The following is a 54999-nucleotide window of genomic DNA, read 5'->3' as shown; positions in this document are numbered from 1 at the left end:
CGTGGGCCACCAGGGCGCTTTCGACCTCGGCGGTGCCCATGCGGTGGCCGGAGACGTTGATCACGTCGTCAACGCGGCCAGTGATCCAGTAATCGCCATCCTCGTCACGGCGGCAGCCGTCGCCGGTGAAGTAATAGCCCTTGTAGTCGGAGAAATACGTTTTCTCGAACCGCTCATGGTCGCCCCAGACGGTGCGCATCTGGCCCGGCCAGCTGTCTTTGATGCACAGCACGCCTTCGACGCCGTTGCCTTCGATCTCGACGCCGGACTGCGGGTCCAGAACCACCGGCTGGATGCCGAAGAAGGGTTTCATCGCCGCGCCCGGCTTCATCGCGTGGGCGCCCGGCAGCGGGGTCATCAGGTGACCGCCGGTCTCGGTCTGCCACCAGGTGTCGACGATCGGGCATTTGCCCTTGCCGACGACCTCATTGTACCAGGTCCAGGCTTCGGGGTTGATCGGCTCGCCCACGGTGCCCAGCACCTTGAGATCGCTCAGATCGCACTTTTCGACCCATTCATTGCCCTGGCCCATCAGGGCACGCAGCGCGGTGGGGGCGGTGTAGAACTGGTTCACCTTGTGCTTTTCGCAGACCTGCCAGAAGCGGGAGGCATCGGGGTAGGTCGGCACGCCTTCGAACATCAGGGTGGTGGCGCCATTGGCCAGCGGGCCATAGACGATATAGCTGTGGCCGGTCACCCAGCCCACGTCCGCGGTGCACCAGTAGATGTCGCCGTCGTGGTAATCAAAGGTGATCTCATGGGTCATCGCGGCATAGGTCAGGTAGCCGCCGGAGGTGTGCACCACGCCCTTGGGCTGCCCGGTGGAGCCAGAGGTGTAGAGGATGAACAGCGGATCCTCGGCGTTCATCTCGGCCGGCTTGCAGTAGTCGTCCGCTTCCAGCGCCATCTCGTTGTAGTCATAGTCGCGCCCGTCCACCCAGGTGGTCTGGCCGCCGGTGCGCTTGACCACCAGGCATTTCACCGTGTCCTTGGTGTGCAGCAGGGCGGCGTCGGCGTTCGACTTCAGCGGGGTCTTGCGGCCGCCGCGCGGCGCCTCGTCGGCGGTGATGATCACCTTGGCGTCGCAGCCGTTGATGCGCGCGGCCAGAGCGTCGGGGGAGAAGCCGGCGAAGACGATGGAATGAATGGCGCCGATGCGGGCGCAGGCCAGCATGGCATAGGCCGCTTCCGGGATCATTGGCAGGTAGATAACCACCCGGTCGCCCTTGCGCACGCCCATCTCTTCCAGGATGTTGGCCATCCGGCAGGTGCGGCGGTGCAGCTCCTTGTAGGTGATGTGCTGCGCGTCCTCGTTCGGATCATCCGGCTCCCAGATGATTGCGGTCTGGTCGCCGCGGGTGTCCAGGTGGCGGTCGATGCAGTTGGCGGAGACGTTCAGGGTGCCGTCGGCAAACCAGTTGATCGAAACATTGCCGAAGTTGTAGTTCACGTCCTTCACCTGGGTGAAGGGTTTGATCCAGTCGATGCGCTTGCCTTGCTCGCCCCAGAAGGCTTCCGGGTCGTTCAGCGAGGCGTCATACATCTCCTGGTATTTCGCGGCATTGACATGCGCGCGGGCAACGGTTTCGTCGGATGGCGGATAGACAGCGTCTGCGTGCAGCGCGTTCATTCGGTTTCCTCCCAGAAATTTTATTGGCAAGACAAACGACACTGCAGTGCCGTGGCTGTCAAACCGTTTCCTCCTGGGCATTGATAATACCGCGTGCTGAAAATTTGTGAATAAGCGACCGGTTTTTAAGCATTTCATTGTCAACGAATTTCCCCTTGGGTTGCGGTTCTGTAAATGTTTTGACAGCCGAATACGCTGCATTTGGGAAAAACAAAGGTTTAGGTGTAAACGCTTTTGCGGTCGTTTTGCGGGTGAAACCAGGGCGGATTGACCAAAGGGCAGCTTGGGCAGCGGAAACAGGCCCAGCCGTGCTGCGGCATATTGTGCCAGGCCGCCCGGCGGCGGGCCGCACGCAGGCGCCCGTGGCTGAACGCGAGTCGCTGCGTCACCTTTTTGCCGGGGGGTTGGCAGGGCGCGGCCTTGCGGCTAGCCTGTCGGGCAAGCGTCCGCCTGCCGCACGTGCAGCGGGCAAAAAGGGCGCAATCCGGGAGAGTTACATCATGAACAGATTTCTGACCGCCGCTGTGGCGGCGACTGCTGGCATTGCAATGGCGGGCGAGGCTGCCGCAACTGAGTGGAACGTGTCCCTGTGGGGCAAGCGCCGCGCCTTTACCGAGCATGTGGAGAAACTGGCAGAGCTGGTTTCTGAAAAGACCAATGGCGAGTTCACCCTGAACATCAGCTATGGCGGCCTCAGCAAGAACAAGGAAAACCTCGACGGCATCTCCATCGGCGCCTTTGAGATGGCCCAGTTCTGCGCGGGCTACCACCGCGACAAGAACCCGTCGATCACAGTGCTGGAGCTGCCGTTCCTGGGCGTGAACACGCTGGAGGAAGAGGTGGCCGTGTCCCACGCGGTCTATTCCCACCCGGCGGTTGAGGCCGATCTGGCGCGCTGGAACGCCAAGCTGCTGATGACTTCGCCGATGCCGCAGTACAATATCGTCGGTACCGGCGAGCCGCGCGATGAACTGGCAGAGTTCAAGGACATGCGGGTGCGCGCCACCGGCGGCATCGGCCAGGCGTTTTCCGCCGTTGGCGCAGTGCCGACCTCCGTGACCGCGACTGAGGCCTATAACGCGATGGAATCCGGCGTTGTCGACACCGTCGCCTTTGCCCAGCACGCGCACCTCAGCTTTGGCACCATCAACAAGGCCGACTGGTGGACCGCCAACCTGAACCCGGGCACCGTGAACTGCCCGGTGGTGGTCAACACCGATGCCTATGAGGCCCTCAGCGACGCCGAGCGCGAGGCGCTGGACAGCTCGGTCGAGGAGGCGATTGCCCATTACCTCGACAACTACGGCTCGCTGCTGACCAAATGGGACAGCGTTCTGGAGGAAAAGGGCGTCGAAAAGGTGATGATCTCCGAGGAGCAGCTGGCCGAGTTCCGCAAGGTGGCCGCCGACCCGATCCGCGAGCAGTGGATCAAGGACATGAGCGATCAGGGCCTCCCGGCGCAGGAGCTGTACGATCTGGTGCAGAAGACCCTGAGCGACCACCGCTCGGGCAGCTGAGCCTGACATGATAGGGAAGGGCCGGGCGGACAGTTCCGGCCCTTCTTGTCTTTGACGATACTGTAAGATGGGGGCAGGGCATGGCGGCAGGAGCAGCAGTCCTGGAGGATGGCAGCCTGATCAGCAGGCTGGACCGCGGGTTATTGAAAGCCGAGCGCCTGCTGGCGCTGCTGAGCGGGATTGCGGTGTTCTCGCTGATGATCCTGGCGGTGGTCTCGGTCGGCGGACGCAACGCGATGAACGCGCCTTTGCCAGGCTATGTCGACTGGATCGAGCAGATCATGCCGCTGATTGCCTTCATGGGCATCGCCTATGTGCAGCGCGAGGGCGGTCACATCCGCATGGACATCTTCATCGGTGCCCTCAGGGGGCGAGCGCTATGGCTGTTCGAGCTGGTCTCGGTGGTGCTGATCCTGTTGCTGATCCTGGCGCTGGTCTGGGGCAGCTGGGCGCATTTTCAGCGTTCCTTCGACTTTGCCGCGCCGCTCTGGAGCCGTGACAGCTCCATCGACATCGGCCTGCCGATCTGGCCCGCCAAGCTGCTGGCGCCGGTGGCCTTTGCGGTGCTGGCGCTGCGGCTGGTGCTGCAGATCTGGGGCTACGGCCGTGCCTTCGTCTTGGGGCTGGAGGCACCGGTGGCAGTGCCGCTGGTCCAGAGCGCGGCGGAGCAGGCGGCGGCAGAGGCGGATCAGCTGGCCGGCCATGACAGCAGCACTGGTGATAATTCTACTGGCGGGCAGGGGTAAGGCGCATGGAACCCATTGAAATCGGCCTGTGGGTCACGGGCGGCCTGCTGGCGATGGTGGTCCTGGGGATGCGGGTGGCCTTTGCGGCCGGCCTTGCAGGGCTTATCGGCCTCATTTGGATCTTCTGGGCCAAGTTCGGCTATGACCCGGCCCGGTTCGGCAAGGCGCTGACTGTCTCGGTCAAGATCGCCGGCCAAGTGCCGCACTCCAAGGTGTCCAGCCAGGCGCTGAGCCTGATCCCCACCTTTATCCTGATCGGCTACCTGGCTTATTACGCGGGGCTCACGCGCGCGCTGTTCACCGCCGCCAAGCGCTGGATTGCCTGGCTGCCCGGCGGGCTGGCGGTCTCCACCGTCTTCGCCACCGCGGGCTTTGCCGCAGTGTCGGGCGCTTCGGTCGCCACCTCCGCCGTCTTTGCCCGCATCGCCATCCCGGAGATGCTGGACATCGGCTACAACAAGCGCTTCGCCGCAGGCGTGGTGGCAGCGGGCGGCACGCTGGCCTCGCTGATCCCGCCGTCGGCGATCCTGGTGATCTATGCCATCATCGTGGAGCAGGACGTGGGCAAGCTGCTGCTGGCGGGCTTCATCCCCGGTGCGTTTTCGGCGGTGATCTACGGTCTGCTGATCGTCGGTATTGCGGTGATCTTCAAATCCGTCGGCCCGCCCGTCAAAGGCTTCACTTGGGGTGAGCGGTTCGCCGCGCTGCCCGGGGCGCTGCCGATCATCCTGGTGGTCGTGATCATCATCTGCTTTGTCTACAACCCCTTTGGCGGCGACGCTTGGGGCACCCCGACCGAAGGCGGTGCCATCGGGGCCTTCATCGTGTTCCTCTATGCGCTGAAGGAAGGCATGAAGTGGACCGAGCTGAAATCGGCGCTGCTGGAGACCGCCAAGCTGACGGTGATGATCTTCACCATCATCTGGGGGGTGCTGATCTATGTGCGCTTCCTGGGCTTTGCGGATCTGCCGGGAGCGTTTTCGGATTGGATCACCTCCTTGGAGATGAGCCCGATGGTGATCCTGATCTGCATCCTCCTGGCCTATGCGGTCTTGGGCATGTTCATGGACGCAATCGGGATGCTGCTGCTGACGCTGCCGGTGGTTTACCCGGCGGTGATGGCGCTGAATGGCGGTGAAAGCGTTGCGGCTGCTGACAGCGCCTTTGGCATGAGCGGCACCATGTGCGCGATCTGGTTCGGCATTCTGGTGGTGAAAATGGCCGAGTTCTGCCTGATCACTCCGCCGATCGGGCTGAACTGTTTCGTCGTGGCAGGCGTGCGCCCTGACCTGAGCGTGCAGGATGTGTTCCGCGGCGTGATGCCGTTCTTCGTGGCGGACGCGGTGACCATTGCGCTGCTGGTCGCCTTCCCAGGGATTGTTTTGTACCTGCCGTCGTTGGCTGGGTAGAGGACGGGTGGGAAAGGCGCTCAGGGCTCACCAAAGCAGATGCAAGCGTCAGACCCGCCTTCACATGATCCCTGCCTGCCAGCGCCAGCCGTCGGCCCCAAGCAAAACAGCCGCATCCCCGCCTTCGGGCGGGGCCCCTCGGCGGTTTCGCTTGATCCCGCCGCCTGTCCCCGGCTGCCTGTGCTCATGCGAAGGCGGCTCCGAAGCAGATCGGCTTGGCAGGCGGCGGCGCAGGGCCTATATGGCGCGGCATGAGAGATTTTGCCCCCCTGCACCAGGCTGCGCGTTTGAGCGTCGCGCCGATGATGGACTGGACCGACCGGCACTGCCGCTATCTGCACCGGCTGCTGAGCCGCGAAGCGCTGCTTTATACAGAGATGGTGACCGCGCCGGCCCTGGTGCGCGGCGGCGCGCTGCATTTGCTGGAGTTCAATCCGCAAGAGCATCCGGTGGCGCTGCAGCTGGGCGGCTCGGACCCGGTGGAACTGGCAGAGGCGGCCCGGCTGGGCGCGGATGCGGGCTATGACGAGATCAACCTCAACTGCGGCTGTCCCAGCGACCGGGTGCAATCCGGCGCCTTCGGGGCGGTGCTGATGCAGACGCCGGAACTGGTAGCGGACTGTGTGGCCACCATGCGCGAGGCGGTGGACGTCGAGGTCACCGTCAAGTGCCGCATCGGCGTTGATGAGCAGGAGCCGGAGGACGTGCTGCCGGATTTCCTGGAGAAGATCCGCGCGGCGGGCTGCCGGCGGGTGACCATCCACGCCCGCAAGGCCTGGCTGCAGGGCTTGTCCCCGAAAGAAAACCGGGACATTCCGCCGCTGGACTATGATCTGGTGCACCGGATGAAGGCGGCGTTTCCGGATCTGCATGTCTCGATCAATGGCGGCATTGCCACGCTGGCGGAGGCCAAGGCGCATCTGGACCGTGGTCTGGACGGGGTCATGGTGGGCCGCGCGGCCTATCACCAGCCCGCCGATGTGCTCTGTGCGGCGGACCCTGAAATCTACGGCACCGGCGCGGTGAGCGATGCAGGGGAAGCTGTACGGCAGATGCTGCCCTATATCGAGGCGCGGCTCAGCGAGGGCGCCAAGCTCAACCAGATCACCCGGCACATGCTGGGGCTGTTTGCGGGCAAGCCGGGGGCGCGGCAGTGGCGGCGGATGCTGTCCGAAGGCGCTTGCCGCACCGGGGCCGGGCCGGAGCTGGTGCAGGAGGCGCTGGCGCAGGTGGAGAACCGCGCCGCGGCGTGACGGAACGCCTCACACGCTAGTGCCTTGTGTAAGCGGGGAACCGCCGCTAACCCTTTGCCGGTGAACCAAAGCCGGAGGCGCCCCGCATGACCGATCCTGCCCTGACTGCCGCCCTGTGGCCAGAGCCTGCCTTGCTGATGCAGATGGGTGCGCTTCTGGTGGTGATCGGAGCCTTTGCAGGTGTTCTGGCCGGCCTTCTGGGCGTCGGCGGCGGCATCGTGCTGGTGCCCGCGTTTTTCTATGCCTTTCAGACGCTGGGGTATGGCGGCGATCAGCTGATGCAAATCTGCCTCGCGACCTCCCTGGCGACGATCATCGTGACCTCGCTGCGCTCTGTCATGAGCCACAACAAGAAGGGTGCTGTGGATTGGGAGATCCTGCGCGGCTGGGGGGTCGGCATCGCGCTTGGGGCTGTGGTGGGCGTGCTGGCGGCCTCGGCCTTGCGCTCCACCGTGCTGCAAGGGGTGTTTGGCGGGCTGGCGCTGGTGATCGGCTGCTACCTGGGGCTGGGCCGCTCCGAATGGCGGCTGGCCGAAGCGATGCCCAAGGGCTTCAAGCGGCTGGTGCTGTCGCCTACGGTCGGCTTCCTGTCGGTGCTGATGGGGATTGGCGGCGGCAGCTTTGGGGTGCCGCTTATGACCCTGCACGGGGTGGCGGTGCACCGGGCGGTGGCGACCGCTGCGGGCTTTGGCGTGATCATTGCGGTGCCCTCGGTTGCCGGTTTCCTGCTGCTGGAGGTGGACCCGGCCGCGCGGCCGCCGTTCACCATCGGCGCGGTCAATCTGGTGGCGTTCTTCATCGTGATCGCGATGACACTCATCACCGCGCCCTGGGGGGTGAAGCTGGCCCATGCGATGGATCCGAAGCCGTTGAAGCGGGTGTTCGGGGCGTTTCTGGTACTGGTGGCGCTCAACATGCTGCGCAAGGCCTTTGGCTATTGAGGGTATGAAGATGCAGGATCCGTTTGCGCAGTATCAGGACAAGGGCTGGGTGCGGTTCGGCCATGATCCGCAGATCGCGGCCTGGGCGGCTGATGCCCTGCCGCATGGGGTGGCCGCGCTGGAGGATCCGGCCTGCGCCGAGTGGTTCCAGTGCGAGCGGACCTGGTTCATCGGCGTCGATGCGCTGCCAAATGATGCGCTTGGCCGATTGCCTGATGGGCCGCCGCTGGCGGGGGCGCCGGTGGAGTTTATCACGCAGAACCTCGGCCCTATTCCGGACCTGCACCGGGCGCAGGTGTCGTCAGTGTTTCCGGGCTATCCGCGCCCGCGTCCGGGCGAGGGCGAGGCCGCCTTCCGCTACCGTGTCAAGCGCGATGCCGCGCATGTGGACGGGGTGAAGATGTACGGCGGGCACCGCCGCCGCAAGGTGGAGGAGCCGCATGCCTGGGTTCTGGGCATTCCGCTGAATGAAAGCAGCCCGGATGCGGCGCCGCTGTCGGTCTGGGAGGGCAGCCACAGGATCATGCGCCGCGCTTTTGCCGCCGCGTTCGAGGGAGTATCGCCTGCGGACTGGGCGGACGTGGATGTGACCGATGCCTACACGGCTGCCCGCGCCGAGGTGTTCGAGACCTGCCCGCGGATCACGGTGCACGCCAAGCCCGGCGAGTCCTATCTGATGCACCGGCTGTGCCTGCACGGGGTTGCGCCCTGGGGCGAGGGGGCAAGCGCGCCGGCAGAGGGCCGGATGATCGCCTATTTCCGGCCGGAGCTGGCGGATTGGACCAAGGGGTGGCTGGCTGAGGGGTAGGCAGCAGTTCGCGCCTTGTGTCAGGGCGCGCCTCTTATCCGCCGATCCACTTGAGTGTTCCCCAGAAAGCAAAACACATTACTGTCCATTCGGCAGGCACAGAGAGAGCGTGGTTGTAGTTCATCAGCCTGCCCGGAGTCGAAAACAGCTGCCGTTGTTCTGGCGAACACCTGAGCCAAAGAACGGTCTCGATGAGTGTTCTCAATATAAGAAACCCGAAACTGATCCAAAAAAGCCAAGGCGCTACGCGGAAAATCACAGCCATCGTGAAGCTGCCGAGGCAGAGAGACGCAATGACAAGCAGTTTGTTTGGGAATGAAAGCAGCAGATGTTCTCCCATTGGAAATAGGTCAGCAATCCTGCCTGAATGTTTCGCGCGCGAAACATTGGGTCAGTGCTTATTCCGCATGATTTGCAAACGGTTACCTCACCGCGCGCCGCGTTAGCTGCGCTTTAACCTCGCGCCGCGGCCGCCGCGGCGCTTGACCAGTTTGCTGGCGCGGGCGGGCAGGTCGTTCATGATGCCGGCGCGTTCCTCGTTGGTCATCTTGGACCAATCGCGGATTTCGTCGATGGAGCGGTAGCAGCCGGTGCAGATGCGGGCCTCGGGGTGGACGACGCAGATCTTGATGCAGGGGGACTGGATCTCGTCCCGTTTCCAAACGTCGTCAGTCATCATTCATCCGTTCTTCAAATGCCGCATCCGGTCCAATGCGCCTTGCAAGATATAGGAGGCCGCGACGTGGTCGATAACCTCTGCGCGGCGTTTGCGTGTCGTATCTGCCTCAAGAAGCGCTTTTTCTGCCGCCACGGTGCTGAGGCGCTCGTCCCAGAAGGAGATCGGCAGATCGGTGAGCTGGCCCAGATTGCGGGCAAAGGCGCGGGTGGATTGGCAGCGGGGGCCTTCGGTGCCGTCCATGTTGCGGGGCAGGCCCAGAAGGATGCCGCTGATGTCGCGCGCCTTGATGATCTCCAGCAGGCGGGCGGCATCGACAGAGAACTTCTTGCGCTTCACGGTTTCCAGGGGCGTCGCCACGGCGCCGATGCGATCGGAGACGGCAACGCCGATGGTTTTGGTGCCGAGGTCCAGCCCCATCAGCGCACTCATCGGCGGCAGGGCGGCGGCGAAATTCTCAAAAGCGTCGTGGATCATTCTGTAAGTCCTGCCTGCGCAGCGATGGTTTCCAGCAGCGCCAGCGCCTCTGCGTCGGCCTCAAAGGCGCCGCGGGCCTCTTCATAGACGGTGCGGGCGCGGTCGGTTTCTCCCAGCACCGACAGGGCGCCGATCAGGCGGGCCCATTCCTCGGCGCTGCCGCCTTCGGTTGCCAGCCGGTCCGACAGGCGGGTGACCATGCCGCGGATCATTTCCTGCTGCTCTTCGGCAGACAGCTCGCTGGCACCGGCCATGTCCTCGGCGCTGGGGCCGGGCAAGGCGGGGGCGGTGCCGCCGCCGGGGGTGATCGGGCGGTACTCAACACCGGCGCGGAAGGCCATCTCCTCGATCTGGCCCTGGATGCCTTTGATCCAAAGAGCGTCCGCCGGACCGTCGCGCAGGGTTGCGGCCCATTCGCGGTAGGCAAGGTCCGGGCGGCCGATCTGGCCCAGCATCAGGCCCCAGTAGTAGCGGGCAGGCCCGTGGGTGGGGTCAATGGCGCGCGCTTTCTGCAGATCGGTCTGCGCCTCGGGCGAGACATAGCCGCCGGCCGCCATGATCTTGAGCTCGGCCAATTCGGTGAAGTCGCGGGCGTTGACCTTGCCCTCGGCCAGGCGGATGTAGTTGGTCTTGGCCTCATAAGCGGCCTTGAAGTTGCCGAGGTTGGCCTCGTGCTGGGCGAGCAGCGCCTGGCCCTGGGCGTCATTCTCGCGCTCGCCCGCGGTCTTGCGCAGCTGTTCAACCAGCTTGACGTAGCCTTCCTCCACCTGCGGGTTCGTCAGGGCGGGGACTTCGGCCTCGGCCTCAGCCTGCGAGGGGCGGTTTTCGGCGCGCTCGCCCGCCAGTCGGATACGGTCCTTGAGGCCGAGGTCGCCATAGCCGGGTGCGCCAAGCTGCCAGTAAAGGCCCAAGGTGCCGCCCGTGATCAGCAGCGCTGTAGTTACTGCGGAGATCAGCGATAGGGACCTGGGCTGGGCGGGGCCGGACTTGCGCTTTTGCAGCTGTGCGTCGGCGGCCAGGATGCGGCGCGAGATTTCGGTGCGGATGCGCTCTGCGTCGCCCTCATTAATGACTCCGCGGGCCAAGTCCTTGTCGACCTCGCGCAGCTGCTGCCGGTAGACGCGCAGGTCGTAGGCCGCTGCGGGTTCGCCTTGCTCACGGGCGCGAATGATGATCATTGCCAGCAGCAGCGCTGCCGCAAATGCGATAAGGGCGGTGACTGTCCAGAAAACCATGCCGTCTCCGAAGTTTGGTTTTCATCTATATGCGGGGGGCGGCGAACAAAAGGGCCAAACTGCCGCGGGATGCCGCAATGCGTCATGAGGTTATGTCGCAATAACGCAGAAAGAGGACGATAAACGGCACTGGCCGACCATGCGTTTCAGGCATACCCGCTATCAGACACGAACCATCGGATTCGCTCATGAAACGCTATTCAGTCTTTGCTGTCGCGCGGGAAGCCCTGCGCTATCACACCGGATGGGAGCGCGCCTGGCGCTCGCCGGAACCCAAGCGCCATTACGATGTCGTCATCGTTGGTGCGGGCGGGCATGGCCTCGCCACTGCCTATTACCTGGGCAAGAATTTCGGCATCACCAATGTCGCGATTATCGAGAAAGGCTGGCTGGGTGGCGGCAATACGGGCCGGAACACCACCATCATCCGCTCGAACTACCTGCAGGATCCTTCGGCTGCGATCTATGAAAAGGCGCGCAGCCTGTATGAGACTATGTCGCAGGACCTGAACTACAACGTTATGTTCAGCCCGCGCGGCGTGATCATGCTGGCCCAGACCGAGCATGAGATCCGCGGCTACAAGCGCACCGCGCATGCGAACCAGCAGCAGGGTGTGCAGACCGAGTGGATCACTCCGGAACGCGTCAAGGAGCTGGTGCCGATCATCAACCTGCACGGCCCCCGTTACCCCGTTCTGGGCGGCCTGTGGCAGGAGCGCGGCGGCACCGCCCGCCACGACGCCGTGGCCTGGGGCTATGCGCGGGCGTGCTCCGACATGGGCATGGACATCATCCAGAAGTGCGAAGTCACCGGTGTGCGCACCGAGAACGGCCGCACCGTGGGTGTCGACACCACCAAAGGCCCGATCGACTGCGACAAGATCGGTATGGTCGTTGCCGGCAACGCCTCGGTTCTGGCGGAGATGGCAGGCTTCCGTCTGCCGATGGAATCCGTGGCGCTGCAGGCGATGGTGTCCGAGCCGATCAAACCCTGCATGGACGTGGTCGTGATGGCCAACACCGTGCACGGCTACATGTCCCAGTCCGACAAGGGCGAGATGGTGATCGGCGGCGGTACTGACGGGTTCAACAACTACACCCAGCGCGGCAGCTTCCACCACATCGAGGAAACCGTGCGTGCGCTGGTCGAAACCTTCCCGATGGTCAGCCGCCTGAAAATGCTGCGCCAGTGGGGCGGCATCGTGGATGTGACCGGCGACCGCTCGCCGCTGATCTCGAAAACCCCGGTCCAGAACTGCTTCATCAACGCAGGCTGGGGCACCGGTGGCTTCAAGGCGATCCCGGGCTCCGGCTGGGCGATGGCGGAGCTGATGGCCACCGGCCATTCGCCGCTGACCGAGGAGTTCTCGATGATGCGCTTCAAGGAAGGCAAGTTCATCGACGAGAGCGTCGCCGCCGGTGTGGCGCACTAACGCTGCAGACTTCAATTTTACGGAGCAAGCACCATGCTGATCCTTGAATGCCCCTATTGCGGCGTCAAAGCCGAAGAAACCGAACTGGCCGCGGGCGGCGAAGCGCATCTGAAGCGCTTTGGCCCCGGCTCCTCGGATGATGAGTTCCATGACTACCTGTTCATGCGCGAAAACCCCAAAGGCGTTCACTTTGAGCGCTGGCGCCATGCCAACGGCTGCGGCAAGTGGTTCCACGCCGCCCGCTGCACCATGACGCTGGAGGTCTTTGGCACCTACACCGCCCAGACCAGCGTGCCGACGCAGGAGATCATGGACAAGATCGCTGCCAAACGCCCGGGCTGGACCTGGCGCGAATTTGCGGACGGCCAGAAATGATCCGCCGCCTGACTGAAACACCCGCTTTTCTTTTGAAAGGTCTGCGCCCATGAGCACGCGTCTTGCCAAGCACGGCCGGCTGATCGACCGCTCCAAACAGATCGACTTCACCTTCAACGGCAAGCGCATGAAGGGCTTTGCCGGCGATACGCTCGCATCCGCCCTGCTGGCCAACGGCCAGGTGATGATGGGCCGCTCGTTCAAGTACCACCGCCCGCGCGGCGTGGTGGCGTCGGGCGCCGAGGAACCCAATGCGCTGATGCAGCTGGGGGTCGGCGACCGCTACGAGCCGAACCAGCGCGCTACCACCACCGAGCTGTTCTCGGGGCTGACCGCGCAGTCGCAGAACCACTGGCCGAGCCTGGAGTTCGACGTCCTGTCGATCAACAACAAGCTCAGCCGGTTCCTGACCGCCGGCTTCTATTACAAGATGTTCATCCACCCGCGTCCGCTGTGGAAGCACGTCTATGAGCCGATCATCCGGAAGTCCGCCGGTCTTGGCGCTGCGCCCGACAAGGAACTGAAGGACGCCGACACCTACGAGCACTTCTACTTCTTCGCGGACGTGCTGGTCATCGGCGGCGGCGTTGCCGGCCTGCAGGCAGCCAAGGCGGCTGCGGCCTCCGGCGCCAAGGTTCTGGTGATGGAGCAGAACAACCACTGGGGCGGCCGTGCGCCGGTCGACGGCGGCACCATCGACGGCGAGGCACCCGAGGTCTGGATCGAGAAGACCCTGGCTGAGCTGAAGGCGATGGACAACGTCACCCTGCGCGACCGCTGCATGGGTTCCGGCGTCTATGACCACGGCTATGCCCTGGGCTATGAGCGCCTGACCGACCACGCGCCGGGCCAGGGCGGCCCGCGCCATCGTCTTTGGCGGGTCCGGGCTGGCCAGATCGTCACCGCAACCGGTGCCATCGAGCGTCCGCTGTCCTTTGCGGGCAACGATGTGCCGGGCGTGATGCTGGCCGGCGCGATGCGCGACTATGTGGTGAACTGGGGCATCACTCCGGGCCAGAAGGTCGTGGTTGCCACCAACAACGACGACGCTTACCGCACCGCGCTGGTGCTGCATGACGCCGGCGTCGAAGTGGTTCGCGTGGTCGACACCCGCGAAACCGGCGGCGGCGCGCTGATGGAAGCGGTCCGCGAGAAGGGCATCCGGGTTGAGCTGGGCCGTGCCATCGCCAAGGTGAAGGACGGCAAATGCGTGACCAAGGTCGCCATCTGCGCCCAGAACGGCGAAGGCGGTGCGCGTGAGGAAGTGGAAGCTGACGCGGTTGCCATGTCCGGCGGCTGGTCGCCGGTGGTCCACCTGTGGTCCCACTGCGGCGGCAAGCTGATCTGGGACGAGGTGAACGCCAACTTCCGCCCCGATGCCTCCCGCCCGCCGCTGAACCAGGATGGCGAAGGCTTTGTGGTTCCGGCCGGTGCCGCGAATGGCGAGTTCGGCCTGGGCGCGCTGCTGGAAGACGCGGCGGCTGCTGGTGCCAAGGCGGCTGAGGCAGCCGGCTTCCCGGCGAAATCCGTGGCGGCTGCCAAGGGTGTCTCCGAAGAGGAGGCCCGCATGGAAGCGGTCTGGCTGATGCCCGCCAAGGCGGAAATTCAGCTGCGCATGAAGTCCTGGCTGGACTACCAGAACGACGTCAAGGTCTCCGACGTGCAACTGGCTGCGCGCGAAGGCTACGAAAGCGTCGAGCATACCAAGCGTTACACCACGCTGGGCATGGCTACCGACCAGGGCAAGCTTTCGAACATCAACGGCCTGGCCATTCTGGCCGACAGCCTGAACTCGGAAATCCCGCAAGTGGGCACCACCACCTTCCGTCCGCCGTACCACCCGATCTCGCTGGGCGCGATCGCTGGTGAGGCACGGGCCGAGATCTTCCAGCCGGTGCGCAAGACGCCGATCTACGACTGGTTCGACAAGAACGGCGCGGATTGGGAACCGGTTGGCCAGTGGCGCCGTCCGTTCGCGATCACCCGCCCGGGCGAGGACCGTCATGCCGCGGTGAACCGCGAGGTGAAGAACACCCGCGAGAACCTCGGCCTGCTGGACGCCTCGACCCTCGGCAAGCTGATCGTCAAGGGCCCCGACGCAGGCAAGTTCCTGGACATGCTGTACACCAACATGATGTCCACGCTGAAGCCGGGCAAATGCCGCTATGGCCTGATGTGCACCGAGAACGGCTTCCTGATGGACGACGGCGTGGTTGCCCGCATCGACGAGGACACCTTCCTTTGCCACACCACCACCGGCGGTGCCGAGCGCATCCACGGCTGGATGGAAGAATGGCTGCAGACCGAGTGGTGGGACTGGAAAGTCTACGTTGCCAACGTGACCGAGCAGTACGCCCAGATCGCCGTGGTCGGACCTAAGGCCCGCAAGGTGCTGGAGAAGCTGAACGCAGCAGCCGGCGGCGGGATGGATGTCAGCAAAGAAGCGCTGCCGTTCATGGAATGGCGCGACGGTAAGATCGGCGAATTCGACGCACGGGCTTACCGGATCTCCTTCTCGGGCGAGCTGTCCTACGAGATCGCTGTTGCGGCCTCCGAAGGCCAGGCGTTCTGGGATGCGCTGATGGAAGCGGGCAAGGAATTCGGCGTCATGCCTTATGGCACCGAGACCCTGCACATCCTGCGCGCCGAGAAGGGCTTCATCATGATCGGCGATGAGACCGATGGCACCGTGATCCCGCAGGATCTGGGGCTGCACTGGGCGCTGTCGAAGAAGAAGGACGACTACCTGGGCAAGCGTGCGCAAGCGCGTTCGCACATGGTCGATCCGGACCGCTGGCAGCTGGTTGGCCTGGAAACCGTGGACGGTTCGGTGCTGCCGGACGGCGCCTATGCGGTGGGCGAGGGCGTAAACGCCAACGGCCAGCGCAACATGATCGGCCGGGTGACCTCGACCTATCACTCCGCGACCCTGGGCCGCGGCATCGCAATGGGCCTGGTCAAGCACGGTCCCAAGCGCATGGGTGAGGTGATCGAGTTCCCGGGCACTGACGGCAAGACCTACAAAGCCAAGATCGTTGACCCGGTCTTCTACGACAAAGATGGAGAGAAGCAGAATGTCTAAGGCTGTTTCCGTACTGAACGGCGCCCAGTATTCCGGGCTGGCCAAGGTCGAGGACGCCGGCCTGCAGGGGATGATCACCCTGCGCGGCGATCTGGAGTCCAAAGCGCTGAAGGCGGCTGTCAAAGCCGCCACCGGCGCAGAGGTTCCGGCCCGGGGTACTGTCTCCATCGCCGGAAACGGCGCAGCGGCCTGGATGTCCCCGGACGAGCTGCTGCTGCTGGTGCCGTATGAGGATGCGGTTGCCAAGACCGCCGAAGTAGCCGAGGCGCTGAAAGGCGAGCATGCGCTGGCGGTGAACGTCTCCGACGCCCGTGCCTTCTTCCGCCTGTCGGGCGAGGGCGCGCGCGAGGTGCTGGGCAAGGTGAGCCCGGTGGACTTCGACGCCGCGGCCTTCACTCCCGGCCAGTTCCGCCGCTCGCGCCTGGCGCAAGTGGCCGGGGCGTTCTGGCTGAACGAGGATGGCAGCTTCTATATCGTCTGCTTCCGCTCTGTGGGCGAGTATGTGTTCAAATTGCTGAGCGCAGCTGCCCATCCGCAAAGTAAAGTGGGTGTTTATTAAAATTATCACTCGCTTTTTGCTTGTGACGCCATCCCGCGTCATTTACGGTGCCCTGGAGTTGTTCCGGGGCACTGTTTTTTTGGCGGTTGGCACTCTTGGAACCTTTCCTTTGCAGTGATTGCAATTGTTTGATTTTACAGCCGGTTCTCTGCCTGGGGAGCCGGCTGCGTGAAGATGTTTCAGGGGGCGGCTTATGGGTCTGCGAAACAGCGGGGTAGGAGCATTGATTTTAACGCTTGCCGGGGCGGCTGCCGCGGCTGGCGCCAGCTTCCGCTGCCACCTGCAACCGATCTCGGGGGAGGACTGGGTTCCTAGCCGGATCTCGGTTGAGTTCTCTGATGATTTTACCTCGGCGGAGGTCACCGATACCGCATTTGGCGTGTCTGTTCCCGCCAAGGTCGCCAAGCGCAGCGAAACTTCATACGCGCTCAGCTGGTCATTGCCGGGGCTTGCCGTTCTGTTGGAAAACGGGCAGGCCGAACCGCGGTTCCGGGCGGTGCTGAACACGTCCAACCTGAAGATGAGCATTCAGTCCATCCGGCTTGAGGAAGGGACACAGCTGCCGCGCGGTTCAGGCAGCTGTCAGCGGCTGGAGACGCTGTCGCAGCTGGCGCAGTACCAGGCCATTTTGCATTAGCCTGCGGGTAAGACTGCCAGCGGGAGGCGAGCCGGCGCCGGGACAATCCCCAACTCAACCCAGGCAGCTCATCAAAGCCCGGCTCCTACGGGAACATGGTTGTTTTCTGCACAAGCAGGTTGCATTCCGGTGCCGGGAATTAATTTGAGGACACTTGCGAATGAAACCTTTTGCGTTGGCGGGCTGTATTGCGGCTGCAGGTTTTCTTGGTCAAACGGTCTCAGCTGAGACCGTTTATGATTGCGACATCAAGATGTTTACAAACAAGGGCTGGATTGCGCCGCGGGTTCTGGTGCTGTGGGAAGACAGCACCAAAACCGCAAAGATCTATGATGCTTACATTCAGGAACTGGCCGGTGAACCCTTGGCTGCCAAGGTCGAGCACCGGAAAGGGAATTCCTATGACCTGGCGTGGCGGTTGAATGACATTCCGGTTGCCAACGCCCGGACCAAGGTGGACGGGCTGTACTCGGCTGTCTTCAATATGGACAATAACACGCTGTCGATCCGGGGAGTGATCAGCGGCTTTGCAAATGCGCCGCGCGGGCGCGGGAAATGCAGGGTGAAGCAGGACTAGGCGGCGTGCGCCGGGCCTGCCTTGTCCGGCAAAGCCGCGGGACGGCGGGGGACACCGCTGGTTGAGGCAAAAGCGGCAGAGCTGTACGCATGCCAGTTGCGCCGGCCGCACAGCCGGTCTTCGGTCCAGCCGCCTTCACTGCGCAATTGCACATAGGCCTTGCACGGATTTCGCGGCTTGGCCTCTTGACCTGATAGCGCACACACAGCATGTATCTGCGCAGGAACGCAAACAATTTTGACAGGGGGCCCAAAATGGCTTTTGAACTTCCCGATCTTCCTTATGCACATGACGCACTGGCCGCCAAAGGCATGTCGGCAGAAACCCTGGAATACCACCATGACCTGCACCACAAGGCGTATGTCGACAACGGCAACAAGCTGATCGCCGGCACCGAGTGGGAAGGCAAGTCGCTGGAAGAGATCATCAAGGGCACCTACGACGCCAATGCTGTTGCCCAGAACGGTATCTTCAACAACATCTCCCAGCTGTGGAACCACAACCAGTTCTGGGAAATGATGGGCCCGGGCGAAAACAAGATGCCGGGTGAGCTGGAGAAGGCAATCACCGAAAGCTTCGGCTCCGTCGACAAGTTCAAGGAAGAATTCTCTGCCGCGGGCGCAGGCCAGTTCGGTTCCGGCTGGGCCTGGCTGGTGAAAAAGGCTGACGGCTCGCTGGCGGTGACCAAGACCGAAAACGGCGTGAACCCGCTGTGCTTCGATCAGACCGCGCTGCTGGGCTGCGACGTGTGGGAGCATTCCTACTACATCGACTTCCGCAACAAGCGTCCGGCCTACCTGACCAACTTCCTGGACAACCTGGTGAACTGGGAAAACGTCGCCTCCCGCCTGGGCTAAGACCGCAGGAGCGGAAGCCGGTTTCGAAGCTGGCACCGCATTAAAAGAATTCCGCCCGTGCAGCGTTGCTGCGCGGGCTTTTTCGTGGTTGTCTCAGGAACAAGTGCCTGCTGCTGCGCGTTGAACTTCTACATGTGCAACACGAGGAGGCTCCCATGGCTGAACGCAAGAGATCGACGGACGGACGCCGCGAGACGGAAGAGATCCCCGGTGCGAAAGGCAGCGTTTCGCAGCAAGGCCGGACTGGCGGCGGACTGCAGCGCGACATCGCCTCTGAAGACGAGCTGAAACGGGCCAAGGAACGCCCGGCGGGCTCTACACGCGTGACGAAATCCAAGGAGGAGGAATGACATCATGACCTTTCTGACGCAGGGCACCTGGGTTCTGGTTGCGGACAGCGAGAAAGCGCTGTTCCTGGAGAACACCACGGACGCGCAAAATCCGAACCTGAAGGTGCGGCGCAAGGATGAGCAGGAAAACCCCTCTGACCGCGAGCAATCGGCCAACCGGCCGGGGCGGTTCAACGACGGGCCAAGCGTGCACCGTTCGGCTGTAGACGATACCGACTGGCACCAGCTGGCCAAGGAGCGGTTTGCCTCGGATCTGGCGGACCGGCTGTACAAGATGGCCCACAAGGGCAAGTTTGATCGGCTGGTGCTTGTGGCAGCCCCGGAAGTGCTGGGGGAGCTGCGCAAGAACCTGCACAAGGAAGTTGCCGACTGCGTGGTCGGGGAGGTCGCGAAGAACCTGACCAACCACGAGACCAGCAAGATAGAAGAAATGGTGAAAGAGGCGCTTGAGAACGCCTGACGGTTGACTCCCGGGTCTTGACCCTCGCCCCTGTCCGGTGTCTGTCAGCAGATACAAGGGCAGGGGCAAATCATGCGGGAAACACATCTGGGCGTCATGGCGATGATCGCGGCCTGCGTGGTCTGGGGGCTGTCGGGGATCTATTACAAGGCCCTGTCGCATGTGCCGCCGGAGCAGGTGCTGTCGCACCGGGTGCTGTGGTCGTTTCTGTTCTTTGCCGGTGTGCTGCTGGTGCAGGGGCGGATCAGAGCGCTTGGCGCGGCCTTTTCCAGCGGACGCGGCGCGCTGCTGCTGGGTTTCGCCACGGCGATGATCTCGCTCAACTGGTTTGTGTTCATTTCCTCCGTCCAGACCGGCCATGCGACTGAGGCGAGCCTGGGCTATTACATCTTTCCCTTGCTCAGCGTGCTGCTGGGGCGGCTGGTCTTTGGTGAACTGCTGGCCCGGGCGCAGCTTGTGGCGGTTTTGCTGGCAGGGATCGCCGTGGCGGTGCTGTCCTTTGGATTGGGTGCAGCACCCCTGATCCCGCTGGTGCTGAGTGTGAGCTTTGCTCTCTATGGCGTTGCCAAGAAACAGCTTTCTTTGGGACCTGTAGTGTCGGTTACCGCTGAGGTTTTGCTGGTCCTGCCGGTGGCGCTGACGGTGATCTGGATGACCGGCGGCGCAGGCTTCCTGGGCAGCCCGGCGGATGCGGCCATGCTGGCGTTTTCCGGCATTCTGACCGGGCTGCCGCTGATCCTGTTCAGCTATGCCGCCAAGCGGGTGCGGCTGGGCACCATCGGCGTGCTGCAATATCTGAATCCCACGCTGCAGTTCCTGGTGGCGGTGCTGCTGTTCGCCGAACCGTTCACCCCCTGGCACGGGGCCGCCTTTGCGCTGATCTGGAGCGCGGTTGCGGTGTTCTCCGTCTCGGCGCTGCGTCAGGAGCGGGCGTCGCGCAGGGCGGCGATGGCGGCTACCGGGGTATCGGCCCAGATCAAGTAATCCGCCAGGTCCTGTCCGGCGAACCCTTCGCCTATAACCTGCTCCAGCAGCGCACGCAGCTTGTCCCAGTAGCCGGCGGTGTTCAGGATTACGATCGGCTTGGAATGCAGACCAAGCTGGCGCCAGGTGAGCGCCTCGAACAGCTCATCCAACGAACCAGCCCCGCCGGGCAGCACGATCACGGCGTCGGCGTTCCACAGCATCACTTTCTTGCGCTCGTGCATGGTCTCGGTAACCACATAGGTGGTGAGATCCGACTTGCCGACCTCGCGCCGTTCCAGGTGGCTGGGGATCACCCCGAAGGTTTCGCCGCCCGCCTGCTGCGCGGCGCGGGCGACCTCGCCCATCAGCCCCACATCACCAGCGCCATAGACAAGCCTCATTCCGCCTGCGGCGAGTGCGGTTCCAAGTGCGTGAGCCGCTTCGGCATAGGCGGGCTGCGCACCTGCGCGCGATCCGCAATAGACACAGACGGATTTGATGCTCATCGGCCAGCCTTTCCTTGGAATTTCAAGATGAAACGTAATTGGTGTTTTGACCCGTGATAGCGGGATTGCTAGGTTTGCTCAACTAAGCGGAAGGGAACATTCCGCAAACGTCGAAGGGAAAGACATGGCGGACGCATCTGGAAGCGGGGGTCTGGGGACCCTCACACTTGGCGCTGTTGCCGGGGTGGCGGTAGTGCTGGGCGGTGTGGTGCTGTTCCAGCTTGGGGTGTTCGGCTCCAGCGAGCAGGGGGACGGCCCCGCCAACAGGCAGGCTGGCGGACAGGCGGCAAACGGCGGCGTGGAGTTTACAGGCGATGGCGAGGAGTCCGGCCAGCCGCTGCAAAACCGGGCGTTGTCCGAAGCTGCGGAGGCTGAAGCCCCAAGCGTTGCACAGCAGATTGCACCGGTTGAGAGCGGTGCGGTTCCCCAAGAGCCCAAGGCAGACGAGGCCGAGGCGGTTGCGGCTGCTGATGTGGCGGTTCCAGTTGAAGATGAGCCGTCAACCGGCTCTGACGAAAGGGAAATGGCGCAGGGCGGCGATGCCGCATCGGAGCTGAGCGAGGAAGAAACCGCCTTGATAGCGCCCGCCGATCCAGCGCTGGCGCCTGGCGCTGCGCCCTCAGCTGGCGAGAGCAAGGAAGACATCTTTGTCCTGCAAGCGCCGGAGCTGGATCTGGTGCGAGTGGACCGTGACGGCGCTGCCGTGATTGCAGGGCGGGCGCAGGAGGGTGTCCGGGTTTCGGTGCTGCTGGATGGAGAGGTGCTGGAACAACTGGACGTGCCGGCTGGCGGCGAATTTGTGTCGCTGACCACGATTGCGCCGAGTTCTGACGCCCGGGTCGTTACGCTTGTGGCAGAACATGATGGCCGGCAGAGCGCATCTGGCGGGTCCTTCATTCTGGCGCCTGTCAGCCCGGTGGCATCCTTGCCGGCAGAACGGGTTGGAGACGCGGCGGACGATCCGGCAGAGACCGCAGCGGCATCTTCTGCGCCGGGCGGCCAGGCTGAGGCGGATCAGGCCGGGGAACAGGTAGCGGCAGCCCTGGCACCGGCGGCTGAAACTCCCGCTGTTGCCGCCGACCCTTCTGCGCCGCAGCCGCAGGGTCAGGCTGTCGCCGTGCTGCGCGCGGATCAGGACGGGATCGAGGTGGTTCAGCCTGCGATCCCGGACGATCCGGAGCTGAGCGACGAGGTGGCGCTGGATGCTATCAGTTACAACGGCGCCGGCGGGGTTGAACTGTCGGGCCGGGCCCGGCCTAAATCACGGGTTCGGGTGTACGTCGACAATACGCCGGTGGCAGAGCTTGACGCGGCCGAGGATGGCCGCTGGAAAGGGGAACTGGCGGACGTGAAGCCCGGTATCTACACGCTGCGTGTCGATGAGATAGAGCCGGGCAGCGGCAAGGTTGTGAGCCGCCTGGAAACCCCCTTCAAGCGCGAGGCACCGGAGGCCTTGCCGCAGCCAGGCGGCGATGCGGCCCCGGAGCAGCCGGCGCCGCTGGTGCGGGCAGTGACGGTGCAGAAGGGCGATACGCTCTGGGCGATCTCGCAAGAGAAGTTCGGCAGCGGTTTCCTGTATGTGCGGGTGTTTGAGGCCAACCGCGGCGCGATCCGCAATCCGGACCTGATTTATCCGGGTCAGGTCTTCACCATCCCCGAATAAGCCTTGAGAAAACGCGCTCTTGCAGCGCGTTTTTTCTGCCTGCCCCTCGCAAATCCGTGAACAGGTGAATATCTGAAGGGGTCCAGCCAGGATTAGCCATGACCCAGACAGATCAGGCCGCCGTGCCGAGCCAAGCAGACATCGCCAAGGAAGAACGCCGCTCGGGCCTGCGCACCCTGCGCAAGGTGGGGCCGTATCTGTGGCCTGAAGGAAATCGCGCGGTAAAGTTGCGGGTGGTTCTGGCGCTGGCGGTGCTGGTTCTGGCCAAGCTGATCGCGGTTTACACGCCGATGCTGTACAAGGGCGCGGTGGACAGTCTGGCGGGCGAAGGCGTGCCGCCGCTGGCGCTGGGTGCGGTTGGTCTCACGGTGGCTTATGGCGTGTCGCGGATCCTGACCACCGGGTTTCAGCAGCTTCGCGATGCGGTGTTTGCACCGGTGGGCCAGCGGGCGCTGCGCCGCCTTGCGCTGGAGACCTTTACCCATATCCACCGCCTGTCGATGCGCTATCACATCACCCGCAAGACCGGCGGGCTGAGCCGCATTATCGAGCGCGGGGTGAAGGGCGTGGAGTTCCTCCTGCGCTTCATGCTGTTTTCCATCGGCCCGCTGATCCTGGAGCTGACTCTGGTGGCAGTGATCCTGACGGTGCTGTTCGACGCCTGGTATCTGGTGGTCGTGGCCGTCACCATCGGCCTTTATGTCTGGTTCACTTTCGCGGTCACCGAATGGCGGGTGAAGCTGCGCCGGGAGATGAACCAGCAGGATACCGACGCCAACCAAAAGGCCATCGACAGCCTGCTGAACTTTGAGACGGTCAAGTATTTCGTCGCAGAGGAGCGGGAGGCCGAGCGCTATGACGGCGCCATGCGCGGCTATGCGCGGGCGGCGCTCAAGACCGCCTATTCGCTGGCGGCGCTGAATTTCGGCCAGAGCGTGATCATCACCGCCGGTTTGATCGGCGTCATGGTGATGGCGGCCATCGGGGTTGAGCAAGGCAGGCTGACCGTCGGAGATTTCGTTATGGTCAACGCCTACATGATCCAGATCACCGTGCCGCTGAACTTCCTTGGCACCGTCTATCGCGAAATCCGCCAGAGCCTGGTGGACATGGGGGAAATGTTCGATCTGCTGGAGCAGCCTGCCGATGTGAGCGACCGTCCCGGCGCCGGGGAGCTGAAGGTCAATGGCGGGCGTATCACGCTGGAGAATGTGCGGTTCTCCTATGATGCGGGCCGGGAAATCCTGAAGGGCATCTCGCTGCAGGCGGAACCTGGGCAGACGGTGGCCATTGTCGGCTCCACCGGGTCCGGCAAATCGACCATCGGGCGGCTGCTGTTCCGGTTCTATGACGTGACCGGCGGGGCGCTGAAGATAGACGGCCAGGACGTGCGCGATGTGACCCAGAAGAGCCTGCATCAGGCGATCGGGGTGGTGCCGCAGGACACGGTGCTGTTCAACGATACGATCCGCTACAACATCGCCTATGGCCGTGACGGCGCCACCCAGGAGGAGGTAGAGCAGGCGGCCCGCGATGCTCAAATCCACGACTTCATCATGGCGCTGCCGGAGGGGTATGACACCCAGGTGGGGGAACGCGGCCTGAAATTGTCGGGCGGTGAGAAGCAGCGCGTCGGGATTGCCCGGACGCTGCTGAAGAACCCGCCGGTGCTGCTGCTGGACGAGGCGACTTCGGCGCTGGACACCGATACCGAACAGGAAATCAAGGAAGCACTGGCCCGGGCAGGGCAGGGTCGCACGGTTCTGACCATTGCGCACCGGCTGTCGACCATCGCCGAGGCCGACCGGATCGTAGTGCTGGAGCAGGGCGAGATTGCTGAAACCGGCACCCACGAGGAGCTGCTCGCCAAGGATGGCCGTTATGCCCGGTTGTGGCAGCGCCAACAGGCGGATCAGGACGCGGCCTGACTTTCCCGCGCAGCCTTACCGTGGGGAAACCATTACTGGCATTCCCCATTGACCGGCTGCCTGCCGTTCTTAAGGTGCGTCTATTCCGGGAACCGGCCGCATCTGCGCTGGCCGGCTTGCAGACGAGGACAAACGAATGAAGACCCAACTGACTGCCGCCTCCGTGGCTGTACTGCTTGCTTTTCAAGCACCTGTCTATGCCGAAGACCTGGAGTTTCTTCTTGTAAACGACAGCAGCGCTGATCTGGTTGGCTTCAATGTATCGCCCGCGTCTTCTGACAACTGGGAAGGCAACCTGATGGCGGGCGGTTATCTGGCGCCTGGCTATGAGATCGGTGTGCTGATTGCCGATGGCGCAACCACATGCGTATATGACATTCGCGGCAGCTTTTCCGACGGGTCCGAAGCAGAAGACTATGGCCTCGATCTGTGTGATCTGGGCGAATACGCCTTTACCGACTAATCAAGGGCCTGCCGGAGGGTCCGGCGTGTTGTAATGAAAAGCCCCGCCGGAGCGGGGCTTTTTTGTTTATTCAGCAGCACGCAAGCGTCCGCGCGGGGCAGGCGGCTGCGGCTCGTCTTCTTTGGCCTCGCCTTCGCTTGTCTCAGGCGCCGCGTCCTCCACCCACTGGATCTCCGTGGTCGGCAGCTGGCGGGCCTTTTTGAACAGCTTGGAGTCCTGCGCGATGCGGCTTGAACGGCCGCGGGTAAGGCGGGACAGCATCCGCCCCAGCGATTGCATATAGGTGGAGAACCACACCCGGATTGCCAGCAGCGAGGGGGTCACCACCAGGGTCAGCACGGTGGCGATGCCCAGGCCGAAAACCACGGCGGTGGCCAGCTGTTTCCACCACAGCGCGGTGGGACTGTCGATCGAATAGCCGCCGTTGATGAAGTCGAGGCTGACGCCGAACATCATAGGGGTGAGGCCCGCCATCGTGGTGATGGTGGTCAGCAGAACCGGGCGGATACGCGCCTCAGCCGTGCGGATGATCGCTTCGATCCGGGGCATCTTCTGGCTGAACTCCTGATAGGTGTCGATCAGCACGATGTTGTTGTTCACAACGATCCCCGCCAGCGCCACGATGCCTGTGCCGGTCATGATGATCGAGAACGGCTGCTGCATCACCATCATGCCGATCAGCACGCCGGTGGTGGAGAGAACCACCGCCAGCAGCACCAGCACCGAGTTGTAGAAGCTGTTGAACTGCGCCAGCAGGATCACGAACATCAGCGCCAGCGCGCCCAGGAAAGCCTTGGACAGGAAGGCGCCGGACTCCTCCTGCTCCTCCTGGTCGCCGGTCCATTCCCAGCTGATGCTGCGCGGCAGCGGCTCGGTTTCCAGCCATTCGGTGATGACGGCGATCCGCTCGTTCGGGTTCACCGGCGCAATTCTGGCTCCGTCCTCCAGCGCTGTTTGCAGGGCGTCAAAGCTTTCGGCGCCGGTCAGCTGCACCAGCTCCAGAGTGCTGCCGTTGGGAGCGGTGATGGTTTCGCCATTTGCTGACGCGCCTTCTGGAACTTCTTTGAGCAGTGCCAGGCGGGTCTCCTCGCCGGTGTCCGCGTCTTCGATAACAACCTTGCTCAGGCCAGCATCCACATCCGCTTTCACGTCATAGAAACGCTCCTGGCCGATGCGGTTGATCTCTGCCAGTTTCGGCACCGGCTGGCGGGAGACGAAGTTCGACAGCGGCACCAGCCCGTCGGAGGTGCGGACCTTGAGGTTGTCGAGCGTCGACAGCACGCGGTCCTGTTCCGGCAGGCGGACGCGGATCTCTATTTCCTCGTCCGAGCTGTCGACGCGCATGGTGTCCAGCAGAATGCCGCGCGTGACCAGCTGCACCATCGCGCCAACGGTCGCCACATCGGCGCCATAGCGGCCGGCCTTTTCCACGTCCACGTTGATTTGCCAGTCGATGCCGGGCAGCGGCAGGCTGTCTTCGATCAGGATCAGGCCGGGCGTGTTCTCAAAGTGCTTCCGTGCTGTCAGGGTTGCGCTTGTCAGATCCTCCCAGCCGTCGCCGCGCAGGCGCAGGTGGACTGGCTTGCCGGTGGCGGGGCCTTGCGCCAGGGCGCGGACCTCTACCTCGAACCCGGGCAGCTTGGCCAGTTCGGCGTTCAGTTCATCCAGAACCGTATTGCCGTCGTATTCCTCGGCGATGATTTCCTTTTCAAAGCCCAGGTATTTGCTCAGCAGCCCGCCGAACCAGCCGTCCAGCGGCTCGCTTTCGGTGGGGCGGTCTTCCCAGGGGATGATCTCGAACTGGACCTGGCCGATGGTGTCTGGCGGCAGCTGCGCGCCGGAGCTGTCGGTGTTGAGGCCGCCGTCGCCGGCAAAGGAGAAGACGTTGATCACCGCGTGGTGCTGCATGATGATGTCTTCGGCGGCGCGGACCATGTCGTCCTTTTCGTGCAGCGAGATGTTGCCGCGGGCGCGGACATAGGCCGAGGCCTGTTCCGGTTCTGAGTCGACGAAGAATTCAACGCCATAGTTGTTTTCGCTGAAGGTGGCGAAGACCGTCACGATGGCAAAACCTACCGCGCCGACGGTGACCACCGGCATGATCGGGTTGCCGGCGATGAACTTAATCACATGGCCGAACGGTGTGTGGTGGTAGCCGGCGGCGACCTCCTTTTGCTCGCGTTCAATCTTGGCCGCACTGAGGGTGATGGATGCGCCAAAGGCCGCCAGGGCAAAGACCAGCCCGCCGAACAGCACCCCGCCGATACCGCCTGCGCCTTCGCCCAGCAGGTAGGCCGGGTTCAGCATCTGCATAGCGCCTGCGAACATGCCCCACATCGCCACCGGAACCAGGGCAGCGCGCAGCCACCAGGGGGCGGCCATGCGCAGCGCGCGGGAGGCGCCCTCAAACGTGCGGCTGATGCGGCCGGTGACGCCGCCCATGACCGGCAGATAGATCAGCGCCACCACCAGCGAGGCGGACAGCACGAAGATCATGGTGACCGGCAGCATGCCCATGAATTCCCCGGGCACACCAGGCCAGAACAACAGGGGCAGGAAGGCACAGAGCGTGGTCGCGGTGGAAGACACCACCGGCCAGAACATCCGCTGCGCCGCCTCGACATAAGCGTGCATCGGGCCGGTGCCCTCTTTGATGCGCTTGTCGGCATACTCCACGATCACAATGGCACCGTCGACCAGCATGCCCACGGCCAGGATCAGACCGAACATCACCATGTTGGAAATGGTGACACCCATCAGGGCGAGGAAGGCAAAGCACAGCAGGAAGGAAGTGGGGATCGCAAAGCCCACCAGCAGGGCAGCGCGGCTGCCAAGCGCGGAGAGCACGACGATCATCACCAGCGCGATGGCGGTCAGGACCGAACCTTCGAGCTGGCTGACCATCGAGCCGACCACGCGGCTCTGGTCGTTGGATGTGCCGACCTCAACCGCGGCCTGCAGTTCCGGCGGCCATTTGGACTTGGAGTCCTCCACGGTCGCCTTCACCTGGTCGACGGTGTCGATCAGGTTGTAGCCCTTGCGCTTGACCACCTGCAGGGCGACCGTGTCCTCGCCGTTGAAGCGGGCGGTGCCTTCGCGGTCCTCGAAGGTGAAGTTGATCTGCGCCAGCTCGCCCAGGGTGACCACGCGGTCGCCGTTGGTCTTGACCGGCAGCTGGTAGATGTCCTTAACGTCGTCAAAGGAGGAGGGGATCTTGACCGAGAACGCGCCCTGGCTGGTTTCGACCTCACCGGCCGCAATCAGCTGGTTGTTGTTCTGGACGACAGTGATCAGCTCAAGTGCTGTGACGTTGTAGGCCTCCAGCCGCAGCGGGTCGATCAGCACTTCGACCATCTCGTCGCGGTTGCCTGCAATACCAGCCTCCAGTACCGCGTCCAGCGCCTCAAGGTCGTCCTGCAAGTCCTTGGCAATGCGCGCCATCGTGCGTTCCGGCACGGCACCGGTCAGGTTCACGATGACAATCGGAAATTCCGAGAAGTTGATCTCGGTGATTGAGTATTTCTCGGCTCCTTCCGGGAACTCTGCCTCCGCCTTGTCCATGGCGTCGCGCACGTCGGCCATGATGGCGGTCTTGTCCCAGCCGAATTCGAACTCAAGCGCCACACCGGCATAGCCTTCGGCGGCGGTGGAGGTCATCTTGTCGAGCCCGTCCAGGTCGGCAAGCTCTGTCTCCATCACCTTGACCATCAGGGATTCGGCGTCCTCGGCGGAGATGCCGGGGAAGGGGACCGAGATAAACAGGGCGGGGATCTCGATGTCCGGCTCGCCCTCCTTGGGCAGCATCGAGTACGCGAAGCCGCCGACAAGCAGCGAGATCGCGATGAATGCGAGGACCATCCGGGCGCGGCCGGCAGCCCAGTCGACGATGCCAATCACTGTTCAGTCTCCCGGTAGGTGGCCGCCACGGCGACGCCTTCGGTTACAAAATCCTGACCCACGACGATCACGTCCGCGGTTTCGGGCAGGCCGCCGAGCCAAACGCCATCGGCCTCATCCCGCAGGAGCTGCACGGGGTAGAATACCACGGTGCTGTCCCCGCCGACAACGCGCACGCCCAGCTGGCCCTCGTTGTTCAAGGTCAGGGCCGATTGCGGCAGCTTGTGGGCCAGCCGTCCGGCGGAGGAGATTGCGATATCGGCGGTCTGGCCGTCGCGGATGCTGAGATCCGGGTTCGGCACCGTAATTTCGACCTCAAAAGTGCGGGTGGTGGGATCGGCAGAGCGGCTCAGGAAGGTGACCTTGCCCTGAACCTGCTGGCCGGTCGACAGCTCTGCGCCTGCGGTTGCGCCCAGTTCCACCTTGTTAACTTCAGCCTCGGGCACATAGCCCACCAGCTTGATGGTATCGAGCTGGATCACCGTGCCGCACAGGCTGCCGGGCTGCAGCAGGCTGCCCAGTTCCGCGGTGTCGCTTTCCAGCAGGCCCGCGAAAGGCGCGGTGATCGTCAGCCGCTCCAGTTCCTTCGTCGCGGCGGCAACTGCGGCAATGGCAGTGCGTTCCGCTGCTTCAGATGCGGCCAGCCGGGTTTCCGAGGCATAGCCGCCTTCGGACAGTTTGGAGGAGGCGGTAAGATTGATCTTGGCTTCCTTCAGCCGCGCTTGCGCTTCCTGCAGTGTTGCGTCGCGGGTGCCCGGGTCCAGCTGGCACAGGACATCGCCCTTCTCAACTTGGGCGCCCTTGCGCAGCGGCTCGGAAATCACGGTCGAGGTGGTCTCCGCCCGCACGTCCACCTGGCGGATGGCCTGGGTCTGGCCGCGCAGGATCACCGCGCTGCCGATGGTGCGCGCCTTGCTTTGCAGTGCAACGACGCCCACGCGCGTCTCATCCGCCTGGGCCAGCTCCAGCCCCTCGGTGGTTTCCGCTTCACTCTGGGCAGCGTCAGGGGCATCCTCGCCACGGGCAAAGGCCATCAGGTCGTCACGCTGGATAACCACCATGTAGAGGCTGGCTGTCACCACCACTGCGGTCAGCATCGGGATGATACGCATGTCGGGCCTTTCCTTATTCTTGCCGTCTCCCTGCGCGCTGTGCTCCTGGGCCGCCGGACGGCCGGGCCTGAAAACAAGGGGAGTCGCGCGTATGTGATAGGCCTGATATAGGATATGTCCATTCTAAACTAAGTGGTTTAGTTCACATTTCTTGCTTTTCCGGCCTGAATACCGATGTTTCTGGTGCAAACGGGCCACTTGGCTTGGCGTTTGAGCCGGGGTAAGAGGGGCGCGACGCATTCAATACCGGCAAGGGCGCAGGCCCGGGCCGCGCATATCAGGGGCTTTTCATGAGCGATACCGACAGCTTTATCGATGAGGTGACCGAAGAGGTCCGCCGTGACCGGCTTTTCCTGATGCTCAAACGTTATGGCTGGATTGGCGGCGTGGCTGTGGCGCTGATTGTCGGCGGCGCGGCGTTCCGCGAATACACCAAAGCGCAGGAGCGCGCGGCGGCGGAGGATCTGGGCGACCAGATAACGGCGGCGCTGGAGATTGACGGCAGCGAAGACCAGGCTTCGGCACTGGCGGCGGTGACGGCCTCGGGCGCTGGCGGCGCCGCGGTTGCCGCGATGCTGGAAGCGGGCGCGCTGGCCGAAGCGGGCAAAACCGCCGAGGCCGTGGCCCGGCTCGAGGCCGTGGCCGTTGATGGCGAGCTGCCGCTGATCTACCGCCATATCGCCAGCTTCAAGGCGCTGTCGCTGCAGGCGGACACTCTGAGCGTGGCGGACCGCCGCCTGCAGTATGAAGCACTTGCCCAGCCCGGCGCGCCGCTGGCACTGCTGGCGTCCGAACAGCTGGCGCTGCTGGACATCGAGGACGGCAACAGCGAGGCCGCGATTGCCCGGCTGCGGGACATTGCAGCCGATGCCGCAGTAAGCGGAGACTTGAAAGACCGGGCATCTCAGGTGATTGTGGCGCTCGGCGGCTCCCTGGAGGGGGACGCTGCGCCAGAGGGGTAAGGCGTTCCGCGGATGGGAACTTGCGGAAGACTACGGCAGACAGGGCAGGGCAATGACAATAACCAAGACTTTCTCCCGGGCACGGGGTCTTCTGTGCACAACTGCAGCTTTGGCCGTGCTGGCCGCTTGCGGGGAAGAGGAAATCATTCTGCGCGGCGAGCGCGAGGATATCCGGCCCGACGCAGCTGTGGAGGTGGTCAACCAGGCCCGTCCCATTTCGCTGCCCGCGCAAGCCGCCAATCCAGAGTGGGCCCAGGGCCATGGTGCTGAGGCGGGCCGCACCGCGCATCCGGCCCTGTCTGCCGCGCCGCAGCGTATCTGGTCCGCCTCAATCGGTGAGGGCGACAGCCGCCGCCAGCGCATCATTGCGACGCCGGTCGTCGGCGGCGGGCGTATATATACGCTGGACAGCGCCGCGCAGGTTTCTGCGGTCTCGCCGCAGGGCCAAGTCCTGTGGCAGAGCGAACTGATCCCGGCGGTGGATGACGAGGGGCAGGCAACGGGCGGCGGCTTGGCCTATGATAACGGCGTACTGTATATTTCCTCCGGTTTTGGTGTGCTGACCGCTTTGAACGCCGCTGATGGCAGCCTGATCTGGCGTCAGGAATTGGGCGCGACCGGCTCCGGCCAGCCGCGTGTCAGCGGCGGGCTGGTTTATCTGGTTGCAGGTGACGACACCGGCTGGGCGGTGAACACCAAGGACGGGCGGATTGCCTGGCAGATCGAGGCCTCGCCTTCGGCCGCTAATGTCTTGGGCGCGCCGGCGCCTGTGGTCACCAGTGACCTCGCTATCTTTGCCTTTGGCTCCGGCGACCTGATCGCCACCTTCCGCCGCGGCGGCCTGCGCCGCTGGAGCGCGTCGGTGGCTGGCCAGCGCACCGGCCAGACCCTGTCGCGGATCAGCGATGTGACCGGGGCGCCGGTGGTTGCAGGCAAGCGTCTGTACGCAGGCAACAACTCTGGCCGGACCGTGGCCATTGACCTGGACACCGGCGACCGTCTTTGGACCGCGCGCGAAGGCGCCTCTGGCACTGCCTGGCCTGCGGGGGGCAGCCTGTTTCAGGTGAGTGACCTCAATCAGCTGCTGCGCCTGGATGCCGGCACGGGCGAGGTGATCTGGGCGGTGGACCTGCCGGGCTTTGTGAAAGACAAGCCGGGCAAGCGCGGGAAGATCTATGTGCATCACGGCCCCGTGCTGGCGGGCGGACAGATCGTTCTGGCCTCCAATGACGGGCTGCTGCGCTTTTTTAACCCGGTCGACGGCCGCCTGACCCGTACAGCCGATGTGCCCGGCGGTGCCACCACCGCGCCGGTGGTTGCGGGGCGCACGCTGTATGTGGTTTCCTCCAACGGTGAATTGCTGGCGTACCGCTGATCCGTGTTTCCGGGTGGCGGAGGCCGTACGAATACGCTATGAGCCGCGTCTGAATCGCAGAAAGCTGGTCTGATGTCCTTTACCCTCGCCATCGTGGGCCGTCCCAATGTGGGCAAGTCCACCCTGTTCAACCGCCTTGTTGGCAAGAAGCTGGCCCTGGTCGATGACCAGCCGGGCGTTACGCGCGACCTGCGCGAGGGCGAGGCACGGCTGGGGGATCTGCGCTTTACGGTGATCGACACCGCCGGTCTGGAAGACGCCACCGACAACTCGCTGGAGGGCCGCATGCGCCGCCTGACCGAGCGGGCGGTGGATATGGCCGACATCTGCCTGTTCATGATCGACGCCCGCACCGGCGTCACCCCGACCGATGAGATCTTTGCCGACATCCTGCGCCGCAAGTCCGCACATGTGATCCTGGCCGCCAACAAGGCCGAGGGAAACGCCGCCGAGGCGGGCGTGCTGGAGGCCTATGGCCTGGGCCTGGGCGAGCCGCTGCGCCTGTCGGGCGAGCATGGTGAGGGGATGCCGGACCTTTACGGTATTCTGCAGCCGCTGGCGGAAAAGTTCGAGGCCGAGGCCGAAGACCACGCGCCGGTCACCGATGTCGAGGTCTATGAAGAGATCGGCGAGGACGAGGAAGAGGTCATTCCGGTTCCGACCGATGCCAAGCCCTTGCAAGTCGCTGTGGTGGGCCGCCCGAACGCGGGCAAGTCGACGCTGATCAACAAAATCCTGGGCGAGGAGCGGCTGCTGACCGGGCCTGAAGCCGGGATTACCCGCGATGCGATCTCGCTGAAGATCAACTGGAAAGACGTGCCGATGCGGGTGTTCGACACCGCCGGCATGCGCAAGAAGGCCAAGGTGCAGGAGAAGCTGGAGAAGCTCTCTGTCTCCGATGGCCTGCGCGCGGTGAAATTCGCCGAGGTTGTGGTGGTGCTGCTGGATGCCAGCATCCCGTTTGAACAGCAGGACCTTCGGATTGCCGACCTGGCCGAGCGCGAGGGGCGCGCGGTTGTGGTGGCGGTCAACAAATGGGACGCCGAAGAGCACAAGCAGGAAAAGCTGCGCGACCTCAAGGAGGCCTTCGGCCGCCTGCTGCCGCAGCTTCGCGGCGCGCCGCTGGTGACGGTTTCCGCCAAGACCGGCAAGGGGCTGGACCGGCTGCATGAGGCGATCATGCGCGCCTATGGCACCTGGAACCGCCGGGTGCCTACTGCGGCGCTGAACCGCTGGCTGGTTGGCATGCTGGAGCAGCACCCGCCGCCAGCCCCGCAGGGCAAACGGATCAAGCTGCGCTACATGACCCAGGCCAAGAGCCGCCCGCCAGGGTTTGTGGTGATGTGCTCGCATCCCGACAAGCTGCCGGACAGCTATACCCGCTATCTGGTCAACGGGCTGCGCGAGGATTTCGACATGCCCGGCACGCCGATCCGCCTGTATATGCGCGGGCAGGGGGACAAGAACCCCTATAAAGGCAAGCGGGCCAAGAATGCGGGCGCGCTGGCCAAGCACCTGAACAAGCGCGGCAGCTGAACCGCCGGGGCGGGGGCGCTCCCGCCCGGCCTGCGGCATTCGCAGAATACCTTGGCCCGTTGGGCCCGGCGCCGCCCTGACGGGCGGCGTTTTTGCGTCGTGTAAACGGCGCCCTTTCGCCTGTCCCGGCCCGGGGCAGCGGACGGTCTTCCCATTCTGGTGGCGGCTTGCTAACCTTTAGGTTGCGCATCTTGCAATGCGGCAGCCTTGTCTTTGAGGCTGGCGGGATTATCTGAGATTCTACCTTGGACAGCCTGTGTGTTTCGCACGCCTGTCACGAAACGATTTTATGGACGTTTTCATGGATCTGAGGGCACATACGCGAAAGTTCATCGAGAAGGATAACAGGCTGGCCGCGGTCAGCTATTTCGGGACATTTGCGGTTTATTTCCTGTCACTTTACCTGGCCATAGCCCATGCGGACCGCTGGTATGTGCTGATGCCCGCGGGCGTGGTCTTTGCCTTTGCCGCGGTGCGCCTCTATGTGCTGCAGCATGACACCGGGCACCACTCGTTGTTTGAGACCCGCCTGCAGAACGAGATCGCGGGCCATGTGCTGTCGCCCTTCACCTTTGCGCCGTTCGAGGTGATGAAGCAGAACCACAACCTGCACCATTCCAACATCGGCAACCTGGAGCACCGCGAAACCGGTGAGATCCACACGATGACGGTGCGGGAGTGGAAGGCGGCCGGGTTCTGGGAGCGGCTGGGCTACCGGCTTTACCGCAACCCGTTTGTGCTGGTGCCGCTGGGCTCCGCCTTTACCTACTTCATCCGCTACCGCTGGCCCAAGAACACGGTCCGCTTTGGGGCTTGGGGGGTGATTCTGCACAATCTGGTGATCGTGGCGATGCTGGCGCTTCTGTACCGGGTGGCGGGGATGACCGGCATCTGGGTGTGGCTGGCGTTCTCCTTCCTCGGCGGCATGATCGGAGTGTTCCTGGTCTACCTGCAGCATAATTTCGAGGACACCTACTGGGACCGCCGCCCGGACCTGAACCCGCAGGTGGCGGCGCTGCAGGGCTCCTCATGCCTGGATTTCGGATGGTTCTTCGACATGGCAGTGGCGAATATCACCTTGCACGACATCCACCATTACAATGCCCGCATTCCGTCCTACCGGCTGCGCCAGTGCCATTACAGCCTGCCGCCGGAATTGGGGCTGCGCCGGATCAAATTCCCGGAGGCGGTGCGCGCTTTGACGCTAAAGCTTTGGGATGAAGAGAAAAAATGCCTCGTGCCCTTTCCTGCCTAAGCTGTTTCGTGCAAGTCTGACACGATTAAAGGTGCGAGTGATTTGAGAAACCGGCGAAGGGCGCGGACATGACACCAATTCACAAACTGCGCGGGGTTGGGCCGGCGTTGGCCAAGGTGCTGCAGGAAAACGGCATTCAAACCGCCGAAGACCTGGCCGCTGCGAATGAGTCCAGGCTGCGCAGCATACCCGGGATTGGCGCAAACCGTGCGGCGGCGCTGAGAGCGCTTGCAACGGAAGCGGCAGATGCAGAGACGCCGGATGGCCCGGCTGGGTCAGGCGGCGCGCCGGTGAAGGGGGAGCTTGCCGGAAAGGCTGCGGAGCCGCAGGCGCAGATTTCGCAGGAAGAGATGGACAGGAAACTGGCCGAAGCCGAAGCAGCCCGCAAGGCCGCGGAGGACAAGGCGGCCAAGGCCAAGGCCAAAGCCGCAAAGGCCAAGCGCAAGGCTGCAAATCTGGCGGAGGAATTTGCTGCGGCGAAGATCAAGGCCAAGCAAAAGGCCAAGAAGATGAAAGCCAAGGCCAAGAAAGCCATCGAAAAAGAGAAGGCCAAGGCGCAAGCGATTTTGGACGGGAAGACTGCGGAGAAAAAGAAGAAAAAGGCGAAGAAGTAGTGTCAAGCCTTTGAGTGTAAAGAAAAACCGGCGCCGTATGGCGCCGGTTTGTTTTTTTCTGGCTGGGGTTGGATCAGACCAGATCGCCGTCAGCGGTCAGGGTCAGCTTACCGCCCAAATATGGCGCCAGAACTTCCGGCAGCTTGACCGAACCATCTGCCTGCTGGCCGTTTTCCAGCACCGCGATCAGGCAGCGCCCGACGGCCAGGCCGGAGCCGTTCAGCGTATGCACGAACTGCGGCTTGCCGCCGTCGGCAGGCTTGAAGCGCGCGTTCATCCGGCGGGCCTGGAAATCGCCGCAGACCGAGACCGAGGAGATCTCGCGGTAGGTGTTCTGGCCGGGAACCCAGACCTCGATATCGTGGGTCTTGCGGGCGCCAAAGCCCATGTCGCCGGTGCACAGCACAATGGTGCGATAGGGCAGGCCCAGACGCTCCAGAATGTTCTCGGCGCAGCGGGTCATGCGCTCATGCTCCTCGACACTCTTGTCGGGATGGGTGACCGAGACCATCTCGACCTTTTCGAACTGATGCTGGCGCAGCATGCCCGCGGTGTCCTTGCCGGCCGAACCGGCCTCGGAGCGGAAGCACTGGGTGTGCGCCACATAGCGGCGCGGCAGGTAGCCTTCCTCGACCGTCAGGCCGTTGACGATGTTGGTCAGCGTGACCTCAGCCGTCGGAACCAGCCACCAGCCATCGGTGGTCTTGTAGCTGTCCTCGCCGAACTTGGGGAGCTGGCCGGTGCCGTACATCATTTCTTCGCGCACCAGAACCGGGGTCCAGGTCTCGGTCAGGCCGTTCTCGTCAACATGGGTGTTGATCATGAACTGCGCCAGAGCGCGGTGGATGCGGGCGACCGCGCCGGACAGAACAACGAAGCGGCTGCCCGAGAGCTTGGCCGCAACCTCGAAATCCATGCCGGGCTTCACGCCTTCGATTTCGAAATGCTCCTTGGCCTCGAACTCCAGCGCCTTCGGCTCGCCCCAGCGGCGGATTTCGACGTTGTCGTCTTCATCCTCGCCCAGCGGCACATCTTCGAATGCAAGGTTCGGAATGGTGCCGAGCATGTCGGTCAGCTGCTGGTCCAGTTCCTTGGCCTCGGTGTTCATGGCCGCCACTTCGGCCTTCTTCTCGGCCACTAGTGCGCGCAGGCGCTCAAACTCGGCCTCATCGCCGCGGCCCTTGGCAGCGCCGACTTCCTTGGAGGCCTTGTTCTGCTCAGCCTGAGCGGTTTCCGCAGCCAGGATCTTGGCGCGGCGCGCCTCATCCAGCGCCAGGATCTCGGATGACACGCCCGCATCCCCGCGCCGCGCCACAGCGGCGTCGAATGCGGCAGGGTTTTCGCGGATAGCGCGGATGTCATGCATGAGAGTCTCTCCTAGCGTTGAATGATATTTGAATCAGTAGGCCCATCCTATGACGCAAGGGTGAACAAAGGGGAAGGGGGGCGAACGGTCTGCGTGCAGGTTGGGGATTCCGGCCACGGCCCGAGCCACGCAGTCTTCACCGGAAAGGCCCCTTCGACAGGCCGTTGAGGGCAATCCTGCAACGGCGTTTTGCGCTCGCGCTTTTGCGCCGCGTGAGCCTTGCGCTCCATCCACCCAGCGCATAGGTTCCGCTGCAAATTTCCGGCGTGACACCCATGCCGCTTTGACAGAAGGAATATCCCATGGACGGTGGCGCAGTCGCCCAATTTCTCCCGCTTATCCTGATCTTCGCGATCATGTACTTCCTGCTGATCCGCCCGCAGCAGAAGAAGATGAAACAGCATCAGGCGATGGTGGACGGCCTGCGCCGCGGCGATCAGGTGGTGACCCAAGGCGGCGTTATCGGCAAGGTGGCCAAGGTCAAGGAAGACGGCGAGATCGAAGTGGAGATCGCCGAGGGCGTCAAGGTGCGCGTGGTCAAGGCGACCATTGCCCAGGTTCTGAACAAGACCGAGCCGGCAGCCTGATCGCCCTTCGCAACTATCTGAAAAGGCAGGGCAATGCTGCAAATTGATCTCTGGAAGAGGGTGCTGATCTGGCTGGTATGCGCAGCTGGGTTGATGCTTGCCCTGCCAAACGGTTTTTACACCCGCGTCGAACAGGCCAATGACGCGGCCGCCGACATCATCGCCAAGGGCGAGACGCCGGAACGGCTGGAAACGGCAGGCCAGTGGCCGTCCTTCCTGCCGTCGGGGCTGGTGAACCTGGGCCTCGACCTGCGGGGCGGAGCGCATCTGCTGGCCGAGGTGCAGGTTGAAGACGTCTATGAAGCGCGGATGGACGCGCTGTGGCCGGAGGTGCGTGATGCACTGCGGCCCGAGCGCAGCACCGTCGGCACCTTCCGCCGTCAGCCGGGGCCTGCGGATGAGATTCGCCTGAAGCTCTCCAAGCCCGATGGCATGGCCCGCGCGCTGGAAGTGGTGCGCGGCCTGGCCAACCCGATCACCACGCTGACTGGGGTCGGCGCAAATGATATCGAGGTTTCGGCCGAAGGCGATATCCTGGTAGTGCGCCTGAGCGAGGCGGAGAAGGTCGCCTCCGATGACCGCACCGTGCGCCAGGCGCTGGAGATCGTGCGCCGCCGGATCGACGAGGTAGGCACCCGCGAGCCGACCATTCAGCGCCAGGGCGCTGACCGGATCCTTATTCAGGTGCCGGGCATCGGGTCCGCGTCTGAACTCAAGGCGATCATCGGCACCACCGCGCAGCTGACCTTCAATCCGGTTGTGGGCCGCGGCAGCGATCCGGACGCCGCCCCCGGCATCGGCAACAAGGTGATCCCGTCACTGGATGAGCAAGGCGCCTACTACACCATCGAGGCCGCGGCTGTTGTGACCGGCGAAGACCTGGTGGATGCGCAGCCCTCGTTCGACCAGAACGGACGGCCTGCGGTGACTTTCCGCTTCAACACCTCCGGCGCGCGGCGGTTCGGCGACTACACCGCTGAAAACATCGGCTCGCCCTTTGCGATCGTGCTGGATGACGAGGTGGTGTCCGCCCCGGTGATCCAGTCGCACATCCCGGGCGGTTCCGGCATCATCACCGGCAACTTCACCATCGAGGAAAGCACCAACCTTGCGGTTCTTCTGCGCGCAGGCGCGCTGCCTGCCGGGCTGGAGTTCCTGGAAGAGCGCACCATCGGCCCCGAGCTGGGCCAGGACAGCATCGACGCGGGTAAGGTGGCGACTGCCGTGGCCTTCGTTGCTGTGCTTGTCTACATGGTCGGCAGCTACGGAATGTTCGGCATGTTTGCCAACGTGGCGCTGGTGCTGAACATCGCGCTTATCTTTGGCATGCTAAGTCTCATTGGCGGCACCCTGACACTGCCGGGCATTGCCGGTATTGTTCTGACCGTTGGTATGGCAGTGGACGCCAACGTGCTGGTTTTCGAGCGTATCCGCGAAGAGCTTAAGTCCGGCCGCGGCCCGGCCAAGGCCATCGACGAAGGCTACTCCAAGGCGCTGAGCGCCATCCTTGACGCCAACATCACCACCTTCATCACCGCGGTGATCCTGTTCGCGATGGGCTCCGGCCCGGTGCGCGGCTTTGCGATCACCCTGGGGCTGGGCATTATGACCTCGGTATTCACCGCGATCTTTGTCACCCGCCTGATGATCGTCATGTGGTTTGAACGGCGCCGTCCGAAAACGATTGAGGTGTAAGATGCGGCTGAGACTTGTTCCCCAGGAAACCTCTTTCGATTTCTTCAAGCGCGCCAAGCTGTGGCTGGGCATCTCCGCCCTGATGATGGTGGTGGGTTTTGCCTCCTTCATGTGGCAGGGGCTGAACTTCGGCATCGACTTCCGCGGCGGCACCACCATCCGGACCGAGGCCGCCGAGGCCGTGGACGTGGGCGCCTACCGCGATGCGCTGGCAGTGCATGAACTGGGTGACGTGTCGATCACCGAGGTGTTCGACCCGGCCTTTGAGGAGGACCAGCACGTTGCCATGATCCGCATTCAGGCGCAGGACGACGGCGAGGCGATCTCGGGTGAGATGATCGAAACGCTGAAAGCCTCGCTGGAAGGCGTGGCGCCAGGCATCAAGTTTGTGTCGGTCGAATCCGTGGGCCCCAAGGTCTCGGGCGAGCTGATCCAGACCGCGGTGATTGCCGTTGTGCTCGCCATTGCGGCGGTGCTGGTCTACATCTGGCTGCGGTTCGAATGGCAGTTCGCGCTCGGCGCAGTGGCGGCGCTGGTGCATGACGTGGTGCTGACCATCGGCGTCTTCTCGGAGCTTCAGATCAAGTTCGACCTGGCGATCATCGCGGCGCTGCTGACGATCGTTGGCTATTCGCTGAACGATACCGTGGTTGTCTTTGACCGGGTGCGCGAGAACCTGCGACGCTACAAGAAGAAAGACCTGGCCGAGGTTCTGAACATCTCGATCAACGAGACCCTCAGCCGGACGATGATGACCTCTGTCACCACTTTGCTTGCGCTGGTTTCGCTTTATGTGCTGGGCGGAGACGTGATCCGCGGCTTTGTGTTTGCGATGATCTGGGGTGTTCTGGTCGGGACCTATTCGTCCGTGTTCGTTGCCTCCACCATCCTGCTGAAGCTGGGAGTGAAGCGCGATTGGTCGAAGCAGGCGAATACCGTCGGCAACCAGTTCGGCAACATTGATGCTTGAGGCCTTTCAGGCAGCCCTGCAAACGCCGGGGCTGTTCTGGCTGCTGGTCACCATCGGAGCCGCGGGTCTAGTCCGCGGCTTCACTGGTTTTGGCACCGCGATGATCTTTGTCCCCGTCGGGGCGCAGTTCCTGCCGTCGGCGGATGTAGTGTTCCTGATGGTGCTGATGGGGGTGTTTTCCACCATCACCCTGTTCCCGCAGGCCTGGAGCAAGGCCGACCGGGCAGAGGTCGGGGCGTTGTCCATGGCCGCCGCTGTGACCGTGCCTGTTGGTTTGTGGATCATGTCACAGATGGATCCGCTGACCCTGCGCTGGGTTGCGGCCGGGGTGATCGGCGTAACACTGGCCGCCGTGATTTCCGGCTGGCGCTGGCAGGGCAAGCTCGGCTGGCCGGGCCGGTTCGCCATTGGCGGCGCGGCGGGCATCGTTGGCGGCATGACCGGTCTGACGGGACCGGTGATCATCGTCTTCTACCTGGCCAACGTGCGCGACGTGGCGCGGGTGCGGGCCAATACCATCGTGTTCCTGGCGGCGCTGGATGTGGTGATCGCGGTCAACCTTATCTTTGGCGGCATGGCCAGCCTCAAGGCGTTCATTCTGGCCGCGCTGCTGGGTGTGCCTTATTTGATCACCACGCTGACCGGCAAGGCCCTGTTTGATCCCAAACTGGAGAAGCTCTACCGCTTCGCCTCCTATTCCGTGATTGCGCTGGCCGTGTTATCCAGCCTCCCGGTATTTGACTGAAAGGACCCCAGATGCGCCTGAACGAAGTGAGCTATTCCGACGCGCTGCCGGTTGACGGCTATGGTGAAGGGTTCTTCCGGATTGGCGGACAGGTGCACCAGGGGGCGGTGCTGACCTCGGCGGGGGGCACTGCGGCTTGGGGCGGTATGGCCGATGCGCAACCGCTGCTGGCACTGGCCGGAGAGATCGACGTGCTGTTCATCGGCACCGGGCCTGAGATCGCGCATATCCCTGCAGAGCTGCGCGAGGCGCTGGAGGAGGCCGGGCTGGGCGTTGAGATCATGAACTCGCCCGCCGCATGCCGCACCTACAATGTGCTCCTGTCCGAGGGGCGCCGGATTGCCATGGCGGCGCTGCCGGTCTGACTTCCTGATTTTCATTTGACCTGCCGCAAAGCGGGCATTTCGAAAACAGGCTTTTCATGCGCCGGAGCAATGGGATATGCGGGCTTCATGACATTAACTGTGACGGATCTGGGCGTGGCCCGCGGTGGCATCCCGGTGCTGGAGGGGCTGAGCTTTATGCTGGCGCCCGGCAAGGCGCTGATCCTGCGCGGCCCCAACGGCATTGGCAAGACAACGCTGCTGCGGACCGTTGCAGGGCTGCAGCCGCCGCTAAAGGGGCAGGTCGAGGGCGCTGAGGACCAAATCGCCTATGCCGCCCATTCCGACGGGCTGAAGCCGACGCTGACGGTCGCGGAAAACCTGACCTTCTGGGCCAGTGTCTTTGGCCGCAACGGCATTGAACAGGCGTTGGACGGCTTTGATCTGCAAACTCTGCGCGACCGTCAGGCAGGCGCCTTGTCGGCGGGGCAGAAACGCCGCCTGGGCCTCAGCCGGATGCTGGTCACGGGCCGCCCGGTCTGGATCATGGATGAGCCGACTGTGAGCCTCGACAAGACCTCTGTCGCGATGTTTGCAAACGCGGTGCAGGCGCATCTGGGGCAGGGCGGCTCGGCGCTGATTGCCACCCACATCGACTTGGGGCTGGAGGCAGAGGTGCTGGACGTCGGCCCCTACAAGGCCAAGCCGCCTGAGATCGACGATTTTGACGGAGGCTTCCTGTGATTGCGCTTCTCCTGCGGGATCTGAAGCTCGCCTTCCGGGCTGGCGGCGGTTTCGGATTGGGCCTTGCATTCTTTCTGATCGTAACGGTGATGGTGCCGTTCTCCGTCGGCCCGCAGTCAGAGCTGCTGTCCCGGATCGCGCCCGGGGTTCTGTGGCTGGGGGCGCTGCTGGCCTGCCTCTTGTCGCTCGACCGGCTGCTGGCGCTGGATTGGGAAGACGGCTCGCTGGACCTGCTGGCCACTGCGCCGCTGCCCTTGGAAAGCACCGTGACCATCAAGGCGCTGGCGCATTGGATCACCACCGGGCTGCCGCTGGTGATGGCGGCGCCTGTGCTGGGGGTGCTGCTGAACCTGCCGGTTTCCGGGTTTCAGTGGTTGGTGATCTCGCTGCTGCTGGGCACGCCGGCGCTGTCGGTCATCGGCACCTTCGGCGCCGCGCTGACCGTGGGGCTGAAACGCGGCGGCCTGCTGATGTCTTTGCTGGTAATGCCTCTTTACGTGCCGACGCTGATCTTCGGCTCCGAAGTCGCCCGCCGCGGGGCCGAGGGCATGGCGGTGCAAACACCGCTGTTGCTGCTGGCTGGCATTTCTGCCGCCTCCATCGCCCTTCTGCCCTTTGCCAGTGCGGCCGTCCTGCGCGTCAATTTGCGCTAGGATGATTGCCGTGACCAAGAATTGAGAAATCCGGAAGCAGGACCTAAATAGCCACCATGTCGATCTGGGAATACGCCAATCCGAAAAAGTTCCTGGCCACCACCGAAAAGGTGATGCCGGTCTTGTGGGTCAGCTCAGCGGTGCTGATCACCGTGGGGCTGATCTGGGGCTTTTTCTTCACGCCTGATGACTTCCGTCAGGGCTCAACGGTCAAGATCATCTTCCTGCATGTGCCCTCAGCGCTGATGGCGATCAACGCCTGGTTCATGATGCTGGTCACCTCGCTTGTCTGGGTGATCCGCCGCCACCATGTCAGCGCGCTGGCCGCCCGGGCTGCGGCGCCTGTGGGCGTCGTGATGACCGTGATCGCGCTGGTGACCGGGGCGATCTGGGGCCAGCCGATGTGGGGCACGTGGTGGGCCTGGGACCCGCGGCTGACGTCCTTCCTGGTGCTGTTCCTGTTTTACCTCGGCTACATCGCCCTGTGGGAGGCGATCGACAACCCCGACACCGCCGCTGATCTGACTTCGATCCTGTGCCTGGTGGGCTCGGTCTTTGCGGTGCTCAGCCGCTATGCGGTGAACTTCTGGAACCAGGGGCTGCACCAGGGCGCATCGCTGTCGCTGGATGAAAAGGAAAACGTGCATGATGCGTTTTCCAGCCCGCTCTACGTCTGCATGGCAGGATTTGTTCTGCTCTTCATTGCGCTGGTGCTTTACCGCACCGGTACTGAAATCCGCGCCCGCCGTATTAAGGCGTTGATGGCGCGCGAACGGCTGGAGGCCTGATGCCCGATCTTGGAAAATACGCCGATACGGTGCTGTCGGCCTATGCGGCCTCGCTGATCCTGCTGGTGGCGCTGGTGGTGCTGACAATCTGGCGCGGCCGCAAGGTGCGCCGGGAGATGGAAACGCTGGAAACCCGGATGAAACGGAATGGCTAAGATCTCTCCCCTTATGGCGATCCCCGGTCTGGTGTTTGCTGGCTTTGTCGGCCTTGCGCTGGTGGGCATGTTCCGCGAGGACCCCAACAGCCTTCCGTCCGCCCGCGAGGGCCAGCCGGCGCCGCCAGTGGTGCTGGAGGCGTTTCCGGGCAAGGAGATGTTCAGCGACGAAACCCTGCGCGACGGCACGGTGAAACTGGTGAACTACTGGGCCAGCTGGTGCGCGCCCTGCCGGGTGGAGCATCCCAATCTTGAGGCGCTGTCCAAGGAAGGCATCCCGATATTCGGCATCAACTACAAGGACCAGCTGGCCAATGCCGAAGCCTTCCTGGAGGAGCTCGGAGATCCCTACACCGCCATTGGCCGGGACGAAAAGGGCCGGATGGCTATCGACTGGGGCCTGTATGGCGTTCCGGAAACCTATGTGGTGGACGGCGAGGGCAAGATCGTGCTGCGCTTTGCCGGGCCGATTACGCAGCGCGTGATCGAAAGCACCCTGCGCCCGGCCATGAAAAAGGCGGCGGGCCAGTAACCGGGCAGCCAAAGCTGGCCGGGTGCGTTACTCCGCTGTGCCGAGGGTGAAGCTTCTGAAGTCCGGCTCCGATGCCAGCAGCTTGTGGAGCTGTTCGAAGTCCTCCTGCTTGGAGCGCCAGATCAGGTAGTCGCTAAAGGCTTCCGCGTCTTGCCAGCGCTGGAAAATGGCGACCTCGTCCCGGTCCGGGGCAAGCAGGGTGTCGGCTTGTAGGCAACCCGGATAGTCCCGGACTTGCGCCACCATCTGTTTCACCAGAACCGCCAGCCGGGTGTATTGCCCCGGCAAAGGCTGCAGCTGAATAATTACCGCTTCGGTCAAAGAAAGCTCCGCGAGTCAAAGGGGCAACGGTCCTGCCAGCTGCCCGGAAATTTCTGCTGGAGGCGCCGCATATCAGCCGAAAATGCTGAGATCCAGAGCCAGACCGGTCCCCAGCCAGATTCCGTGGTCACGGTGGTCTGCCAGCTCGTCGCCGGTTTCAGGATGCGCAAACACGATCAAACCCTGCCGGTTCAGGGCCAGCCAAGGCAGCAGGCCTGTGAATTGTTCCGGGGTGGCCGCCAGCTGACAGGACCACATTGGGTGCGGGCCGGCGTTTTTTTCATGCATACGGCCCATCTGGACCCCGAACTGATCTGCGGCGTACTGGCAGAGGGTCCGGGCCTGTTCAACGGTGGTTTCGTCAAAATAGATGTGGGCGTGGTAGCCGGTGATGCTGCTGGTCTGTTTCATGGCCTCAAGATTGGCGCCAAGTCCCCGGCAGCTCAATCTGGCGTATGCGAACATCAGATGTGCAGCACGGTCCATCCTGACCGGGTCAGGGGACTGAATAGGTGCGGAAGTCCTGTTCACGTCGCATCGTGGCACTGCGGGCGTCCAGGTCGCCGCGTTCGGCGCGCCAGGTCAGGTACTGCTCAAGGTGTTCATTTGATTCCCAAATGTGGAACACACAGATTTCATGGCGCTCGCGGTTGATACCGGCGTGTGCTTCAATGCACCCCGGGAAGCGCCGGGTCTCGCGTATCATTGCCAGCACCGTTGCAGCGTGGTCGTCGAATGTGTCTGCAGCCGGATAAATAACGGCAACTACGGCTTCTTTCATGCTTTTGTGTCTGGCCCTTCAATGCGATCAGGATGAGAAAAGGTTTATTTAATATTAACGTTTACACGCCAACTGCCTCCGGTACAGCCGATTACGCAACGGGAGATGAAAGCTTTTCCTCGCTCGGCCGGTGCCGCGGCCAGAGACGGCGGGTTTCCTTGCAGACGATTTCAATTTTTTGTTGAATGCCGGGGGATCAGGCTGTTGAGAATTGGAGAGTTTTGAGGCACTGCGTGCGTGTCACGCACAATTGTTGGGAAAGAGTGGAAAGTGGCTGATCTGGCGCGTTTCCTTAAGTCAGGCCTAAGCTTTGCTGCTGCCCTGGGCCTGTTTGCTGCGGCGGCACATGCGAAGCCCGTGCTCACATTCTGCTATGATCACTACCCTCCCTACACCGTAGGGGACGGTGGTATTCCTGAAGGCGGTCTGAAGGTTGAGCTGCTGCAAAAGGTCATGCAGCGGATCGACGGCCTGGAGGCCGTAACCGTGTTGCTTCCGTGGCAGCGGTGCCTGGCTCACGCGAAAACGGGGGAGGCGGACGGAATCCTGCCGCTGTTCAAGTCCCCGGAACGGGAGGCATTCCTGGCCTTCACCGAGGGCACGTTCCAGCAGACCAATACCTTCTGGTACAACAGGGAGCGCTTTCCGGATGGGCTGGACTGGGGCGAAGGATACGCTGGAGTGTCCCGCTTGAGGCTTGGCATGGTGAATGGCAGCGTCATCGACCCTGAAATGGAGGCGGCGTTCAGCTCCCGCAACCGGATCATCAGAGGCAGCGATGTGACGGGGCTGATGCAAATGCTTATGTTCGACCAGTTGGACCTGATCGCAATTGACGACGCCGTGGGGCGTTTTCACGTGCGCCTGAACGGCTGGCAGGACCGGATTGCCGCTGCCGGGACACCCGTTTCCAGCCGCACGTCGCACTTCGGATTGTCCCGCGCCAGCGGCGCCGGGGCCTATCTGGAAGAGTTCGACCGCGTGATCAGGGAACTGAAGGCCGAGGGGGAGATCGGCCGGATCCTGTACAGCCGCAGCTACAGCCATTAGCCGGAATCGGCCGGGCGGCAGGCGGTGCCGCCCTTTCGCAGACTTAGGACACATCAGAAAAGGGCGCCCGGCTGGGCGCCCTTACTGGTCTGGCGGTGACCGGGCTTATTGCTTGGCCAGGTTGCGCAGCACGTAATGCAGCACGCCGCCGTGTTCGATGTATTCGATCTCCGGTGCGGTATCGATACGGCACTTCAGCGTGATGGTTTTTTCCGATCCATCGGCAAAGGTGATATCGCACGGCACTTCCTGCAGCGGCTTGATGCTGTCCAGACCGCGGATCGAGACGGTTTCCTCGCCTGTGAGACCCAGCGTCTTGCGGGTGTCGCCGCCGGTGAACTCAAACGGGATCACGCCCATGCCCACCAGGTTCGAGCGGTGAATGCGCTCGAAGTTCTCGGCGATCACTGCCTTGACACCCAAGAGCGCGGTGCCCTTGGCCGCCCAGTCGCGCGAGGAGCCGGCGCCGTACTGCTCGCCGCCGAACACCACCAGCGGGGTGCCGTTTTCCTGATGCGCCATCGAGGCCTCGTAGATTGAGGTCTGCTCGCCATCGGGGCCTTTGGTATAGCCGCCCTCGACGCCGTCCAGCATTTCGTTCCTGATGCGGATGTTGGCGAAGGTGCCGCGCATCATGATCTCGTGGTTGCCGCGGCGCGAGCCGTAGGAGTTGAACTCACGCGGCTGAACCTGGCGCTCCAGCAAGTACTGGCCTGCGGGCGTGGTGGTGGCAAAGGAGCCCGCGGGCGAGATGTGGTCGGTGGTCACCATGTCGCCCAGGATAGCCAGAACCTTGGCGCCCTCGATATTCTCGATGGTGCCCGGCTCGGGGCCCATGTCCTGGAAGTAGGGCGGATTCTGGATGTAGGTCGAGCTTGCGGGCCAGTCATAGGTCTCCGCGTCGGTGACCTCCACCGCCTGCCACTTCTCGTCGCCCTTGAAGACATCGGCGTATTTCGACTGGAACGCCTCGCGCGTCACGGTCTGCTCGACCAGATCGGCGATTTCCTTCTGGCTCGGCCAGAGGTCCTTGAGGAAGACGTCGTTGCCGTCCTGATCCTGGCCCAGCGGCGCGGTGGTGATGTCGATGTTCATGTCACCGGCCAGCGCATAGGCCACCACCAGCGGCGGAGAGGCGAGGTAGTTGGCGCGCACATCGGGCGAAATGCGGCCCTCGAAGTTACGGTTGCCTGACAGCACCGACACGCCGATCAGGTCGTTGTCATTGATGCATTTGGAGATTTCCTCGGCCAGCGGGCCGGAGTTGCCGATGCAGGTGGTGCAGCCGTAGCCAACCAGGTTGAAGCCGATGGCATCCAGGTGCTCCTGCAGGCCGGCGGCCTCCAGATACTCGGACACCACCTGCGAGCCCGGCGCCAGAGAAGTCTTGACCCAGGGCTTGCGGGTCAGGCCGCGCTCATGCGCCTTCTTTGCCACAAGCCCCGCACCGATCATCACATAGGGGTTCGAGGTGTTGGTGCAGGAGGTGATCGAGGCGATCACGATGGAGCCGTCGTGCAGCTGGTACTTGCCGTCGTCCGTTGTCACAAAGCCGGACTTGTGATGACCCTTGTCGCCGGGGATGTCCTGCGGTTCAGGCTGGCCGCCCTCGGCCTCCCAGCGGCCTTCGGCGCGTTCGCCGGCGTCTTTGGCGCTGCGCTGGCCTTCGACATAGTCGTGGAAGGTTGTCGCCGCCTTGTCGAGCGCGATGTGGTCCTGCGGCCGTTTCGGGCCGGAGATCGCGGGCACGACGGTGCCCATGTCCAGATGCAGCGTGTCGGTGTAGACCGGGTTGTAGCTCTCGTCGCGCCAGAAACCGTTTTCCTTGGCATAGGCCTCGACCAGCGCGATGCGGTCCTTGTCGCGGCCGGTGTTGCGCAGGTAGCGGAGGGTTTCGTCGTCGATCGGGAAAAAGCCGCAGGTGGCGCCGTATTCAGGCGCCATGTTGGCAATGGTCGCGCGGTCCGCCAGCGGCAGCCGGTCCAGGCCGTCGCCGAAGAATTCCACGAACTTGCCGACCACGCCCTTGGCGCGCAGCATCTCCACCACCTTCAGCACCAGGTCGGTGCCGGTGGTGCCTTCGGTCATCTCGCCGGTCAGCTCAAACCCGACCACTTCGGGGATCAGCATGGAAATCGGCTGGCCCAGCATCGCGGCCTCGGCCTCGATGCCGCCAACGCCCCAGCCCAGCACCGCGGCGCCGTTCACCATGGTGGTGTGGCTGTCGGTGCCGACCAGAGTGTCGGGGTAGGCGACTTCCTCGCCGTTCTGGTCGGTGTCGGTCCAGACGGTCTGGGCCAGGTATTCCAGGTTCACCTGGTGGCAGATACCGGTGCCCGGCGGCACCACGCGGAAGTTGTTGAACGCCTTCTGGCCCCACTTCAGGAACTGATAGCGCTCCATGTTGCGCTCATACTCGCGGTCGACGTTCATCTGGAACGCGCGCGGATTGCCGAATTCGTCGATCATCACCGAGTGGTCGATGACCAGATCCACAGGCACCAGCGGGTTGATCTTGGCGGCTGAGCCTTTGAGGCCGACGATGCCGTCGCGCATGGCGGCGAGGTCGACCACGGCGGGAACGCCGGTGAAATCCTGCATCAGCACGCGGGCCGGGCGGTAGGAGATCTCGCGCGGGTTCTTGCCGCCCTTGCCGGCCCATTCGCCAAAGGCCTTGATGTCATCGGTGGAGACTGAAAAGCCGCCATCCTCGAAACGCAGCATGTTTTCCAGCACGACCTTCAAGGCGGCGGGAAGCTTGGAAAAGTCGCCAAATCCTGCTTCGGTGGCAGCGGGAATGGAGTAGTAGGAAATCGTTTTGCCGTTCACGCTGAGTGTGCGGCGTGCGCTGGCATTGTCCTGTCCGACGGTGATAGGCATGTCTGGCCTCCCTCAAGAAATTGAAACTTGGGAATTCGCTGACTGTTACATGCATGAGGAATGTTTGCCATTCAATAGTTCAATCGCCGCAGTGCGTCAATTTGTATGCGATTGTACACAATTTTCGGGTGGCGCCGGTTCAGGACGCCTCAAAAATGATTGATTGGCCTAACTTGCAGCACATCTTTAGACCAGAGGGCTAAGAAACTGAGAAGGCGATTCATGAGAATTCTGGCGTCATTGATAGCGGCACTGGTTCTGGCGCTGCCGGTTCACGGCCAAACCGCAAGGGAACCTGTGGTGGTGGAGCTGTACACGTCGCAGGGCTGTTCGTCCTGCCCGCCGGCGGATGCCCTGCTGCATGAACTGGCAGCCCGCGATGACGTGCTGCCGCTGGCGCTGCATGTGGATTATTGGGATTACATCGGCTGGAAGGACAAGTTCGCCCGGCGGGAGCATACCCGGCGGCAGAAAGGCTATGCCCGTGCTGGCGGGCGCCGGATGATTTACACGCCGCAGATGATCATCATGGGTCAGGAAGATGTGGTCGGCGCCGATGCGATGCAGGTGGAGAGCGCCATCCAGAAGCATCAGAAGCAGCCGCGGCCGGTGTCGCTGAAACTCCGGCGGGACGGCGGGCAGCTGGCGATCCGTCTGCAGCCGGGGGCGCAGATGGCGGAAGCCCGGCTGCTGGTGCAACTGGTGCGCTTTACCCCGGAGCGCACTGTCAGCATCACCCGCGGAGAGTTGGCGGGGAAGACTTTCACCTATGCCAATGTGGTGGAGGACTGGCAGGTGGCGGCAGAGTGGAACGGCGCCGAGGCGCTGGAGCTGACGGTGCCGCTGGGCGGCAGTCAGCCCGCCGCTGTGCTGGTTCAGGAAGCGCCCTTTGGCCGGATCATCGCCGCCGCGCGGGCCGACTGAGCCGTTGTTCGGCAGCGGCTGCTCAGGTTTTCCAGCGGCGGTGGATCCAGAACCACTGGCCGGTGTGCTTGCGCACGATGGATTCCAGGTCAGCCGTAAGCGCCTTGGTCATCGTCAACGGGTCCGAAGCGGGGACTTCGCCGTTCATGATAATTTCGAAATCGAGGCCGTTTTCCTGGCGCACCGCATAGACCGGAATCAGTGCCGCGCCGAATTTAAGCGCGAGTTCCGCCGGAACGGTTGACGTGACAGCAGGCTTGCCGAAAAAGTCGATCGGCTCTCCGCCCTGGGCATAGAGGTCGGTGACAATGGCAGCGATGCCGCCCTTCTTCAGATGCCGCACCAGTTCGACCATGCCGCGCTTGCCCTGTTCAAACATCGGTTCACCGGTGCTCTTCATGGCTGCGACGTAATGCTCGTTGAAGTAGGGGTTCGCCATCCGCCGGTACAGCGCGCCCATCTCGTGGCCGCGGGCGATCAATGCAGCGCGGGCGGCGTCGTAATTACCAAAATGTGCGGTGGCCAGCAGCACCGGCCGTCCGGCTGCGCGGGCTTTTTCAAGCGCTTCCAGTCCCGGGCCGGTGATGGGCGCCGATTTCGCCTTCTCATGGAATGTCTCGCCATCATAAAGCTCGGCAATCATCCGCCCGGCATTATTGCTCACATCCCGATAAAGCTGGTCAGGATCCAGGCCGGAGAGCTCAGGGCTGACCAGTTCCAGATTGTTGCGAACCCGCTTGTCAAAGCCTGCAAGCCGTCCCATGGCGGTGACCAAGCGGCCCATCAACGGCACGCGCAGCCGGTAGGGGATCAGCCCGGCGCCCAGCAGCAGCCCGCGCAGAAACAGGTTGCTGCCAAAATATTTGACATGGCTCCAGGTGGAGAGCTCGGAAGGGTCTACAGGCATGGCTTCTGGATGGCTGCGGCGCGGAAATGCGCCTGGAAGCCCGCATCATAAGCAGGCGCACCGGCGGGCACAAGCATGTCAAAGGCGGCGTCCGCCCTGTCAGCTCAGGGCGGGTGCCGCGGGCGCAGGGCGCGCCGGTTTCCGGACGGGTGGTGTCAGTCTTCGGCGCTGTCGTCCTCGTCGTCGGTTTTCAGTTCAATTTCACCGGCCGCTACCAGGTCGCGCATGGCCGAGATGATCAAGCCAAAGGCGGCCTCGCCATCGCTCCGCTTGACTTTGCCGCGCTCCGCCACTTCCTCGCGGATGTTGTCGGCCATCCGGCTCGACATGTTCTTGAGCAGGAATTCGTTGGTGGCAACATCCTCCTCGTCCGAGGCGAAGGCCATGGCGGTGACCAGGTCCGGCTGAGACAAAACCCGCATCAGCTTGGGCACGTCGACGGGCTGCATCCGCTCGCCGATCAGCGCATAGGTAAAGATCGCCTTGCGCACCTTGATGGCGAATTCCTCGTCCTCTTCGTCCAGCGCGGTCAGAACCTCGTCGCGCTTGGCTGCCGCGGCTTCGGTCAGGATTCCGCCCAGCCGCTGGCCGGGGGTGTCGTCAAAGGCAAGCTCCGGCCGGGCCTCGACCTGGGCGGCCAGCGACAGGCCGATCCGGTCGACGGTTTCAGGTGTCACTTTGGCCGTCTGGCTGACCGCATAGGTGATGCGGCGGGCAGTCGGGCCCGGCAGATGCACCAGCATCTGCGCGGCCTTGGCGGTGTCCAGCTTGGACAGCAGCACAGCGGCGACCTCAGTGCTTTCAGCCTCTGCCAGCGATGCCAGGTCTTCCGGCGGCAGCTGCTTCAGCCGCTGCCAAGGGTCGCCGAACTGGCGCACGCCGGCCTCCTTGCGCAGGCGGCTGTGGGTGTAGCGGCTGATCTTGCCTTCCATCGCGTTCAAGGCACCGGCCAGACCGTTGGGGAAATGCAGGCCGACATTGTCCAGCAGGTCGGCAAATTCTCCCGCCACCGCATTCAAGGTGTCGCGGTCGACAATCCGCATCCTGCCCATCTGCTGGGTCAGTTCCAGCTGCAGGTCATCCGGCAGCTCCTCCAGCGGGATTTCGGCGCCTTCGTTCAGCAGCAGCCGGACGATTATCGCGGCCTTGGCCTTGCCGCTCAGGCCGCTGCTGTTCCCCGCACCCATCGGCGCCGGGGCGGAAAACCCGCCCAGGTCGGGGCCGCCAGTTGCCATTGGAAGCGCCAGCATGTTGTCTTGAGGCATTCTCGCACCCTACCAAAGATTCTTCTCGATCATGGAAGGGCAGGATAAGCCGCAAGCCGTAAAGAAAGGCTGAAGCCTAGTAGCTGTGGGACGCTCCCGTTTCGAGCGCGCTGCGCAGCGATGCTTCGGCCCATGTGCCGTCGCCGCCCCGTGCCTTGATCTCTTTCCACTGTATCAGGGCGGCGCCGAAATTTCCCTGTTCCACAAGGCCTTGTCCCATATACGAACGGGCAAGGATATTATCCGGATCGCGTGCGAGGGCCTGATCGTAATAGTCCTGCGCAAGTTCTGAATTGCCCAGCTTGCGATGGGTGAAACCCCAGTAGGTCAGCACCACGGAATCCTGCTGATCCGCCATCGCGCTAAGCACCGCCTGAGCATCCTCCTGGCGGCCGGCATAGGCCAGCTCGCGGGCAGCGCCCAGCAGCTGCTCCTGGTTCAGTGAGGACTTCCGGGGCCGAACGCAGCGTTTCTTCTGCTCATCCCAGACCCGCTTGCCCTTGCAGGTCTTGGTGGTCTCGGTGGGTTTGGGCGGGTTCCAGTCGTTGCCGCTGGCAGCAAGGGCAGCAACCGGGAGGGTCAGGGCGGCGGCCAAGGCAAGAAATCGCATATCGGAAACTCCAGTCGCAGAATGTTCTGCCCACTCTAACCCCGGAACCCCAGTCTGGATCTGTATTTTTGTTCACAAAGGCGTTTGTCCGGCGGCAGAACGCAAAACGCCCCGCCAGTCCGGCGGGGCGTTGTTAACACCATGCGCGGGCAGGGCTTACTCGCCGAATACGCGCTTGAAGATCGTGTCGACGTGCTTGGTGTGATAGCCCATGTCGAATTTTTCGTTGATCGCTTCTTCACCGAGGGCGGCGACCACATCGGCATCGGCCAGCAGCAGCTCGCGGAAATCAACGCGCTCTTCCCAGACCTTCAGCGCGTTGCGCTGCACCATGGCATAGGCGTCTTCGCGGCTGACACCTGCCTGGGTCAGAGCCAGCAGAACCCGTTGCGACATCACCAGACCCGGGAATTTGTTCATGTTTTCCAGCATGTTTTCCGGGAACACCAGCATCTTGTCGACAACGCCGGCCAGGCGGTTGAGCGCAAAGTCCAGGGTCACAGTGGCGTCCGGGCCAATGCCGCGCTCGACGGAGGAATGCGAAATATCGCGCTCATGCCACAGCGCCACGTTCTCCATCGCCGGGATCACGGCCATGCGCACCAGGCGCGCCAGACCGGTCAGGTTCTCGGTCAGGACCGGGTTTTTCTTGTGCGGCATCGCCGAGGAGCCTTTCTGGCCCATCGAGAAGAATTCCGCGCCTTCCAGCACCTCGGTGCGCTGCATGTGGCGGATTTCCACGGCAATGTTCTCGATCGAGGACGCGATCACGCCCAGGGTGGCAAAGAACATCGCGTGGCGGTCGCGCGGGATCACTTGGGTGGAGATCGGCTCGGGGCGCAGGCCCAGCTGCTCGCAGACGTGCTCTTCAACAGCCGGGTCGATGTTGGCAAAGGTGCCGACCGCGCCGGAGATCGCGCCGGTGGCCACTTCCCAGCGGGCCTTTTCCAGACGGTTCTTGTTACGGTCCATCTCGGCATAGAAACGGGCAAAGGTCAGGCCCATGGTGGTCGGCTCGGCGTGGATGCCATGGCTGCGGCCGACGCGCACGGTGTTCTTGTGCTCCAGCGCGCGTTTCTTCAGCGCGGCCAGCACCTTGTCCATGCCCTCCAGCAGGATGTCGGCAGCGCGCACCAGCTGCACGTTCAGGCAGGTGTCCAGCACGTCAGAAGACGTCATGCCCTGATGCACAAACCGGGCTTCTTCCGAACCCACATGCTCAGCCAGGTGGGTCAGGAAGGCAATCACGTCATGCTTGGTGACGGCTTCAATTTCGTCGATGCGGGCGACGTCGAATTCCACGTCCTTGGCTTTCCACACCGCTTCGGCGTTCTCGCGCGGGATCACGCCCAGATTGGCCATGGCTTCGCAGGCGTGGGCCTCGATCTCGTACCAGATCTTGAACTTGGTCTCGGGCGACCAGATTGCGACCATTTCGGGGCGGGAATAGCGGGGGATCATGGGCGAAAGCACCTTTATGTGATTGTGCAGCAGATGCCCGGCCTCTTAGATCAGGAGAGGCAGGACAGCAAGGCTGGGAGGGTAGCATGAGGCAGATTGCCCTGATGTTTGCGGTATCATTGGCGGTTGCGCCGGTTTGGGCGGCGGAATGGCGGGTGCTGACTGGGGACGAAGTGCAAGCGGCGCTGGAAGGGCGCAGGCTTGTGTATGGCGACGGTGCCTGGCAGGAGTTCAGTGCGTCGGGCCGCACGCTTTATCATGCGGGCCACGACAGCTGGGGCTATTGGGGAGTGCGCGATGGAAAATATTGCTCCAGCTGGCCGCCGTCGGACCTTTGGGCCTGTTATACGCTGGAAAGCGACGGTCAAGCGGTACGGTTTTCCGGCGAGGGCGGAGACATCGCAACGGGGCGCTATGCTGACCCTGAGGGCTGAGCGGGCGCAAGGTCATAATCGCCTCAAGATCGAGCTGCGAGCGGCTGTCTTGAATGGCCGGGCAGGCGCCGGTCAGCTTTCTCGCAAATGCGCCAGCAGCCGGGCATTGCGGCAGTAGGGCGGCGGCGCGTCCAGGTCTGTCACCTCACGTTGCAAACTGCTGCAGCCGTCCTGATTGCTGCAGGTGCTGCAGCGCAGGACTGCGCGCATGTATTTCCGGCCCTGCGCCTGCGGGTCCGCGGCAACGATGTCGCCATAGTCTATGCCCAGACGGCTGGCCATGCCCGGCACCATATCGCCGCTCCGGGCGAGTCTTGCAAAAAGCCCCATGCCTTTCCTCCCGTGCCCGGCCAGTGCCGGACTGGAAACAGCATGGGCGGGACTGCGCGGCGGCACGTTGATTTGGCGCAAACTTCAACGGCAGGCTGGGGCTCCCGCCTGCGCTGCGGCCTTCTGACGAAGGCCTGCCGCAGTTGGGCCCGGCGCCGCGCCTTGCGCGGCGCCGGGCC

Annotated in this window: 54 protein-coding genes (1 of these 54 cut by a window edge); 37 read left to right on the top strand and 17 right to left on the bottom strand. The window is 63.4% G+C overall.

Annotation, left to right across the window (positions count from 1 at the left end; genetic code table 11):
- A protein-coding gene (gene acs, locus AC4HIX_RS01675; RefSeq protein WP_490397627.1) for an acetate--CoA ligase crosses the window boundary here: on the bottom strand, window positions 1-1630 show its 5' portion. 332 nt of this gene lie to the left of the window's left edge; only the first 1630 of its 1962 coding nucleotides appear in the window; it begins with the start codon at window positions 1628-1630; its stop codon lies off the left edge, out of view.
- Between the two features lie 500 nt (window positions 1631-2130).
- Between acs and AC4HIX_RS01670 the strand changes: the two genes are divergently transcribed.
- The 6 genes from AC4HIX_RS01670 (at window position 2131) to AC4HIX_RS01645 (ending at window position 8304) form a co-directional block, all read left to right on the top strand.
- Entirely contained in the window at window positions 2131-3147 is a 1017-nt protein-coding gene (locus AC4HIX_RS01670) for a C4-dicarboxylate TRAP transporter substrate-binding protein (protein ID WP_490397626.1), read from the top strand.
- Window positions 3148-3227: 80 nt separating this feature from the next.
- A complete protein-coding gene (locus AC4HIX_RS01665) occupies window positions 3228-3893 on the top strand; it encodes a TRAP transporter small permease subunit (RefSeq protein WP_490397625.1) in 666 nt (221 codons plus the stop codon).
- 5 nt (window positions 3894-3898) lie between these two features.
- Window positions 3899-5302, top strand: coding sequence for a TRAP transporter large permease (locus AC4HIX_RS01660; RefSeq protein ID WP_490397624.1), 1404 nt, complete (start codon window positions 3899-3901; stop codon window positions 5300-5302).
- 251 nt (window positions 5303-5553) lie between these two features.
- A complete protein-coding gene (dusA, locus tag AC4HIX_RS01655) occupies window positions 5554-6555 on the top strand; it encodes a tRNA dihydrouridine(20/20a) synthase DusA (protein ID WP_490397623.1) in 1002 nt (333 codons plus the stop codon).
- 86 nt (window positions 6556-6641) lie between these two features.
- Window positions 6642-7496, top strand: a complete 855-nt coding sequence (locus AC4HIX_RS01650) for a sulfite exporter TauE/SafE family protein (RefSeq protein ID WP_490397622.1) — start codon at window positions 6642-6644, stop codon at window positions 7494-7496.
- Between the two features lie 10 nt (window positions 7497-7506).
- Window positions 7507-8304, top strand: coding sequence for a hypothetical protein (locus AC4HIX_RS01645; protein ID WP_490397621.1), 798 nt, complete (start codon window positions 7507-7509; stop codon window positions 8302-8304).
- A 442-nt stretch (window positions 8305-8746) separates the two neighbouring features.
- Here AC4HIX_RS01645 and AC4HIX_RS01640 read toward each other — a convergent pair whose 3' ends face one another.
- From AC4HIX_RS01640 to ccmI, 3 genes are read right to left on the bottom strand one after another with little or no spacing between them, the layout of a single operon-like run.
- Window positions 8747-8980: a DUF1289 domain-containing protein gene (locus AC4HIX_RS01640; RefSeq protein ID WP_039169861.1), complete on the bottom strand. Its 234-nt coding sequence runs from the start codon at window positions 8978-8980 to the stop codon at window positions 8747-8749.
- A gap of 3 nt (window positions 8981-8983) precedes the next feature.
- The gene (gene ruvX, locus AC4HIX_RS01635; protein WP_490397620.1) at window positions 8984-9457 is read right to left on the bottom strand and encodes a Holliday junction resolvase RuvX; all 474 of its coding nucleotides are present in this window, start codon (window positions 9455-9457) and stop codon (window positions 8984-8986) included.
- Complete coding sequence (gene ccmI / locus AC4HIX_RS01630) at window positions 9454-10692, bottom strand: c-type cytochrome biogenesis protein CcmI (protein WP_490397619.1); 1239 nt, start codon at window positions 10690-10692, stop codon at window positions 9454-9456. Before ccmI ends, ruvX begins: the two co-directional genes overlap by 4 nt.
- Window positions 10693-10880: 188 nt before the next feature.
- Between ccmI and AC4HIX_RS01625 the strand changes: the two genes are divergently transcribed.
- From AC4HIX_RS01625 to rarD, 10 genes are all read left to right on the top strand, one after another.
- The gene (locus AC4HIX_RS01625; protein WP_421055664.1) at window positions 10881-12125 is read left to right on the top strand and encodes a sarcosine oxidase subunit beta family protein; all 1245 of its coding nucleotides are present in this window, start codon (window positions 10881-10883) and stop codon (window positions 12123-12125) included.
- A 33-nt stretch (window positions 12126-12158) separates the two neighbouring features.
- The gene (locus AC4HIX_RS01620; protein ID WP_421055665.1) at window positions 12159-12500 is read left to right on the top strand and encodes a sarcosine oxidase subunit delta; all 342 of its coding nucleotides are present in this window, start codon (window positions 12159-12161) and stop codon (window positions 12498-12500) included.
- Window positions 12501-12549: 49 nt separating this feature from the next.
- Window positions 12550-15582 (top strand): sarcosine oxidase subunit alpha family protein, encoded by a 3033-nt coding sequence (locus tag AC4HIX_RS01615; protein ID WP_490397618.1) that lies wholly within the window; start codon window positions 12550-12552, stop codon window positions 15580-15582.
- Complete coding sequence (locus AC4HIX_RS01610; protein ID WP_490397617.1) at window positions 15575-16141, top strand: sarcosine oxidase subunit gamma; 567 nt, start codon at window positions 15575-15577, stop codon at window positions 16139-16141. Before AC4HIX_RS01615 ends, AC4HIX_RS01610 begins: the two co-directional genes overlap by 8 nt.
- A 223-nt stretch (window positions 16142-16364) precedes the next feature.
- The gene (locus AC4HIX_RS01605; protein WP_490397616.1) at window positions 16365-16778 is read left to right on the top strand and encodes a hypothetical protein; all 414 of its coding nucleotides are present in this window, start codon (window positions 16365-16367) and stop codon (window positions 16776-16778) included.
- Between the two features lie 160 nt (window positions 16779-16938).
- Window positions 16939-17355: a hypothetical protein gene (locus tag AC4HIX_RS01600; RefSeq protein ID WP_490397615.1), complete on the top strand. Its 417-nt coding sequence runs from the start codon at window positions 16939-16941 to the stop codon at window positions 17353-17355.
- A 254-nt stretch (window positions 17356-17609) separates the two neighbouring features.
- Window positions 17610-18212, top strand: a complete 603-nt coding sequence (locus AC4HIX_RS01595) for a superoxide dismutase (protein WP_490397614.1) — start codon at window positions 17610-17612, stop codon at window positions 18210-18212.
- A gap of 155 nt (window positions 18213-18367) precedes the next feature.
- Window positions 18368-18562 (top strand): hypothetical protein, encoded by a 195-nt coding sequence (locus AC4HIX_RS01590; protein ID WP_490397613.1) that lies wholly within the window; start codon window positions 18368-18370, stop codon window positions 18560-18562.
- Between the two features lie 4 nt (window positions 18563-18566).
- Window positions 18567-19022: a host attachment family protein gene (locus tag AC4HIX_RS01585; protein ID WP_475051612.1), complete on the top strand. Its 456-nt coding sequence runs from the start codon at window positions 18567-18569 to the stop codon at window positions 19020-19022.
- Between the two features lie 72 nt (window positions 19023-19094).
- Window positions 19095-20006 carry an EamA family transporter RarD gene (gene rarD / locus AC4HIX_RS01580; protein WP_490397612.1) on the top strand — a complete coding sequence of 304 codons (912 nt, stop codon included), beginning with the start codon at window positions 19095-19097 and terminating at the stop codon, window positions 20004-20006.
- On the opposite strand, the gene AC4HIX_RS01575 is transcribed toward rarD, so the two are convergent.
- Window positions 19943-20494 carry an LOG family protein gene (locus tag AC4HIX_RS01575; protein ID WP_490397611.1) on the bottom strand — a complete coding sequence of 184 codons (552 nt, stop codon included), beginning with the start codon at window positions 20492-20494 and terminating at the stop codon, window positions 19943-19945. The two genes, rarD and AC4HIX_RS01575, sit on opposite strands and share 64 nt — an antisense overlap.
- Before the next feature lie 124 nt (window positions 20495-20618).
- Here AC4HIX_RS01575 and AC4HIX_RS01570 point away from each other — a divergent pair, with 124 nt between their 5' ends.
- The 3 genes from AC4HIX_RS01570 (at window position 20619) to AC4HIX_RS01560 (ending at window position 24548) form a co-directional block, all read left to right on the top strand.
- On the top strand, window positions 20619-22157 hold the full coding sequence (locus AC4HIX_RS01570; protein ID WP_490397610.1) for a LysM peptidoglycan-binding domain-containing protein: 1539 nt from the start codon (window positions 20619-20621) through the stop codon (window positions 22155-22157).
- Between the two features lie 98 nt (window positions 22158-22255).
- Complete coding sequence (locus tag AC4HIX_RS01565; protein WP_490397609.1) at window positions 22256-24085, top strand: ABCB family ABC transporter ATP-binding protein/permease; 1830 nt, start codon at window positions 22256-22258, stop codon at window positions 24083-24085.
- Window positions 24086-24221: 136 nt separating this feature from the next.
- A complete protein-coding gene (locus tag AC4HIX_RS01560; protein ID WP_490397608.1) occupies window positions 24222-24548 on the top strand; it encodes a hypothetical protein in 327 nt (108 codons plus the stop codon).
- A 66-nt stretch (window positions 24549-24614) separates the two neighbouring features.
- Here the strand turns inward: AC4HIX_RS01560 and AC4HIX_RS01555 are convergent, their stop codons facing one another.
- Together AC4HIX_RS01555 and AC4HIX_RS01550 are read right to left on the bottom strand one after the other, a co-directional pair.
- Window positions 24615-28445, bottom strand: a complete 3831-nt coding sequence (locus tag AC4HIX_RS01555) for an efflux RND transporter permease subunit (protein WP_490397607.1) — start codon at window positions 28443-28445, stop codon at window positions 24615-24617.
- Window positions 28442-29557, bottom strand: coding sequence for an efflux RND transporter periplasmic adaptor subunit (locus tag AC4HIX_RS01550; RefSeq protein ID WP_490397606.1), 1116 nt, complete (start codon window positions 29555-29557; stop codon window positions 28442-28444). Before AC4HIX_RS01550 ends, AC4HIX_RS01555 begins: the two co-directional genes overlap by 4 nt.
- A gap of 290 nt (window positions 29558-29847) precedes the next feature.
- On the opposite strand from AC4HIX_RS01550, the gene AC4HIX_RS01545 reads away from it, so the two are divergent.
- The 5 genes from AC4HIX_RS01545 (at window position 29848) to AC4HIX_RS01525 (ending at window position 35299) form a co-directional block, all read left to right on the top strand.
- Window positions 29848-30519: a hypothetical protein gene (locus tag AC4HIX_RS01545; protein ID WP_490397605.1), complete on the top strand. Its 672-nt coding sequence runs from the start codon at window positions 29848-29850 to the stop codon at window positions 30517-30519.
- A gap of 52 nt (window positions 30520-30571) precedes the next feature.
- A complete protein-coding gene (locus AC4HIX_RS01540) occupies window positions 30572-31894 on the top strand; it encodes a PQQ-like beta-propeller repeat protein (protein ID WP_490397604.1) in 1323 nt (440 codons plus the stop codon).
- 72 nt (window positions 31895-31966) lie between these two features.
- Window positions 31967-33430: a ribosome biogenesis GTPase Der gene (gene der, locus AC4HIX_RS01535; protein WP_490397603.1), complete on the top strand. Its 1464-nt coding sequence runs from the start codon at window positions 31967-31969 to the stop codon at window positions 33428-33430.
- Window positions 33431-33731: 301 nt separating this feature from the next.
- Window positions 33732-34685, top strand: a complete 954-nt coding sequence (locus AC4HIX_RS01530) for a fatty acid desaturase (protein WP_490397602.1) — start codon at window positions 33732-33734, stop codon at window positions 34683-34685.
- Between the two features lie 68 nt (window positions 34686-34753).
- Window positions 34754-35299 (top strand): helix-hairpin-helix domain-containing protein, encoded by a 546-nt coding sequence (locus AC4HIX_RS01525; RefSeq protein ID WP_490397601.1) that lies wholly within the window; start codon window positions 34754-34756, stop codon window positions 35297-35299.
- Between the two features lie 73 nt (window positions 35300-35372).
- Here the strand turns inward: AC4HIX_RS01525 and serS are convergent, their stop codons facing one another.
- Window positions 35373-36665, bottom strand: coding sequence for a serine--tRNA ligase (gene serS, locus AC4HIX_RS01520; protein WP_490397600.1), 1293 nt, complete (start codon window positions 36663-36665; stop codon window positions 35373-35375).
- 302 nt (window positions 36666-36967) lie between these two features.
- On the opposite strand from serS, the gene yajC reads away from it, so the two are divergent.
- From yajC to AC4HIX_RS01470, 10 genes are all read left to right on the top strand, one after another.
- Window positions 36968-37252: a preprotein translocase subunit YajC gene (gene yajC, locus AC4HIX_RS01515; protein ID WP_008556864.1), complete on the top strand. Its 285-nt coding sequence runs from the start codon at window positions 36968-36970 to the stop codon at window positions 37250-37252.
- A gap of 33 nt (window positions 37253-37285) precedes the next feature.
- On the top strand, window positions 37286-38947 hold the full coding sequence (secD, locus tag AC4HIX_RS01510; protein WP_490397599.1) for a protein translocase subunit SecD: 1662 nt from the start codon (window positions 37286-37288) through the stop codon (window positions 38945-38947).
- Between the two features lies 1 nt (window position 38948).
- Window positions 38949-39917: a protein translocase subunit SecF gene (gene secF / locus AC4HIX_RS01505; protein ID WP_490397598.1), complete on the top strand. Its 969-nt coding sequence runs from the start codon at window positions 38949-38951 to the stop codon at window positions 39915-39917.
- Window positions 39910-40662: a TSUP family transporter gene (locus tag AC4HIX_RS01500; protein ID WP_490397597.1), complete on the top strand. Its 753-nt coding sequence runs from the start codon at window positions 39910-39912 to the stop codon at window positions 40660-40662. Before secF ends, AC4HIX_RS01500 begins: the two co-directional genes overlap by 8 nt.
- 11 nt (window positions 40663-40673) lie before the next feature.
- Window positions 40674-41027, top strand: coding sequence for an Mth938-like domain-containing protein (locus AC4HIX_RS01495; protein ID WP_490397596.1), 354 nt, complete (start codon window positions 40674-40676; stop codon window positions 41025-41027).
- A gap of 87 nt (window positions 41028-41114) precedes the next feature.
- Window positions 41115-41729, top strand: coding sequence for a heme ABC exporter ATP-binding protein CcmA (ccmA, locus tag AC4HIX_RS01490; RefSeq protein WP_490397595.1), 615 nt, complete (start codon window positions 41115-41117; stop codon window positions 41727-41729).
- Window positions 41726-42382 carry a heme exporter protein CcmB gene (gene ccmB / locus AC4HIX_RS01485; RefSeq protein WP_490397594.1) on the top strand — a complete coding sequence of 219 codons (657 nt, stop codon included), beginning with the start codon at window positions 41726-41728 and terminating at the stop codon, window positions 42380-42382. Before ccmA ends, ccmB begins: the two co-directional genes overlap by 4 nt.
- 56 nt (window positions 42383-42438) lie before the next feature.
- Window positions 42439-43170, top strand: coding sequence for a heme ABC transporter permease (locus tag AC4HIX_RS01480; RefSeq protein WP_490397593.1), 732 nt, complete (start codon window positions 42439-42441; stop codon window positions 43168-43170).
- A complete protein-coding gene (ccmD, locus tag AC4HIX_RS01475; RefSeq protein WP_490397592.1) occupies window positions 43170-43325 on the top strand; it encodes a heme exporter protein CcmD in 156 nt (51 codons plus the stop codon). The genes AC4HIX_RS01480 and ccmD overlap by 1 nt, the downstream gene beginning before the upstream one ends.
- Entirely contained in the window at window positions 43318-43857 is a 540-nt protein-coding gene (locus AC4HIX_RS01470; RefSeq protein ID WP_490397591.1) for a DsbE family thiol:disulfide interchange protein, read from the top strand. The genes ccmD and AC4HIX_RS01470 overlap by 8 nt, the downstream gene beginning before the upstream one ends.
- Window positions 43858-43884: 27 nt before the next feature.
- On the opposite strand, the gene AC4HIX_RS01465 is transcribed toward AC4HIX_RS01470, so the two are convergent.
- The 3 genes from AC4HIX_RS01465 to AC4HIX_RS01455 form a co-directional block, all read right to left on the bottom strand.
- Window positions 43885-44178 (bottom strand): putative quinol monooxygenase, encoded by a 294-nt coding sequence (locus AC4HIX_RS01465; protein WP_490397590.1) that lies wholly within the window; start codon window positions 44176-44178, stop codon window positions 43885-43887.
- A gap of 72 nt (window positions 44179-44250) precedes the next feature.
- Window positions 44251-44589 (bottom strand): DOPA 4,5-dioxygenase family protein, encoded by a 339-nt coding sequence (locus AC4HIX_RS01460; RefSeq protein ID WP_490397589.1) that lies wholly within the window; start codon window positions 44587-44589, stop codon window positions 44251-44253.
- A gap of 85 nt (window positions 44590-44674) precedes the next feature.
- Window positions 44675-44959, bottom strand: coding sequence for an antibiotic biosynthesis monooxygenase (locus AC4HIX_RS01455; protein ID WP_490397588.1), 285 nt, complete (start codon window positions 44957-44959; stop codon window positions 44675-44677).
- Window positions 44960-45229: 270 nt separating this feature from the next.
- On the opposite strand from AC4HIX_RS01455, the gene AC4HIX_RS01450 reads away from it, so the two are divergent.
- Window positions 45230-46009 (top strand): substrate-binding periplasmic protein, encoded by a 780-nt coding sequence (locus AC4HIX_RS01450; protein WP_490397587.1) that lies wholly within the window; start codon window positions 45230-45232, stop codon window positions 46007-46009.
- 105 nt (window positions 46010-46114) lie between these two features.
- Here the strand turns inward: AC4HIX_RS01450 and acnA are convergent, their stop codons facing one another.
- The gene (acnA, locus tag AC4HIX_RS01445) at window positions 46115-48889 is read right to left on the bottom strand and encodes an aconitate hydratase AcnA (RefSeq protein WP_490397586.1); all 2775 of its coding nucleotides are present in this window, start codon (window positions 48887-48889) and stop codon (window positions 46115-46117) included.
- A 222-nt stretch (window positions 48890-49111) separates the two neighbouring features.
- Between acnA and AC4HIX_RS01440 the strand changes: the two genes are divergently transcribed.
- Window positions 49112-49813: a DUF1223 domain-containing protein gene (locus tag AC4HIX_RS01440; RefSeq protein WP_490397585.1), complete on the top strand. Its 702-nt coding sequence runs from the start codon at window positions 49112-49114 to the stop codon at window positions 49811-49813.
- A gap of 22 nt (window positions 49814-49835) precedes the next feature.
- Here AC4HIX_RS01440 and AC4HIX_RS01435 read toward each other — a convergent pair whose 3' ends face one another.
- From AC4HIX_RS01435 to purB, 4 genes are all read right to left on the bottom strand, one after another.
- Window positions 49836-50720: a lysophospholipid acyltransferase family protein gene (locus AC4HIX_RS01435; protein WP_490397584.1), complete on the bottom strand. Its 885-nt coding sequence runs from the start codon at window positions 50718-50720 to the stop codon at window positions 49836-49838.
- 155 nt (window positions 50721-50875) lie between these two features.
- Entirely contained in the window at window positions 50876-51985 is a 1110-nt protein-coding gene (locus AC4HIX_RS01430) for a flagellar motor switch protein FliG (protein WP_490397583.1), read from the bottom strand.
- Between the two features lie 76 nt (window positions 51986-52061).
- Window positions 52062-52595, bottom strand: a complete 534-nt coding sequence (locus AC4HIX_RS01425; protein WP_475051667.1) for a tetratricopeptide repeat protein — start codon at window positions 52593-52595, stop codon at window positions 52062-52064.
- A gap of 156 nt (window positions 52596-52751) precedes the next feature.
- Complete coding sequence (purB, locus tag AC4HIX_RS01420) at window positions 52752-54056, bottom strand: adenylosuccinate lyase (RefSeq protein WP_490397582.1); 1305 nt, start codon at window positions 54054-54056, stop codon at window positions 52752-52754.
- Between the two features lie 86 nt (window positions 54057-54142).
- On the opposite strand from purB, the gene AC4HIX_RS01415 reads away from it, so the two are divergent.
- Complete coding sequence (locus tag AC4HIX_RS01415) at window positions 54143-54490, top strand: hypothetical protein (RefSeq protein ID WP_490397581.1); 348 nt, start codon at window positions 54143-54145, stop codon at window positions 54488-54490.
- A gap of 72 nt (window positions 54491-54562) precedes the next feature.
- Here AC4HIX_RS01415 and AC4HIX_RS01410 read toward each other — a convergent pair whose 3' ends face one another.
- Window positions 54563-54820, bottom strand: a complete 258-nt coding sequence (locus AC4HIX_RS01410) for a DUF6455 family protein (RefSeq protein ID WP_490397580.1) — start codon at window positions 54818-54820, stop codon at window positions 54563-54565.
- Between the last annotated feature and the right edge of the window lie 179 nt (window positions 54821-54999).

Source organism: Leisingera sp., assembly GCF_982940295.1.
This window is presented reverse-complemented; position numbering and strand designations above follow the sequence as displayed.

What these genes read in the sequence shown, in the direction of transcription:
- AC4HIX_RS01670 (WP_490397626.1), top strand. Translation starts at nt 2,131, where the DNA reads ATGAACAGATTTCTGACCGCCGCTGTGGCGGCGACTGCTGGCATTGCA.
- AC4HIX_RS01665 (WP_490397625.1), top strand. Translation starts at nt 3,228, where the DNA reads ATGGCGGCAGGAGCAGCAGTCCTGGAGGATGGCAGCCTGATCAGCAGG.
- AC4HIX_RS01660 (WP_490397624.1), top strand. Translation starts at nt 3,899, where the DNA reads ATGGAACCCATTGAAATCGGCCTGTGGGTCACGGGCGGCCTGCTGGCG.
- dusA (WP_490397623.1), top strand. Translation starts at nt 5,554, where the DNA reads ATGAGAGATTTTGCCCCCCTGCACCAGGCTGCGCGTTTGAGCGTCGCG.
- AC4HIX_RS01650 (WP_490397622.1), top strand. Translation starts at nt 6,642, where the DNA reads ATGACCGATCCTGCCCTGACTGCCGCCCTGTGGCCAGAGCCTGCCTTG.
- AC4HIX_RS01645 (WP_490397621.1), top strand. Translation starts at nt 7,507, where the DNA reads ATGCAGGATCCGTTTGCGCAGTATCAGGACAAGGGCTGGGTGCGGTTC.
- AC4HIX_RS01640 (WP_039169861.1), bottom strand. Translation starts at nt 8,980, where the DNA reads ATGACTGACGACGTTTGGAAACGGGACGAGATCCAGTCCCCCTGCATC.
- ruvX (WP_490397620.1), bottom strand. Translation starts at nt 9,457, where the DNA reads ATGATCCACGACGCTTTTGAGAATTTCGCCGCCGCCCTGCCGCCGATG.
- ccmI (WP_490397619.1), bottom strand. Translation starts at nt 10,692, where the DNA reads ATGGTTTTCTGGACAGTCACCGCCCTTATCGCATTTGCGGCAGCGCTG.
- AC4HIX_RS01625 (WP_421055664.1), top strand. Translation starts at nt 10,881, where the DNA reads ATGAAACGCTATTCAGTCTTTGCTGTCGCGCGGGAAGCCCTGCGCTAT.
- AC4HIX_RS01620 (WP_421055665.1), top strand. Translation starts at nt 12,159, where the DNA reads ATGCTGATCCTTGAATGCCCCTATTGCGGCGTCAAAGCCGAAGAAACC.
- AC4HIX_RS01615 (WP_490397618.1), top strand. Translation starts at nt 12,550, where the DNA reads ATGAGCACGCGTCTTGCCAAGCACGGCCGGCTGATCGACCGCTCCAAA.
- AC4HIX_RS01610 (WP_490397617.1), top strand. Translation starts at nt 15,575, where the DNA reads ATGTCTAAGGCTGTTTCCGTACTGAACGGCGCCCAGTATTCCGGGCTG.
- AC4HIX_RS01600 (WP_490397615.1), top strand. Translation starts at nt 16,939, where the DNA reads ATGAAACCTTTTGCGTTGGCGGGCTGTATTGCGGCTGCAGGTTTTCTT.
- AC4HIX_RS01595 (WP_490397614.1), top strand. Translation starts at nt 17,610, where the DNA reads ATGGCTTTTGAACTTCCCGATCTTCCTTATGCACATGACGCACTGGCC.
- AC4HIX_RS01590 (WP_490397613.1), top strand. Translation starts at nt 18,368, where the DNA reads ATGGCTGAACGCAAGAGATCGACGGACGGACGCCGCGAGACGGAAGAG.
- AC4HIX_RS01585 (WP_475051612.1), top strand. Translation starts at nt 18,567, where the DNA reads ATGACCTTTCTGACGCAGGGCACCTGGGTTCTGGTTGCGGACAGCGAG.
- rarD (WP_490397612.1), top strand. Translation starts at nt 19,095, where the DNA reads ATGCGGGAAACACATCTGGGCGTCATGGCGATGATCGCGGCCTGCGTG.
- AC4HIX_RS01575 (WP_490397611.1), bottom strand. Translation starts at nt 20,494, where the DNA reads ATGAGCATCAAATCCGTCTGTGTCTATTGCGGATCGCGCGCAGGTGCG.
- AC4HIX_RS01570 (WP_490397610.1), top strand. Translation starts at nt 20,619, where the DNA reads ATGGCGGACGCATCTGGAAGCGGGGGTCTGGGGACCCTCACACTTGGC.
- AC4HIX_RS01565 (WP_490397609.1), top strand. Translation starts at nt 22,256, where the DNA reads ATGACCCAGACAGATCAGGCCGCCGTGCCGAGCCAAGCAGACATCGCC.
- AC4HIX_RS01560 (WP_490397608.1), top strand. Translation starts at nt 24,222, where the DNA reads ATGAAGACCCAACTGACTGCCGCCTCCGTGGCTGTACTGCTTGCTTTT.
- AC4HIX_RS01550 (WP_490397606.1), bottom strand. Translation starts at nt 29,557, where the DNA reads ATGCGTATCATCCCGATGCTGACCGCAGTGGTGGTGACAGCCAGCCTC.
- AC4HIX_RS01545 (WP_490397605.1), top strand. Translation starts at nt 29,848, where the DNA reads ATGAGCGATACCGACAGCTTTATCGATGAGGTGACCGAAGAGGTCCGC.
- AC4HIX_RS01540 (WP_490397604.1), top strand. Translation starts at nt 30,572, where the DNA reads ATGACAATAACCAAGACTTTCTCCCGGGCACGGGGTCTTCTGTGCACA.
- der (WP_490397603.1), top strand. Translation starts at nt 31,967, where the DNA reads ATGTCCTTTACCCTCGCCATCGTGGGCCGTCCCAATGTGGGCAAGTCC.
- AC4HIX_RS01530 (WP_490397602.1), top strand. Translation starts at nt 33,732, where the DNA reads ATGGATCTGAGGGCACATACGCGAAAGTTCATCGAGAAGGATAACAGG.
- AC4HIX_RS01525 (WP_490397601.1), top strand. Translation starts at nt 34,754, where the DNA reads ATGACACCAATTCACAAACTGCGCGGGGTTGGGCCGGCGTTGGCCAAG.
- serS (WP_490397600.1), bottom strand. Translation starts at nt 36,665, where the DNA reads ATGCATGACATCCGCGCTATCCGCGAAAACCCTGCCGCATTCGACGCC.
- yajC (WP_008556864.1), top strand. Translation starts at nt 36,968, where the DNA reads ATGGACGGTGGCGCAGTCGCCCAATTTCTCCCGCTTATCCTGATCTTC.
- secD (WP_490397599.1), top strand. Translation starts at nt 37,286, where the DNA reads ATGCTGCAAATTGATCTCTGGAAGAGGGTGCTGATCTGGCTGGTATGC.
- secF (WP_490397598.1), top strand. Translation starts at nt 38,949, where the DNA reads ATGCGGCTGAGACTTGTTCCCCAGGAAACCTCTTTCGATTTCTTCAAG.
- AC4HIX_RS01500 (WP_490397597.1), top strand. Translation starts at nt 39,910, where the DNA reads ATGCTTGAGGCCTTTCAGGCAGCCCTGCAAACGCCGGGGCTGTTCTGG.
- AC4HIX_RS01495 (WP_490397596.1), top strand. Translation starts at nt 40,674, where the DNA reads ATGCGCCTGAACGAAGTGAGCTATTCCGACGCGCTGCCGGTTGACGGC.
- ccmA (WP_490397595.1), top strand. Translation starts at nt 41,115, where the DNA reads ATGACATTAACTGTGACGGATCTGGGCGTGGCCCGCGGTGGCATCCCG.
- AC4HIX_RS01480 (WP_490397593.1), top strand. Translation starts at nt 42,439, where the DNA reads ATGTCGATCTGGGAATACGCCAATCCGAAAAAGTTCCTGGCCACCACC.
- ccmD (WP_490397592.1), top strand. Translation starts at nt 43,170, where the DNA reads ATGCCCGATCTTGGAAAATACGCCGATACGGTGCTGTCGGCCTATGCG.
- AC4HIX_RS01470 (WP_490397591.1), top strand. Translation starts at nt 43,318, where the DNA reads ATGGCTAAGATCTCTCCCCTTATGGCGATCCCCGGTCTGGTGTTTGCT.
- AC4HIX_RS01460 (WP_490397589.1), bottom strand. Translation starts at nt 44,589, where the DNA reads ATGAAACAGACCAGCAGCATCACCGGCTACCACGCCCACATCTATTTT.
- AC4HIX_RS01455 (WP_490397588.1), bottom strand. Translation starts at nt 44,959, where the DNA reads ATGAAAGAAGCCGTAGTTGCCGTTATTTATCCGGCTGCAGACACATTC.
- acnA (WP_490397586.1), bottom strand. Translation starts at nt 48,889, where the DNA reads ATGCCTATCACCGTCGGACAGGACAATGCCAGCGCACGCCGCACACTC.
- AC4HIX_RS01440 (WP_490397585.1), top strand. Translation starts at nt 49,112, where the DNA reads ATGAGAATTCTGGCGTCATTGATAGCGGCACTGGTTCTGGCGCTGCCG.
- AC4HIX_RS01435 (WP_490397584.1), bottom strand. Translation starts at nt 50,720, where the DNA reads ATGCCTGTAGACCCTTCCGAGCTCTCCACCTGGAGCCATGTCAAATAT.
- AC4HIX_RS01430 (WP_490397583.1), bottom strand. Translation starts at nt 51,985, where the DNA reads ATGCCTCAAGACAACATGCTGGCGCTTCCAATGGCAACTGGCGGCCCC.
- AC4HIX_RS01425 (WP_475051667.1), bottom strand. Translation starts at nt 52,595, where the DNA reads ATGCGATTTCTTGCCTTGGCCGCCGCCCTGACCCTCCCGGTTGCTGCC.
- purB (WP_490397582.1), bottom strand. Translation starts at nt 54,056, where the DNA reads ATGATCCCCCGCTATTCCCGCCCCGAAATGGTCGCAATCTGGTCGCCC.
- AC4HIX_RS01415 (WP_490397581.1), top strand. Translation starts at nt 54,143, where the DNA reads ATGAGGCAGATTGCCCTGATGTTTGCGGTATCATTGGCGGTTGCGCCG.
- AC4HIX_RS01410 (WP_490397580.1), bottom strand. Translation starts at nt 54,820, where the DNA reads ATGGGGCTTTTTGCAAGACTCGCCCGGAGCGGCGATATGGTGCCGGGC.